Annotated in this window: 52 protein-coding genes and 2 tRNA genes (2 of these 54 only partly in view); 21 read left to right on the plus strand and 33 right to left on the minus strand. The window is 60.6% G+C overall.

Features of this window, described 5'->3' with window-relative positions:
* Positions 1 to 765 carry the 3' portion of a rod shape-determining protein RodA gene (gene rodA, locus P3T20_RS20495; RefSeq protein WP_074263052.1) on the plus strand. 384 nt of this gene lie to the left of the window's left edge, so the window shows 765 of its 1,149 coding nt (coding positions 385–1,149); the start codon falls outside the window, past its left edge; it ends in the stop codon at positions 763 to 765.
* Positions 766 to 832: 67 nt separating this feature from the next.
* Here rodA and P3T20_RS20500 read toward each other — a convergent pair whose 3' ends face one another.
* The 14 genes from P3T20_RS20500 to def form a co-directional block, all read right to left on the minus strand.
* Positions 833 to 1,543: a tetratricopeptide repeat protein gene (locus tag P3T20_RS20500; protein WP_074263051.1), complete on the minus strand. Its 711-nt coding sequence runs from the start codon at positions 1,541 to 1,543 to the stop codon at positions 833 to 835.
* Positions 1,540 to 2,322, minus strand: coding sequence for an HpcH/HpaI aldolase family protein (locus P3T20_RS20505; protein WP_074263050.1), 783 nt, complete (start codon positions 2,320 to 2,322; stop codon positions 1,540 to 1,542). The genes P3T20_RS20500 and P3T20_RS20505 overlap by 4 nt, the downstream gene beginning before the upstream one ends.
* A 251-nt stretch (positions 2,323 to 2,573) precedes the next feature.
* Positions 2,574 to 3,017, minus strand: a complete 444-nt coding sequence (queD, locus tag P3T20_RS20510) for a 6-carboxytetrahydropterin synthase QueD (protein WP_143787569.1) — start codon at positions 3,015 to 3,017, stop codon at positions 2,574 to 2,576.
* A 9-nt stretch (positions 3,018 to 3,026) separates the two neighbouring features.
* On the minus strand, positions 3,027 to 3,659 hold the full coding sequence (gene queE / locus P3T20_RS20515) for a 7-carboxy-7-deazaguanine synthase (protein WP_074263048.1): 633 nt from the start codon (positions 3,657 to 3,659) through the stop codon (positions 3,027 to 3,029).
* 78 nt (positions 3,660 to 3,737) lie between these two features.
* The gene (queC, locus tag P3T20_RS20520; RefSeq protein ID WP_074263047.1) at positions 3,738 to 4,472 is read right to left on the minus strand and encodes a 7-cyano-7-deazaguanine synthase QueC; all 735 of its coding nucleotides are present in this window, start codon (positions 4,470 to 4,472) and stop codon (positions 3,738 to 3,740) included.
* 408 nt (positions 4,473 to 4,880) lie between these two features.
* Positions 4,881 to 4,956: transfer RNA gene (locus P3T20_RS20525), tRNA-Phe, on the minus strand.
* A 99-nt stretch (positions 4,957 to 5,055) separates the two neighbouring features.
* Positions 5,056 to 5,745 carry a response regulator transcription factor EsaR gene (gene esaR / locus P3T20_RS20530; protein ID WP_074263046.1) on the minus strand — a complete coding sequence of 230 codons (690 nt, stop codon included), beginning with the start codon at positions 5,743 to 5,745 and terminating at the stop codon, positions 5,056 to 5,058.
* A complete protein-coding gene (locus P3T20_RS20535; RefSeq protein WP_074263045.1) occupies positions 5,746 to 8,151 on the minus strand; it encodes a sensor histidine kinase in 2,406 nt (801 codons plus the stop codon).
* Positions 8,141 to 8,731: a DUF4390 domain-containing protein gene (locus P3T20_RS20540; RefSeq protein WP_074265898.1), complete on the minus strand. Its 591-nt coding sequence runs from the start codon at positions 8,729 to 8,731 to the stop codon at positions 8,141 to 8,143. The genes P3T20_RS20535 and P3T20_RS20540 overlap by 11 nt, the downstream gene beginning before the upstream one ends.
* On the minus strand, positions 8,728 to 10,155 hold the full coding sequence (gene rsmB / locus P3T20_RS20545) for a 16S rRNA (cytosine(967)-C(5))-methyltransferase RsmB (RefSeq protein WP_074263044.1): 1,428 nt from the start codon (positions 10,153 to 10,155) through the stop codon (positions 8,728 to 8,730). Before rsmB ends, P3T20_RS20540 begins: the two co-directional genes overlap by 4 nt.
* A 256-nt stretch (positions 10,156 to 10,411) precedes the next feature.
* The gene (gene htpX, locus P3T20_RS20550) at positions 10,412 to 11,269 is read right to left on the minus strand and encodes a zinc metalloprotease HtpX (protein WP_074265897.1); all 858 of its coding nucleotides are present in this window, start codon (positions 11,267 to 11,269) and stop codon (positions 10,412 to 10,414) included.
* A 106-nt stretch (positions 11,270 to 11,375) separates the two neighbouring features.
* Positions 11,376 to 12,026 carry a LysE family translocator gene (locus P3T20_RS20555; RefSeq protein ID WP_074263043.1) on the minus strand — a complete coding sequence of 217 codons (651 nt, stop codon included), beginning with the start codon at positions 12,024 to 12,026 and terminating at the stop codon, positions 11,376 to 11,378.
* Positions 12,027 to 12,214: 188 nt separating this feature from the next.
* A complete protein-coding gene (fmt, locus tag P3T20_RS20560) occupies positions 12,215 to 13,198 on the minus strand; it encodes a methionyl-tRNA formyltransferase (protein WP_074263042.1) in 984 nt (327 codons plus the stop codon).
* Positions 13,199 to 13,229: 31 nt separating this feature from the next.
* Positions 13,230 to 13,733, minus strand: a complete 504-nt coding sequence (gene def, locus P3T20_RS20565) for a peptide deformylase (RefSeq protein WP_074263041.1) — start codon at positions 13,731 to 13,733, stop codon at positions 13,230 to 13,232.
* A 256-nt stretch (positions 13,734 to 13,989) separates the two neighbouring features.
* Here def and dprA point away from each other — a divergent pair, with 256 nt between their 5' ends.
* The 3 genes from dprA to P3T20_RS20580 all read left to right on the plus strand — a co-directional run bounded on the left by dprA (position 13,990) and on the right by P3T20_RS20580 (position 18,524).
* Positions 13,990 to 15,171: a DNA-processing protein DprA gene (gene dprA / locus P3T20_RS20570; RefSeq protein WP_074263040.1), complete on the plus strand. Its 1,182-nt coding sequence runs from the start codon at positions 13,990 to 13,992 to the stop codon at positions 15,169 to 15,171.
* An 80-nt stretch (positions 15,172 to 15,251) separates the two neighbouring features.
* Complete coding sequence (locus tag P3T20_RS20575) at positions 15,252 to 15,629, plus strand: thioredoxin family protein (protein ID WP_074263039.1); 378 nt, start codon at positions 15,252 to 15,254, stop codon at positions 15,627 to 15,629.
* Positions 15,630 to 15,857: 228 nt separating this feature from the next.
* Positions 15,858 to 18,524, plus strand: a complete 2,667-nt coding sequence (locus tag P3T20_RS20580) for a DNA topoisomerase III (protein WP_074263038.1) — start codon at positions 15,858 to 15,860, stop codon at positions 18,522 to 18,524.
* Positions 18,525 to 18,681: 157 nt separating this feature from the next.
* Here the strand turns inward: P3T20_RS20580 and P3T20_RS20585 are convergent, their stop codons facing one another.
* Both P3T20_RS20585 and P3T20_RS20590 read right to left on the minus strand, forming a co-directional pair.
* On the minus strand, positions 18,682 to 19,779 hold the full coding sequence (locus P3T20_RS20585) for a LysR family transcriptional regulator (protein ID WP_074263037.1): 1,098 nt from the start codon (positions 19,777 to 19,779) through the stop codon (positions 18,682 to 18,684).
* 342 nt (positions 19,780 to 20,121) lie between these two features.
* Positions 20,122 to 21,978, minus strand: a complete 1,857-nt coding sequence (locus P3T20_RS20590) for a phosphoenolpyruvate carboxykinase (GTP) (RefSeq protein ID WP_074263036.1) — start codon at positions 21,976 to 21,978, stop codon at positions 20,122 to 20,124.
* 375 nt (positions 21,979 to 22,353) lie between these two features.
* Here P3T20_RS20590 and P3T20_RS20595 point away from each other — a divergent pair, with 375 nt between their 5' ends.
* The gene (locus P3T20_RS20595; RefSeq protein ID WP_074263035.1) at positions 22,354 to 23,367 is read left to right on the plus strand and encodes a D-2-hydroxyacid dehydrogenase family protein; all 1,014 of its coding nucleotides are present in this window, start codon (positions 22,354 to 22,356) and stop codon (positions 23,365 to 23,367) included.
* Positions 23,368 to 23,444: 77 nt separating this feature from the next.
* Here P3T20_RS20595 and P3T20_RS20600 read toward each other — a convergent pair whose 3' ends face one another.
* Both P3T20_RS20600 and P3T20_RS20605 read right to left on the minus strand, forming a co-directional pair.
* Positions 23,445 to 24,311 (minus strand): patatin-like phospholipase family protein, encoded by an 867-nt coding sequence (locus tag P3T20_RS20600; RefSeq protein ID WP_074263034.1) that lies wholly within the window; start codon positions 24,309 to 24,311, stop codon positions 23,445 to 23,447.
* Between the two features lie 34 nt (positions 24,312 to 24,345).
* Positions 24,346 to 24,750 carry a PaaI family thioesterase gene (locus P3T20_RS20605; protein ID WP_074263033.1) on the minus strand — a complete coding sequence of 135 codons (405 nt, stop codon included), beginning with the start codon at positions 24,748 to 24,750 and terminating at the stop codon, positions 24,346 to 24,348.
* A gap of 200 nt (positions 24,751 to 24,950) precedes the next feature.
* Between P3T20_RS20605 and P3T20_RS20610 the strand changes: the two genes are divergently transcribed.
* Positions 24,951 to 25,026 (plus strand) — tRNA-Lys (locus P3T20_RS20610).
* Positions 25,027 to 25,135: 109 nt separating this feature from the next.
* Here the strand turns inward: P3T20_RS20610 and P3T20_RS20615 are convergent.
* The 3 genes from P3T20_RS20615 to P3T20_RS20625 are packed head-to-tail and all read right to left on the minus strand — an operon-like array spanning position 25,136 to position 27,555.
* Entirely contained in the window at positions 25,136 to 26,146 is a 1,011-nt protein-coding gene (locus P3T20_RS20615) for a hypothetical protein (RefSeq protein ID WP_143787453.1), read from the minus strand.
* Complete coding sequence (locus P3T20_RS20620) at positions 26,034 to 26,744, minus strand: hypothetical protein (RefSeq protein ID WP_074263031.1); 711 nt, start codon at positions 26,742 to 26,744, stop codon at positions 26,034 to 26,036. The genes P3T20_RS20615 and P3T20_RS20620 overlap by 113 nt, the downstream gene beginning before the upstream one ends.
* Complete coding sequence (locus tag P3T20_RS20625) at positions 26,734 to 27,555, minus strand: TIGR04255 family protein (protein WP_074263030.1); 822 nt, start codon at positions 27,553 to 27,555, stop codon at positions 26,734 to 26,736. Before P3T20_RS20625 ends, P3T20_RS20620 begins: the two co-directional genes overlap by 11 nt.
* Before the next feature lie 1,048 nt (positions 27,556 to 28,603).
* Here P3T20_RS20625 and P3T20_RS20630 point away from each other — a divergent pair.
* Positions 28,604 to 29,233 (plus strand): hypothetical protein, encoded by a 630-nt coding sequence (locus P3T20_RS20630; RefSeq protein ID WP_074263028.1) that lies wholly within the window; start codon positions 28,604 to 28,606, stop codon positions 29,231 to 29,233.
* 109 nt (positions 29,234 to 29,342) lie between these two features.
* Here the strand turns inward: P3T20_RS20630 and P3T20_RS20635 are convergent, their stop codons facing one another.
* Positions 29,343 to 29,630, minus strand: a complete 288-nt coding sequence (locus tag P3T20_RS20635) for a DUF3761 domain-containing protein (protein WP_074263027.1) — start codon at positions 29,628 to 29,630, stop codon at positions 29,343 to 29,345.
* Positions 29,631 to 30,263: 633 nt separating this feature from the next.
* Here P3T20_RS20635 and P3T20_RS20640 point away from each other — a divergent pair.
* Positions 30,264 to 30,560, plus strand: a complete 297-nt coding sequence (locus tag P3T20_RS20640; protein WP_074263026.1) for a hypothetical protein — start codon at positions 30,264 to 30,266, stop codon at positions 30,558 to 30,560.
* Positions 30,561 to 31,213: 653 nt separating this feature from the next.
* On the opposite strand, the gene P3T20_RS20645 is transcribed toward P3T20_RS20640, so the two are convergent.
* The 4 genes from P3T20_RS20645 to P3T20_RS20660 all read right to left on the minus strand — a co-directional run bounded on the left by P3T20_RS20645 (position 31,214) and on the right by P3T20_RS20660 (position 35,594).
* Entirely contained in the window at positions 31,214 to 31,516 is a 303-nt protein-coding gene (locus P3T20_RS20645; RefSeq protein ID WP_074263024.1) for a hypothetical protein, read from the minus strand.
* Between the two features lie 357 nt (positions 31,517 to 31,873).
* Positions 31,874 to 32,368, minus strand: coding sequence for a hypothetical protein (locus P3T20_RS20650; RefSeq protein WP_143787452.1), 495 nt, complete (start codon positions 32,366 to 32,368; stop codon positions 31,874 to 31,876).
* On the minus strand, positions 32,353 to 35,196 hold the full coding sequence (locus P3T20_RS20655) for a glycoside hydrolase family 24 protein (protein ID WP_074263023.1): 2,844 nt from the start codon (positions 35,194 to 35,196) through the stop codon (positions 32,353 to 32,355). Before P3T20_RS20655 ends, P3T20_RS20650 begins: the two co-directional genes overlap by 16 nt.
* 197 nt (positions 35,197 to 35,393) lie before the next feature.
* Positions 35,394 to 35,594: a hypothetical protein gene (locus P3T20_RS20660; protein ID WP_143787451.1), complete on the minus strand. Its 201-nt coding sequence runs from the start codon at positions 35,592 to 35,594 to the stop codon at positions 35,394 to 35,396.
* A 55-nt stretch (positions 35,595 to 35,649) separates the two neighbouring features.
* On the opposite strand from P3T20_RS20660, the gene P3T20_RS20665 reads away from it, so the two are divergent.
* The 4 genes from P3T20_RS20665 (at position 35,650) to P3T20_RS20680 (ending at position 38,605) form a co-directional block, all read left to right on the plus strand.
* Positions 35,650 to 35,928 carry a hypothetical protein gene (locus P3T20_RS20665; protein WP_074263022.1) on the plus strand — a complete coding sequence of 93 codons (279 nt, stop codon included), beginning with the start codon at positions 35,650 to 35,652 and terminating at the stop codon, positions 35,926 to 35,928.
* A 39-nt stretch (positions 35,929 to 35,967) separates the two neighbouring features.
* On the plus strand, positions 35,968 to 36,372 hold the full coding sequence (locus tag P3T20_RS20670; RefSeq protein WP_074263021.1) for a DUF2471 domain-containing protein: 405 nt from the start codon (positions 35,968 to 35,970) through the stop codon (positions 36,370 to 36,372).
* Between the two features lie 209 nt (positions 36,373 to 36,581).
* Positions 36,582 to 38,294, plus strand: coding sequence for a methyl-accepting chemotaxis protein (locus tag P3T20_RS20675; RefSeq protein WP_074263020.1), 1,713 nt, complete (start codon positions 36,582 to 36,584; stop codon positions 38,292 to 38,294).
* Positions 38,294 to 38,605, plus strand: a complete 312-nt coding sequence (locus P3T20_RS20680; RefSeq protein WP_254368739.1) for a hypothetical protein — start codon at positions 38,294 to 38,296, stop codon at positions 38,603 to 38,605. The genes P3T20_RS20675 and P3T20_RS20680 overlap by 1 nt, the downstream gene beginning before the upstream one ends.
* A 35-nt stretch (positions 38,606 to 38,640) precedes the next feature.
* On the opposite strand, the gene dbpA is transcribed toward P3T20_RS20680, so the two are convergent.
* The 3 genes from dbpA to cadR all read right to left on the minus strand — a co-directional run bounded on the left by dbpA (position 38,641) and on the right by cadR (position 40,789).
* Positions 38,641 to 40,053, minus strand: a complete 1,413-nt coding sequence (dbpA, locus tag P3T20_RS20685) for an ATP-dependent RNA helicase DbpA (protein WP_429287657.1) — start codon at positions 40,051 to 40,053, stop codon at positions 38,641 to 38,643.
* 21 nt (positions 40,054 to 40,074) lie between these two features.
* Positions 40,075 to 40,260: a hypothetical protein gene (locus tag P3T20_RS20690; RefSeq protein ID WP_074263018.1), complete on the minus strand. Its 186-nt coding sequence runs from the start codon at positions 40,258 to 40,260 to the stop codon at positions 40,075 to 40,077.
* Positions 40,261 to 40,357: 97 nt separating this feature from the next.
* Positions 40,358 to 40,789: a Cd(II)/Pb(II)-responsive transcriptional regulator gene (gene cadR / locus P3T20_RS20695; RefSeq protein ID WP_429287658.1), complete on the minus strand. Its 432-nt coding sequence runs from the start codon at positions 40,787 to 40,789 to the stop codon at positions 40,358 to 40,360.
* A 79-nt stretch (positions 40,790 to 40,868) separates the two neighbouring features.
* On the opposite strand from cadR, the gene P3T20_RS20700 reads away from it, so the two are divergent.
* From P3T20_RS20700 to P3T20_RS20710, 3 genes are all read left to right on the plus strand, one after another.
* Positions 40,869 to 43,142, plus strand: coding sequence for a heavy metal translocating P-type ATPase (locus P3T20_RS20700; protein ID WP_429287659.1), 2,274 nt, complete (start codon positions 40,869 to 40,871; stop codon positions 43,140 to 43,142).
* A 318-nt stretch (positions 43,143 to 43,460) separates the two neighbouring features.
* The gene (gene adh, locus P3T20_RS20705; RefSeq protein ID WP_429287660.1) at positions 43,461 to 44,981 is read left to right on the plus strand and encodes an aldehyde dehydrogenase; all 1,521 of its coding nucleotides are present in this window, start codon (positions 43,461 to 43,463) and stop codon (positions 44,979 to 44,981) included.
* 66 nt (positions 44,982 to 45,047) lie between these two features.
* On the plus strand, positions 45,048 to 45,440 hold the full coding sequence (locus P3T20_RS20710; protein ID WP_429287661.1) for a DUF779 domain-containing protein: 393 nt from the start codon (positions 45,048 to 45,050) through the stop codon (positions 45,438 to 45,440).
* Positions 45,441 to 45,460: 20 nt separating this feature from the next.
* Here the strand turns inward: P3T20_RS20710 and eutC are convergent, their stop codons facing one another.
* Together eutC and P3T20_RS20720 are read right to left on the minus strand one after the other, a co-directional pair.
* Positions 45,461 to 46,255: an ethanolamine ammonia-lyase subunit EutC gene (eutC, locus tag P3T20_RS20715; RefSeq protein ID WP_429287662.1), complete on the minus strand. Its 795-nt coding sequence runs from the start codon at positions 46,253 to 46,255 to the stop codon at positions 45,461 to 45,463.
* Entirely contained in the window at positions 46,252 to 47,646 is a 1,395-nt protein-coding gene (locus P3T20_RS20720; RefSeq protein WP_429287663.1) for an ethanolamine ammonia-lyase subunit EutB, read from the minus strand. The genes eutC and P3T20_RS20720 overlap by 4 nt, the downstream gene beginning before the upstream one ends.
* 329 nt (positions 47,647 to 47,975) lie before the next feature.
* On the opposite strand from P3T20_RS20720, the gene P3T20_RS20725 reads away from it, so the two are divergent.
* Positions 47,976 to 48,830, plus strand: coding sequence for an AraC family transcriptional regulator (locus tag P3T20_RS20725; protein WP_429287664.1), 855 nt, complete (start codon positions 47,976 to 47,978; stop codon positions 48,828 to 48,830).
* A gap of 342 nt (positions 48,831 to 49,172) precedes the next feature.
* On the opposite strand, the gene P3T20_RS20730 is transcribed toward P3T20_RS20725, so the two are convergent.
* Positions 49,173 to 50,084 carry a LysR family transcriptional regulator gene (locus P3T20_RS20730; protein ID WP_429287665.1) on the minus strand — a complete coding sequence of 304 codons (912 nt, stop codon included), beginning with the start codon at positions 50,082 to 50,084 and terminating at the stop codon, positions 49,173 to 49,175.
* A 99-nt stretch (positions 50,085 to 50,183) separates the two neighbouring features.
* On the opposite strand from P3T20_RS20730, the gene P3T20_RS20735 reads away from it, so the two are divergent.
* The 5 genes from P3T20_RS20735 (at position 50,184) to P3T20_RS20755 (ending at position 56,620) form a co-directional block, all read left to right on the plus strand.
* Positions 50,184 to 51,488 carry a CitMHS family transporter gene (locus P3T20_RS20735; protein ID WP_074265893.1) on the plus strand — a complete coding sequence of 435 codons (1,305 nt, stop codon included), beginning with the start codon at positions 50,184 to 50,186 and terminating at the stop codon, positions 51,486 to 51,488.
* A gap of 15 nt (positions 51,489 to 51,503) precedes the next feature.
* Positions 51,504 to 52,862, plus strand: coding sequence for an acyclic terpene utilization AtuA family protein (locus P3T20_RS20740; protein WP_429287666.1), 1,359 nt, complete (start codon positions 51,504 to 51,506; stop codon positions 52,860 to 52,862).
* A gap of 1 nt (position 52,863) precedes the next feature.
* Positions 52,864 to 53,175, plus strand: coding sequence for an AtuA-related protein (locus tag P3T20_RS20745; protein WP_429287667.1), 312 nt, complete (start codon positions 52,864 to 52,866; stop codon positions 53,173 to 53,175).
* A 130-nt stretch (positions 53,176 to 53,305) separates the two neighbouring features.
* Entirely contained in the window at positions 53,306 to 54,910 is a 1,605-nt protein-coding gene (locus P3T20_RS20750) for a tannase/feruloyl esterase family alpha/beta hydrolase (protein ID WP_429287668.1), read from the plus strand.
* A gap of 351 nt (positions 54,911 to 55,261) precedes the next feature.
* Positions 55,262 to 56,620, plus strand: coding sequence for a reverse transcriptase family protein (locus tag P3T20_RS20755; RefSeq protein WP_429287813.1), 1,359 nt, complete (start codon positions 55,262 to 55,264; stop codon positions 56,618 to 56,620).
* A 70-nt stretch (positions 56,621 to 56,690) separates the two neighbouring features.
* Here P3T20_RS20755 and P3T20_RS20760 read toward each other — a convergent pair whose 3' ends face one another.
* On the minus strand, positions 56,691 to 56,885 hold the 3' portion of the coding sequence (locus P3T20_RS20760; RefSeq protein WP_429287669.1) for a PAAR domain-containing protein. The gene runs 57 nt beyond the window's last position; 195 of the gene's 252 nt are visible here — the last part of the coding sequence; the start codon falls outside the window, past its right edge; its stop codon occupies positions 56,691 to 56,693.

The raw sequence follows: 56,885 nt of genomic DNA on the forward strand, positions 1-56,885 counted from the left end.
TACTACCAGCGCCGCGAAGGCGTGATGCGCTGGTACGACTTTCTGGTAGGGCTTCTGATTCTCGCCGTGCCGGTTGGCCTGATCGCCAAACAGCCTGACCTCGGGACCGCGGTGCTGGTGTTCGCAGCGGGTCTGTTCGTCATCTATTTCGCGGGTCTGAGTTTCAAGCTGATCGTCCCTGTGCTGGTTGCGGCGGCGATCGCGGTCACCTCGATTGCGGTGTTTCAGGACAAGATCTGCCAGCCCGAGGTGCAGTGGCCGCTGATGCACGATTACCAGAAGCACCGCATCTGCACGCTGCTCGATCCGACTTCCGATCCGCTCGGCAAGGGCTTCCACACCATTCAGGCAGTGATCGCGATCGGCTCTGGCGGCCCGCTCGGCAAGGGGTGGATGAAGGGCACCCAGGCGCACCTGGAATTCATCCCTGAAAAACACACCGACTTCATTTTCGCGGTGTTCTCCGAGGAATTCGGGCTCGCGGGTGGGATCGTGCTGCTCGTGCTGTATATGGCGTTGATCGCGCGCGGATTGTACATAGCGGCCAACGGCGCCACGCTATTCGGGCGATTATTGGCCGGCTCGCTAACGATGGCCTTTTTCACCTACGCGTTCGTCAACATCGGCATGGTGAGCGGGATCTTGCCGGTGGTCGGCGTGCCGCTGCCATTCATGAGCTACGGGGGCACGGCGTTGATTACGCTCGGGGTTGCGACCGGCCTCATCATGAGTGTCGGGCGACAGAAGCGGTTGATGCAGAGTTAAACGAAGAAGGGGCGCAGATGCGCCCCTTCTTCGTTTGCGCGTTTAAAGGCGCTGAGCCTGTGCCGCGCTACTGCGGCTTCGCCTCGTGCTCGTCGCGCAATTGCGCACTGAGTTGCTGGTACTTGAGCTTGGCCGCCGGATCGCCCTGCGCCGCCGCCGCGGCATAGTAAGCGCGCGCCACGTTCAGGTTCTTGTCCACACCATCGCCACCGCGCTCGTAGAACGAGCCAGCCACGTACTGCGCCGTCATGTCGCCGCCTTGCGCGGCCTTCTTGTACCAGACGAACGCCTGGCGATTGTCGCGTGCCGTGCCGCGGCCATCCAGAAACTGGTTCGCCAACGCCAGTTCGGCCTGCACGTGCCCCTGCTGCGCGGCCTTCAGAAACCAGCGATGCGCCTCGGCCGGATCGCGGCCAACGAATTCGCCATCGTCGTACATCTTGCCGTACACATACTGCGCGTGGGACATGTTTGCGTCGGCGGCCTTGCGCAGCCACTTCTTGCCCTCATCGACGTTGACCGCCGTCCCCTCACCGTTGAGCAGCATCATCGCGTAGTTGAATTCGGCGAGCCGGCTGCCGTGCTCGGCCGCCTTGTGGAACTCGCTGAGCGCGGGACCGAAGTTGCCCGCGTTATAGTCCGCGACCGCGGTCTGCGTTTCCGGATCCGCCTGAGACGGCTTGTCCTGCGTGTTCAGTGCAGCGGATGCCGCGAACGCAGCACAAATGGCGACAACGCCCACCGCAGCACGCACGGCAAACTGCGAAACACCCTTCATGACCTCACCTCCTGCAGCGCCTGGCGCGTCGCGCGCAGCAGCCAGACGACATCAGCTGCCACCGCGATAAAACGAAAACCCGCCTCGCGATACTGGCGCGCGCCGGCGGAATCCATGGCAAAAATGCCGGTCGCAATCCCGGCCTTGTTGGCCGCCGCCACCACATGGCTCATCGCAGCCTGCACCTCGGGATGCTTCGAGTCGCCCAGATGGCCGAGGCTCGCGGCGAGATCGGCGGGTCCGATGAACACGCAGTCGACGCCCGGCGTGGCGGCGATCTTCTCCACTTCGTGAACGGCCTTCGCGGATTCGATCTGCACGATCGTGGCGATCTGCGCGTTCGCGTTCTGCACGTAGTCGCGCCGCATGCCGTACGAGCCGGCTCGAACTGCACCCGCAACGCCACGCAGGCCGTCGCGCGCGTCGGCGGTCGGATATTGGGTGAGGCGCACGGCGTGCGCAGCTTCCTCTGCGGACTCGATATTCGGAAACATCAGCGTACGGGCGCCCGCGTCGAGCACGCGCTTGACGAGCCATCCTTCGCTCGCCGGCACACGCACGACCGGTTCGCTCGGCAGGTGCGCCGCAGCAATTGCGCGCAACTGACCGGTGACGTCGCCGCTGTCGTTAGGCGCGTGCTCCATGTCGATCAGCAACCAATCGTACCCGGCGTGCGCGAGCGCCTCGGCGGCGCTTTCGCTGCCGAGCGAGAGCCATAACCCGAAAAGCGGTTCGGCTTCCGCGAGACGTTGTTTGAGGGGATTCGTAAGAGTGCTCATGAGCGTACCCCGCGGCGATGCACAAGAGCGCGTGAGATACGGCAGAGGAAGCTGGTGCTGCGGGCTGGGTGCCCACTTTGCAGTGCGGTGACCGGCATGTCTCGCTCCAGGTGGTTATCGAAACGATCATACCGTGACAATAACGCGGCCGCTGGAGCGCCGAACACGTGCCGCGTAGTTGCCAGACTACTGGCGCGTGATTGCCACGCGATTGCCCGCTTGTTGCTGGCTCGATGACGCTCGCGCGCCGCTCAGTCGCGCACCACGTCGGCCCAGCAATTCGGTGTCTCGTAGAGACGCACCTTGTGCAAACGCAGATTCACGCCGTAGTGCGCGTCGTAGACATTCGCGAGCAGTTCGAACGCGATCGCGGCGAGATTTTCGACGGTGGGGATGCGATCGAGCACGACGGTCTTGTGGCCCTGCATCGAATCCAGAAAGCCGCGCACCTGCGTGTCGCCTTCATAGACGAGAAACGCGTGATCCCACTTGTCGACGAGGTGTTCGACGGCGAGCGACTTCACGTCCGCGAAGTCCATCACCATGCCGCGATCGGGCGCGCCTTCCGTTTCGACCAGATCGCCTTGCAGCGTTATTTCGAGCACATACCTGTGCCCGTGCAGATTGCGGCACTGGCTGCGGTGATCGGGGATGCGGTGGCCCGCGTCGAATTCGAGTTTTCGGGTAATCGTCAGCACGGCGAATCAGGGAATGTTCAGATACTTGTGGGTCTGCATCGACAGGCGCCATTGCGGATGGCGTTTGCACCAGTCGATCGCGAGTTTCGTGTTGATGTCGCGCGACGGGCCGTCCATGGGCTGGACGAGGAAATATTCGAAGTCGAGCGCCGCATATTCGGACAGACGCTGGTTGTCCTGCGGAATCACGACTTTCAGTTCGTTGCCTTTGGTGACCACCAGCGGTGCGTCCGCCTTCGGGCTCACGCAGATCCAGTCGATCGTCTCGAGCACTGGCAACGAGCCATTGGTCTCGATAGCAATCTCGAAACCAGCGGCGTGCAGCGCATCGACGAAAGGCTGATCCATCTGCAGCATCGGCTCGCCGCCGGTACAGACGACAAAACGCTCGCCTTCACCTTCGGGCCACTGCGAGGCGATCATCGCCACCAGGTCTGCGGCCGTGCGGTACTTGCCACCGTTCTCGCCGTCGGTGCCGACAAAGTCCGTATCGCAGAAGCGGCACACCGCGTCCGCGCGGTCTTCCTCGCGCCCCGACCACAGATTGCAGCCGGCGAACCGGCAAAACACCGCCGGACGTCCGGCATTCGCGCCCTCGCCCTGCAATGTGTAGAAGATTTCCTTGACCGCGTACGTCATGCTGCTTTCTGCCTGGCGCCGCAGGGACGCCTGATTAAGGTTGCCGCCGCCCCATGCATCACCAGGTGGGCGGACGGATCAAACGGGTGCTTCAGTGACCTTCTCGCCGGCCAGGTAGGCCTCGTAGCCGCGCTTGCGCAGACGGCACGCCGGACATTCGCCACAGCCGAAACCCCACGCATGCAGCTCAGCCCGCTCGCCGAGGTAGCACGTATGCGTCTCGATGCGGATCAGCTCGACCAGTTCGTCGCCGCCCAGCTCGTGCGCGAGACGCCACGTATCGGCCTTGTCGAGCCACATCAGCGGCGTTTCCAGCAGGAAGCGCTGATCCATGCCGAGGTTGAGCGCGACCTGCAGCGCTTTCATGGTGTCGTCGCGGCAATCGGGATAGCCCGAAAAGTCCGTCTCGCACATGCCGCCTACCAGCACCTGCAGACCGCGCCGATAGGCAATCGCCGCAGCGATCGTCATGAACATCAGGTTGCGGCCCGGCACGAAGGTGTTCGGCAAACCGTTGGCCGCCGCTTCGATCTGGATCTCCCGCGTCATCGCGGTGTCGCTGATCGAACCGAGCACCGACAGGTCGATCATGTGATCGTCGCCGAGGCGATCGGCCCACGCCGGAACGGCCCGCACGACAGCGTCGCGAAAGCCCTCACGGCACTCCAGTTCGACCCGATGCCGCTGCCCGTAATCGAAGCCGAGCGTCTCGACCGTTTCGTATCGTTCGAGCGCCCAGGCGAGGCACGTGGCCGAGTCCTGACCGCCGGAAAACAGCACCAGAGCGCTACTCTTAGCGTCTTTACGGATCACCGTGAAACTCCGTGAATGATGAGTGCCACGTCGCGCTGCGCGGTGTGCGCCATGCAGCAACGCGGCGCGACGCGTGCCGGCGTAACAGCCGGCTCAAGCAGTATAGGCCGCGCCATCCTTGCCCAGAGTCGCTGGCGCTTATACCGCTGATCGTCGGACGCAGGGGTTCGTGCGCGATGCAGCAAGGCCCTTAAGCCCGTGCCAGATGCCACCCCTAAAAACAAAAGGACTTGTCAGACGAACGCGCAAGTCCTTGAACTGGCGCGATTTTATCACGCGCCGCACAACGCCGCCCCGAGCCCGCACCGCGTCCATTGCACCGGCGTCGCGTCGCCGCAGACCGTGCGACCGGTACCCATCAGAAAAGGAAAAGCCCCAGGAATCTTGCGAGTTCCTGGGGCTGAATCCTGGTGGCCTGGGACGGAATCGAACCATCGACACGCGGATTTTCAATCCGCTGCTCTACCAACTGAGCTACCGGGCCAACGAAGAAGCGAGAGTATATCAAAGGGTCTTCTACCGCTCAAGCCCCCTTCCCAAAATTTTTGCCGAAGCGCCCGCCCAGCTTGCGACAGCGTCCGCCTTACTCCCCTTTGTTCTTGCCGAGATCGACGCCGAGCTGCTTCAGCTTGCGATACAGGTGCGTGCGTTCGAGCCCCGTCTTTTCGGCCACGCGCGTCATGCTGCCGTTCTCGCGCGCGAGGTGATATTCGAAGTACGCACGCTCGAACGCGTCACGCGCGTCGCGCAGCGGAATGTCGAACGAGATCGACGCGGTTTGCGCGGCCAGCGTGCCGCTGCCGATGCCGTCGCTGGCGAGCGTCGGCAGCGAAGCAGCCGAGGCCACCGCGGACGGACTCGTCGGCTGGGCAGGCTTCGCCGCGGCACCAGGTGCCGCAGGCGCCGGGTTGCCGCGCGCGAGCCCCTGTTCGACCGCCTTCAGCAGCTTCTGCAAAGCAATCGGCTTCTCGAGAAAGTTGAGCGCGCCGATCTTGGTGGCTTCGACTGCCGTGTCGATGGTGGCATGACCGGACATCATGATCACCGGCATCGTCAGTTGCCCCTGCGCGGCCCATTCTTTGAGCAGCGTGACGCCATCGGTGTCCGGCATCCAGATGTCGAGCAGCACCAGGTCGGGTGCCTGGCGCAGCCGGAACTCACGCGCTTCCTGCGCGTTCTCCGCCGCCTCGACGACGTGCCCTTCGTCGCTCAGGATCTCCGAGAGCAATTCCCGGATGCCCATTTCATCATCTACCACCAGGATGGTTGCCATTTACGCTGCCCTTGTCTGCACTGTTGCTTTTGTCATTCCCTGCGACGCGTTGCCATGCGCCGTTCGCGGCCCTGTCCCAGGTGCCGCAGCATCATCGTCTGCCAATTGAAGAAAGAGGATCGAAATCTGCGCACCCTCGATCACATCGCCTGCTTTCAAACGGTTGCGAATGTCGATACGCGCGCCGTGCTCGTCGACGATCTTCTTGACCATAGCGAGGCCGAGCCCTGTTCCTTTGGCCTTGGTCGTCACGTAAGGTTCGAATGCACGCGTCAGAATGCGTGCGGGGAAGCCCGGTCCGTTGTCCGATACGGTCAGACGCACCGCGACGCGCACTTTGCCTTCCGCGTCGGGATCGCCATATTCTACTGTCCTCGTCTCGAGCAGCACACGAGGATGCTCGATCTCCGATACCGCATCCTGCGCATTCTGCAGCAGGTTGTGGATCACCTGGCGCAATTGCGTCGCATCGCCGCGGATCACCGGCAACGTGGCCATCTCCACGTGAATCGCGCTCTTGCCTTCTTCGATGCCGTAAAGCGTGAGCACTTCACTCACCAGTTCATTCAACTGCAGGTTCGCGAGCACCGCCGGCGGCGTGCGCGCGTAGTCGCGGAAGCTGTCCACCATCTGCTTCATCGCCGCCACCTGATTGACGATGGTGGTCGCGCCGCGCTTGAGCACGTCGGCGTCGGACGGCGCGAGCTTGTCCGCCAGCTTCATCTGCAGACGCTCGGCCGACAACTGGATCGGCGTGAGCGGATTCTTGATTTCGTGCGCAAGACGCCGCGCCACCTCTCCCCAGGCGATCGAGCGCTGCGCCGAGATCACATCGGAGATGTCGTCGAACACCACCACGTAGCCCGAGGTCTGCATGTCTTCCGCATCGCGGTCAGTGGCCGAGACGAGACGCGCGCCGCGCACCAGCAACGTCAGCGGTTCCGTTTCGCCGGGAACCTGCACCGAGAACTGCTGCTGCCAGTGACCGCGGTCGTCGTGACCATCTCCGCTGGCGGCTTCGCGATCGGCAAAAGCCTTACGCACCATCGCGCCGAAATCGCTCAGCACGGTAATGCGGTCGAGCGCAGCACCGAGCGCCGACTGGAACTGCTGACGGAAGATCCGCTCGGCACCACGATTCGCGGTGGTAAGCCGGAACTGCCGGTCGAATACGAACACGCCCGCGGTCAGGTTGGCGAGAATACTCTCGAGATACGCCTTCGAATGCTCGAGTGCGATCCGGTTGTTTTCCACCGCCGCGCGCGCCTCGGAAAGCTGTCGCGTCATCGCATTGAACGACTGCGTCAGGAAGCCGAGTTCGTCACGCGACTTGATTTCGCGTTTCGGCGTGTAGTCGCCCTCGGTCACTTCCTTCGTCCCCTGCGCAAGCAGGAACAGCGGTCGCGCGAGCTGATTGCCGAGCGCGAGCGCAAGCATCATGGCGATGAACGTCGCGAGGAACAGCGCGAGCGTCAGCGTGCCGATGTACATCTTGCGCAGACCCGTGCGGCCCAGCGCCTTCTCCTGGTACTCGCGATACGCACGCTGGACCGCATCCGCATTGCGCGCGAGCGACGGCGACACCGGCTGCGTCAGTTGCAAAAAGCGCTCAGTGGGCTGCAGAAGCGACGCGTTCGAATCAGGAATGCGCTGCACGATCCGCAGTCGCAGCGCACCCTTGCCACCATTCGCGTTTGGATCGCCATCTACTTCGCCTTCGATCGCGGCAAAACCGCGGCCACGAGCCTGATCGATCATCAGCGGCGTCGGCAAGTCGTTGGGGACGAGCGTCACGGAGTTGCCCGATGCCTCCGCCACCACGTTCATGCCGCTCATGCCGCGCCCCGGCTCGAGGATCATCGCGTCCTGCACGCCGAACTGGTCGCGCAAACGCAGCAGCGTCAACGTCGTTCCCGCAGCATCTGCACTGGCAAGCTGTTCGGCCATCAGGCGACCCTTGGTCTGCAGATCCGAGAGCGACGCGTCTAGCATGCCGCGCCCGAGATTCAGCCCCGAAGTCAGCGCCGTCTCGACGTTCACATCGAACCACGACTCGATACTGCGTGAGACGAACTGATACGACACGATGTAAATGATGCCGCCCGGCACCACGCCGACCAGCGCCATGAAGAACGCCAGCTTCGCCAATAGCCGCGTGCCGAATTTACCCTTGCGCAGCCGGTAGATGATGATCAGGACGAGCGCCGTCACGACCATCAGGAAGATCAGCGCTACTGCAACGTTGGCCGCGTACAGCCATTGATAGTAACGGTCGAAAAACTCGGTGTTCGCACTCGCCGCAGCGAGCAACACCAGCAGCAGGACGGCCGTGACCGCCACCGTCGACACCAGCACGCGCACGACGATGCTGCTGACGCTGGCGGTACCGCGTACTTTATTTAGCACGTTCGGTCACCGTGAAAGTAAAACGCTTCCAGTCGGAAGAGAGATTCCAGTCGCGGTTGTTCACAGCGTCGATCTGGAATGGCTTGGGCATCAGTGCGATGTCGAGCTGCATGCGCACGGACGCGGTATAGGTTTCGCCGTTCTGCACCTGATTGCGATCGATCACATGCCACGAGGTGACATGCTGGATCACCGCCAGCGCGTCTTTCAGCGTGCTGAAGCCGAGCTGCAGGCCGCCGGTCGACACGCGGTACTCGCGCGTAAGCGGCTGAAACGACAGCCGGATGCTCTGCGACACGCTCACCGGTTGCTCGTCGAACCAGTACCAGCGCGGCCGGCTCAGTTCGAAATCGGTCGTGAAGTAGAGCGGGATGCCTTTGTTGACGGCATCTTCGAGGTTGCTGTTGAGTTCGAAGTCAAACCGCGCATCGAGGCTCCAGCCGCCGCCATCCGACTGCAGCGACGCGCGCTGTACCGCGATCGAATCGGCGTACGCCGCGTCCGGCGCGCTCAGCCAAAAGGCCAGCACAATCCAGAGCACGGCCACGAGCCGAAGCGGAAAAAGGCGTTTGATGGTCACCGTTTCTGAAAGCGCGCGTAGAAAAATCCGTCGTGATCTGGGTTCGAGCCGGCGTCCGGTTCAGCACGGGAACCGTCCGGGGCGCTGGCAGGCGCGCGGGCCGCTTTGGGCAGCAGTTGCCCCGGCGCGTCCAATCGTACCGCATCCTGGTACTTGTCTCCAAACCACTGCGCCTGCAATTCACCCTCATCGGGAAAGATCGAGCACGTAACGTAAAGCAACTCGCCGCCTGGCTTCACCAGCGGCCAGAGCGCGGCCAGAATGCGCCGCTGTTCGGCGACGAGCGCCGGGATATCGGAGGCGCGGCGCAACCAGCGGATGTCCGGATGGCGTCGGACGATGCCCGAGGCCGAACACGGCACGTCGGCCAGAATGCGGTCGAAGGGGCGGTCGAGCGGGTCGTGCCACTTCGCCGGAGCGCCGGCGTCGCCGATGCGCACCTCGGCGTTCAGCCCGAGCCGTTGCAGATTCTCGCCGATACGCCGTGCGCGGCTCGCGTCGCTTTCAAGCGCGATCAGTTCGAGATTGGCCAGTTCGAGCAGATGACCCGTCTTTCCGCCGGGCGCCGCGCAGGCGTCCAGCACGCGCATGCCGTCGCGCGCGCCGAGCCACTCGGCGGCGAGTTGCGCGCCGGCGTCCTGGACTGAGACCACGCCATCGTCAAAGCCGGGGATGCGGTCGACCGGCATTGGCGTCGCGAGGCGCACCGCGTGGTCGCCCACGCGGGTGGCGTCGATATGGTGGTTTTGCAAGACCTGCAGATAGGCGTCGACCGTCGAGTGGCGCGCGTTGACTCGCAGCGTCAGCGGTCCCTGTGTGTTGCCAGTTGCGAGCACGTCCTGCCAGTTGTCGGGCCACGCTTTGCGTACCGCGTCGATCCACCAGGCCGGGTAGTTCCAGCGCGCGACTTCGTCGTCCTGGGCTGCTGCGAGGAGCGATTCCCGCTCGCGCAGGAAGCTGCGGAGCACGGCGTTGACGAGACCCTTCGCGAAAGAGAACTCGCGGCGCGCGGCAATTGCGTTGACGGCCTGATCGACGACGGTGAACGGTGCATAAGCTGCGGTTTCTTCAGCGTCTGCGAGCAGGGCGAGCGCGCAGGCAAGCAGGTTGGCGACGTGCGGCGGCGGCGCCTTGCGGACCAGCCTCGCGATCAGCCAGTCAGCCGTTGCCAGGCGGCGCATGGTCCGGTAAGAGATGTCCTGCACCGCGCCGCGTGCTGCGGCGGCGCTGCCTTCAGGAGCCGACACGAAGACCGACTGCAGCGCGGCGGGAAGCGCCGAGCCGAGTCGCACCGCGCCCACGGCCTGGGCCGCGCAGTCGAGCGCAAAACCCAGCGATTCTGGCGCGAGATGCAGGGCCGACAGGCGCGATTCGCGAGGACGCGGCGAAGGCGAAACAGGACGCGTGGAAGGCTTTGAAGTCATGAACCAGGGCAAAGGCAGGCCGCACGGTGCGCGCGGCGCAAACAGCGGACATTGTAGCTTGGCGCGGTCGGTGGGCTGGTTGGGGGCGCACGGCGGGGGGCGCGCGATGGGACTGGCTTGATGCGTGGGGTCTTGATCTGCTAATGAAAAAGGCGAGCCCGTTGGAACTCGCCCTTCTCGGTTGTTGCCCGGCTTGTTGCCTGGCAGACGTCAACGGGTGCCGGTTGGCGCTCGTGCACGCCTGGTGCAACGCGGCTTATTCGAAGCGCCCCGTGCGCGCCATTTCCATCAGCCTTGCGATCCGCTCGTCAGTGGACGGGTGGGTAGAAAACAGGCTGGCCATGCCGCCGCCCGCGAGCGGATTCATGATCATCATCTGTGCGGTCGACGGGTGTGCTTCGGCCGTCGGGAACGGAATGCCGCTCGCGTAACGATGGATCTTGTCGAGCGCCGATGCCAATGCCTGCGGGTCGCCGGAAATCTGCGCGCCGCCGCGATCCGCTTCGAACTCGCGAGCACGGGAAATAGCCATCTGGATCAACGCGCCGGCGATCGGCGCGAGCAGCGCCACCGCGATGCTCGCGATCGGGTTCGCCGGACGACCGTTTTCGTCGCGGCCGCCGAAGAACATCGCGAAGTTCGCCAGCGCGGAGATCGCACCCGCCATCGTCGCCGAGACGGTTGAGATCAGGATGTCGCGGTGTTTGACGTGCGCGAGTTCGTGCGCCATGACGCCGCGCATCTCGCGCTCGGACAGCACGCGCAGGATGCCGGTGGTCGCCGCGACCGCCGCATGCTCCGGATTGCGGCCAGTGGCAAACGCGTTCGGCGCGTCTTCGTTGATCAGGTAGACGCGCGGCATGGGCAGACTGGCGCGCGTAGCGAGTTCGCGCACCATCCGGTAGAACTGCGGCGCGCCGGTTTCGTCGACCTCCTGCGCGTTGTACATGCGCAGGACCATCTTGTCCGAAAACCAGTACGAGAAGAAGTTCATGCCGAGCGCGATCACGAACGCGATCATCACGCCGCGCGAGCCGCCGATCATTCCGCCGATCACGATAAAGAGGGCCGTGATCGCGGCCATCAACATCGCGGTTTTGACCCAGTTAAACATGTTCACCACTCCTTGCGCCGAATGCGGGTTCATATCCACTGCCGCCTGATGGCAGCGATTTCATTGTAAGCTTATTGTTAGATATGGACGGGCAAGGAAAATTCAATCACCGGGAAGCCGTAGCGAGCTTGAGCCCTAGTCCAACAAACGCACTGCCGACACCCCGATCCAGCCAACGCTTCATGGCCGGCTTGCCGGAAAAACGCTGCGTGACGCTGCCCGCAATGTAGGCGACAAAGCTGTTCCACACCATGCTCATCAGCACGAACACCGCGCCGAGCGTGAGGAACGCCAAGGCTTTGTGATCGCTGCCCGTGGTCACGAACTGCGGGAAAAACGATACGAAGAACAGCACCACTTTCGGGTTCAGGACGTTGGTCCAGAAGCCCTGCAGAAACAGTTGCCGCAACGACTTCGGCGCGCCGGCCGCACGCGCCGCTCCAGCCGCACCCGTCGTGTCAACGGTAGCGGGCTTGGTGAAAATCAGCCGCACGCCGAGATACATCAGGTACAGCGCGCCGACGAACTTGATCACCGTGAACGCAGTTGCCGACGCGGCCAGCAGCGCGGTCAACCCGAACGCGCAGGCAAGCGAGTGCACGCAGCAGCCCGCGGAAATACCCAGCGCCGACGTCAGACCCGCGCCGCGCCCTTGGGCAACACTGCGCCCGACGATATACGCCGTATCCGGCCCGGGCGTGACGTTGAGCAGGAAAACGGCAACGACGAAAAATCCAAAATGGCTGATGCCGAACATCGAATCCTCAAGGTAAAAACGCAAGTAGCCTGTCGCGTCCTAGCTGTCCGCGGCTCGCCGATGCCTGGCGCGGGACCGCAGGTTTGGTGAGAGCTCGGAACGGGCACGTAATACCGATGATTCTAACGCGCCCGGACGTGCCGCGTGAGTCGGCCGAATGGCCTATGGAAAGCGCGCCGGAACGCCTGTTACTCTTGTTCCGGCAACGCGAAACGCTGCCCGCGGGCAAGCGTGGAGCCGGCGAGAAATTCACGCACCGGCAGGCGCTTGCCGCCGGGCTTCTGCAGTTGCGTGAGGCACAACGCGCCCTCTCCGCAAGCTACGAGCACGCCTTCCGGCGAGACGTCGAGGATCGTGCCCGGTTCCGCATTGCTTTGGGCTTGAGCAGGCGCGGCGGCCCAGATCTTCAGCGAAGTGTCGTCGAGCGTCGCCACGCCACCCGGGAACGGATCGAACGCGCGCACCTGACGAGCCAGCACGGCAGCAGGACGCCGCCAGTCGAGCGCCGCTTCGTGCTTGGCGATTTTTTCGGCGTAGGTGAAGCCTTCCTCTGGCTGCGGTGTGGCTACGAGCTTGCCGCTGCGCTCGAGTTCGGCCAGCGCCTCGACGACTAGCCGTGCACCTGCTTCCGCCAGACGGTCGTGCAGTGTGGCGGTGGTGTCGTCCTCGTGAATGGGTGTTCGGGTCTCCGAGATCATCGCGCCGGTATCGAGGCCCACATCCATCTGCATCAACGTGATGCCGGTTTCGGTGTCGCCCGCTTCGATGGCGCGGTGGATCGGCGCCGCGCCGCGCCAGCGCGGCAGCAACGAAGCGTGAATGTTGATGCAACCGTGCGGCGCGATGTCCAGCACTTCCTGCGGCAATATCAGCCCGTAGGCCGCGACCACCATCACGTCATGCGGCGTGGCGCGCAGCAGGTCGATGGCGGCAGTCGCCTCGGCGGGGTATTTGCCTTTCCTGCGCAGCGAAGGCGGTTGCGCGACGCTCAGACCGTGCTCCTCGGCGTAACGCTTGACCGGGCTGGCCTGCAGTTTCATACCGCGGCCGGCCGGGCGATCGGGCTGCGTCAACACGAGCGGCACCGGAAAACCGGCTTCGTGGATGGCGGCCAGTGCCGCCGCAGCGAACTCCGGCGTACCGGCAAAGATGACGCGCAACGAATGGCTCATGTACAGGGGCGGTAATCGGAATGAACGCGCATTACATCGCGTGTGCGAGCTTCTTCATCTTGCTCTTGATGCGAGTCTGCTTGAGCGACGACAGGTACTCGACGAACACGCGCCCCATCAGGTGATCCATCTCGTGCTGGATACACACCGCGAGCAGTCCTTCGCAGTCCAGCTCGTAGGTCTCGCCCTTCTCATTGAGCGCACGCACGCGCACTTTCTCGGCACGTTCGACGTTGTCGTAGATGCCGGGCACCGACAGGCAACCTTCTTCGTTGATCTTCTTCTCGTCGCTCGACCAGATGATCTCGGGATTGATGAACACATGCAGTTCGTCGTGCGTGTCGGATACGTCGATCACGACAACGCGCTCGTGCACGTCCACCTGAGTGGCCGCGAGCCCAACGCCGGGTGCCGCGTACATTGTCTCGGCCATATCTGCGACCAGTCTGCGGATGCGTTCATTGACCGCTTCGACTGGTTTGGCGATCTTGTGCAGGCGCTTGTCCGGGTAATTGATGATGTTCAGTAAAGCCATGATCTTGAAGTTAGTTTTAGGCGCCGCCGACGGGCGGAAAGGCCAAACACTCGCGTCACTGGCCATTCGGCTAGCTTGTGGGAGCGTCGCGTTACGCAGAGGATAGGTGGTGTCGAACCGGTTCGATTCAACGCGCCAATCTTTGCGCAAACGACGAGCCCGCGCGGGTGGGCGCGGCGCTGCAGTGATTTCGGATGATGAAAATTTTAGCATGGCGCCCGCCTGCCCGCTGGCCGTGCTCAAGGATGGATAAGCAATGCAGACTCTCCCTACAACCGATAACGAACTTGCCGCGTGGCTGCGCCTCTCGATGGCGCCCGGTCTGAGACCCGGTGCGCTGCGCGCGATGTTGAACGCTTTCGGCCTGCCGGCCGCGATACTCGAACAGCCGTTTGCGCTACTCGCGGCCGCCACCGACGAGGCGTCCGCCCGTGCAGCACTCGCGCCGCCGGGCGCTGATTTCACGTGCTATCTGGACGCGGTGCTTGCCTGGCGCGAGCTGCCCGGCAATGCCATCGTGACGCTCGACGACCCGGCCTATCCGCCTGCCCTGTTGACGATGCCTGATCCGCCCGCGCTGCTATATATAAAAGGCAGGCTTGATCTGTTGCACGCTAAGGGCGTCGCGGTCGTCGGCAGCCGCAGTGCCACGCCACAAGGTGTCGAGGACGCCGAGCGGTTCGCCCGCGCGCTCTCGGAGGCCGGGCTGGTGGTTGTGTCGGGGCTTGCACTCGGCATCGACGGGGCGGCACATCGTGGCGCGCTGACCGGTTGCGGCAGCACGATCGCCGTGATCGGCACCGGCGCTGATCTCGTCTATCCGGCCGCGCATCAGTTGCTCGCACGGCAGATTGCGGCCGAGGGAGTCATCGTTTCAGAATGGCCGCTCGGCACGCCTGCACGCGCAGCCAACTTTCCCCAGCGCAACCGGCTAATCGCAGGGCTGGTTGGTGGCGTGCTGATCGTCGAGGCTGCGATGCGCTCTGGGTCGCTCATCACCGCACGTCTCGCCAATGAAATGGGGCGCGACGTATTCGCGCTGCCCGGCTCGATCCACGCCCCACTGTCGCGCGGATGCCACAGAATGCTGAAACAGGGCGCGAAACTGGTCGAGACGCCGGGGGAGATACTCGAAGAGCTTGGATTCGTCGCACCGCCGCCTAAAGGCGATGTCGCCGCCTTGTTCGAAAGTGGAAAGCTGTCACGGCAGACACCCACGCCCAAACCCGCCGCGGCCGTGACCGACGCCTCAGAGCTCGCTCCAGAGGCGCAAAAGCTCCTCGCGGCCCTCGGTTATGCGCCCGCGACGCTTGAAATACTTGCCGCCCGCACCGACATGCAGGAAGCAACATTACAAAGCACCCTGCTGCAGCTCGAGTTGGCCGGCCATCTGACGGTTTTACCGGGCGGCCAGTTTGCCCGGGCGAGCCACGGCTGAGCGCAGGGTTAATCGCGGCAGAGTACGCGCCATGCTACATTCGCGCCAAAGCACCTGATACCAGTACGCAAGGAACCGACATGCCCGCGCTGAACCTCGACACCGACCAGGACCGGATCGCCGAGCGCGTCAACGACCACGAAACACTGTTCGTGGCGTGCCTGTGCGCGGAGTGGTGCGGAACCTGCCGGGAATACCGTGACGCGTTCGATCGGTTGGCGGACAAGCATCCGGAAATCTGTTTCGCATGGATTGACATCGAAACCCACGCCGACCGCTTCGACGACCTGGACGTAGAAAATTTTCCTACGATTCTGATAGAGGACGGCATCACTACGCGGTTTTTCGGCACCGTGCTGCCACAGGCGGCCATCGTCGACCGGATGCTGGCCGATCTGACCGCGTTGCCTGGCGTAACCGGCGCGCCGAAGCTGAGGCCAGCCCTGGCGGTGGCCTGAACGGCGCATTTTGACCCGCAGTCTTACGGCACGGGCGTTGCGAACAGTCTGCAGTGCGTCTGCCGCCGCTTGCCCAATAGATAGACACGCAATTATGATGGGCCGCTTTTTAAGGCACTTGACACGCCCCTTTCACGGCGTGTGCTATAAAGCGGTCGTTAATGGGTCGCAAACCTAGGGGTCGTAAGCCCAAGGCCTAAACCCGGATCTACCAACTCATATCCAGTCATGTCCAAAGCACTGATCATCGCCGAAAAGCCTTCCGTCGCGAATGACATCGCGCGGGCTTTGGGCGGTTTTACCAAGCATGACGAATACTACGAAAGTGACGATTACGTCCTTTCCTCGGCAGTCGGCCACTTGCTCGAAATCGCCGCACCCGAAGAATATGAAGTCAAGCGCGGCAAGTGGAGTTTCGCCAATCTACCCGTCATCCCCCCGCATTTCGACCTGAATCCGATTGCAAAAAGCGAATCGCGGCTCAAGGTGTTGACCAAGCTGCTCAAGCGCAAGGACGTCGAGCGTCTGATCAATGCATGTGACGCGGGGCGCGAAGGCGAGCTGATTTTCCGCCTGATCGCGCAGCACGCCAAAGCCAAACAGCCGGTTCAGCGTCTGTGGCTGCAATCGATGACTCCCGCAGCCATCCGCGACGGCTTTGCCCGTCTGCGTAGCGACGAAGAAATGCAACCGCTCGCGGACGCGGCACGGTGCCGCTCGGAGGCCGACTGGCTGGTCGGCATCAACGGCACGCGTGCCATGACGGCGTTCAACAGCAAGGGCGGCGGCTTCTTCCTGACCACGGTCGGTCGGGTGCAGACGCCGACGCTGTCGATCGTGGTCGAACGTGAAGAAAAGATTCGCCGCTTCGTGCCGCGCGACTATTGGGAAGTGAAAGCGGACTTCGTCTGCGCAGCGGGCTTCTACGAAGGCCGCTGGTTCGACCCGAAATTCAAGCGCGACGAGTTCGACCCGGAAAAGCGCGACTCGCGCCTCTGGGCGCTGCCCGCCGCCGAGACGATCGTCGCCGCCTGTCGCGGCCAGACCGGCACGGTCACGGAAGAATCCAAGCCGACGACGCAACTGTCGCCGGCGCTGTTCGACCTGACGAGTTTGCAGCGTGAGGCAAACGGCCGCTTTGGCTTCTCGGCCAAGAACACCTTGGGTCTGGCTCAGGCACTGTACGAACGGCACAAGGTACTCACGTACCCGCGTACCGATGCGCGCGCGCTGCCCGAAGACTACATGGACACGGTCAAGCAGACGCTTGGCATGCTCAAGGAAAGCAACAACTACCTGCCGTTCGCCAAACAGGTACTCGACAAGGGCTGGGTGAAGCCGAACAAGCGCATCTTCGATAACTCGAAGATCAGCGACCACTTCGCAATCATCCCCACCCTGCAGGCGCCCAAGAATCTGTCCGAGCCGGAGCAGAAGCTTTACGACCTCGTCGTCAAGCGCTTCCTGTCGGTGTTCTTCCCGGCCGCCGAATTCAAGGTGACGACGCGGATCACGGAAGTTGTCGGCCATCACTTCAAGACTGAAGGCAAGGTGCTGGTCGAACCGGGCTGGCTGCAGGTCTATGGCCGCGAGATCAGCGGTGAAGACGCCAATCTCGTGCCAGTCCAGAAGGACGAGAAGGTCAAGACCGACAAGATCGCCGCGCAACAACTGGTGACCAAACCACCGGCCCGCTACAACGAAGCCACGTTGCTGTCGGCTATGGAAGGCGCGGGCAAGCTGGTCGAGGACGACGAGTTGCGCGAGGCGATGGCTGCCAAGGGCCTCGGCACGCCGGCTACGCGCGCTGCGATCATCGAAGGTCTGCTTGGCGAGAAGTATCTGATCCGTGAAGGCCGTGACCTGATCCCGACCGCCAAGGCGTTCCAGTTGATGACGCTGCTGCGTGGGCTCGGCGTCAAGGAATTGACCGCGCCCGAACTGACCGGCGAGTGGGAGTACAAACTCTCGCAAATGGAGCGCGGCAACCTGCATCGCGACGCGTTCATGCAGGAAATCGCCCGCATGACGCAGACCATCGTCAAGCGCGCGAAAGAATACGACTCGGATACGATTCCCGGCGACTACGCGACGCTGGAAACGCCATGTCCGAATTGCGGCGGTCAGGTGAAGGAAAACTACCGGCGCTTTGCGTGCTCGAAGTGCGAGTTTTCGATTTCGAAGATTCCCGGCGGGCGGCAATTCGAAATTCCGGAAGTCGAAGAACTGCTGCAGAACAAGACCATCGGACCGCTGTCGGGCTTCCGCAGCAAGATGGGGCGACCGTTCTCGGCAATCCTCAAGCTTTCGCTCGACGACGAGATCAAGAATTACAAGCTTGAGTTCGACTTCGGCCAGGATTCCGGCGGCGAAGACGGTGAGGTCCCTGACTTCTCCGACCAGCAGCCGGTAGGCGCGTGCCCGAAGTGCAAGGCGCATGTGTTCGAGCACGGCATGAGTTACGTCTGCGAGAACTCGGTCGCCAATCCGAAGACTTGCGACTTCCGCTCAGGCAAGGTGATTCTGCAGCAGGAGATCACGCGCGAGCAGATGGGCAAGCTGCTGGAAGAAGGCCGCACCGATCTGCTGACGAACTTCAAGTCGTCGCGTACCGGCCGCAACTTCAAGGCGTTCCTCGTCAAGCAGAGCGACGGCAAGATCGGCTTCGAGTTCGAGAAGAAAGAGCCGTCAGCGAAGACTGCTGCCAAGACTGCAGCAACTGCTGCGGCTAAAGCAGCAGCCGGTACCGCGACGGAAACGGACGACGACGTAGTGGTGGCGGAGAAGGCTGCGCCGGCCAGGAAGGCGGCAGCGAAGAAAGCGCCGGCTACGAAAACGGCCGCGGCCAAGAAAGCGCCTGCAAAGAAGGCTCCGGCGCGCAAGACTGGCTCGTAAGCGCGTCCTGAGCACGGAGCAAGTACAAGCACGGCCGCACCGCTCAAAACTGCGATGAAGTCCGTGACGTAAGTCACCGCGCAGAAACTAAAAAGGCACAGTCTCCGCGAGGAGGCCGTGCCTTTTTCTTACCTACCGAGCCGACTCAAAGCGCATCTCAAAGCGGCGACAGCACCGCCGGCCGAGCCCGCGGTGAAGACGGCGTCTTGGACGGCAGCTTCGGCGAAATCTCGCTATCCAGCAATCGCGACAAGGGCTCCGCACCGTCGAACGCTTCCGGCGGCATCATCTCCGAATCCACGCCGGAAACCGAGACCGGCCATCCTTGACCGTCCTTGATCCACTGCTCACCGAGCAGGCTGTTCGGCGTCTGGCTGAAGTGCTCGACCAGATGGTCGATGAACGTACGCACCTTGGCCGGCAAATGGCGGCGGCTCGGGTACGCAATGTTGATCTCGACCTGCGGCAAGCGGTATTCGCCCAGCAGACGCACGAGCCGGCCACGCGTCATGTCGCGGCCAATCAGGTAGCTTGGCAAAATCGCAATGCCCATGCCGAGCAGCGAGAACTGACGCAGCATTTCCGTGTTGTTGGCGACGATCACGTTTGTCGGACGCACCCGTACTTCGCCATCCGGACCGGTAAAGACCCGCTCATCGCCCCAATACTCGGACGGCAACGACAGGCACGGATGCTCCAGCAGATGCTCAGGACGTGTCGGCGTGCCGTGCTTCTCCAGATACGCGGGCGTCGCGCACACAGTCATGCAACCCGTGGTCAGACGCCGCGTGACGATGCTCGCGCTGCGCATCTGCCGCGCGATCACCACGCCCACGTCGAAACCTTCTTCAACCAGATCGACCTGACGGTCGACCAGCGTGACATCGGGAATCACTTTCGGATAGCGCTCGGCGTAGGTTTGCAACACCGGCGCCAGGTTATGCAGCCCGAACACCACCGGCGCGACAATGCGCAAGCTGCCAACCGGTTCGTGATTGCGCGCCACCACCATCTGCTCCACGTCTTCCAGCTCGTCGAGAATCTGGCGGGCGCGCTCCAGGTACACCTGACCCGACTCGGTCAGCGAAAGGCTGCGGGTTGTACGGTTGAGCAGACGGGTACCGAGACGGCCTTCGAGATCGGCTACGTGGCGAGTGGCCACAGCGTTGGAAATATCCATCGCGCTGGCTGCGCGGGCAAAACTGCCGAGATCCGCCACCCGGACGAAAACTCGCATTGATTGCAAATGATCCATAAGACAACTCCTGCCGTGTTACAGCTCCCTGACCAAACCAATGTGAGCAGTGAAGCGAACTGGGAATTCTCCTACGACTCCTGAATTCGTGCAGAAGTTGCTCAAGAACACGGTTTTTTATTAGGTTTCGTATCACCGTACTCCTTAGCGTAGTCGATGCGCATCGATTGTTCCTCTCGAAGAAACAATATGCTGCGGTGCACCGAGGACTATGTTCGTTGCCGGAACAGCGAAAGCTCCGCGATAAGCGGTCCGAATTGGACTGAAATAGGGGCACGTGTGGCGGAAAATCAAAAAAACCGCCCGAAGGCGGTCTTAGTAAAGGAGTGAGTGCTCACATAATCAGGCGGTAAGTCGTTCCTCAAGCGCCGTTTTGGTGTCGCGCAACGCCCTTGGCAGGTTTTGCTGCAGTGTGTCGAACAATTCCGCGTGCAAGGCGAGCTCTGCACGCCACGCTGCGTCGTCAACCGAGATCACCTGTTCGAACTGCGCCTTGGTGAAATCGAGACCGCGCCAGTCGATGTCCTCGTAGTGCGGTGAGACGCCGAATGCATGTTCTTCGCCCTCGGCCACGCCTTCGATCCGGCCGACCATCCAGCCCAGCACGCGCATGTTCTCGCCGAAGCCCGGCCAGACGAACTTGCCGTCTGCGCCTTTGCGAAACCAGTTCACGCAGAAGATTTTCGGCAATTTCGCGTTCAGTTGCTCGAGCCGCTCGCCGGTCTTCAACCAGTGCGCGAAATAGTCGCTCATGTTGTAGCCGCAAAACGGCAGCATCGCGAAAGGGTCACGCCGCACGACGCCTTGCTGTCCCGCAGCCGCTGCGGTCGTTTCCGAGCCCATCGTGGCCGCCATATAGACGCCTTCGACCCAGTTGCGCGCCTCGGTGACGAGCGGGACCGTGGTTGAGCGCCGTCCACCGAAGATGAATGCATCGATCGGCACGCCGGCCGGGTTTTCCCAATCCGCATCGATCGACGGGCATTGGGATGCCGGCGCCGTGAACCGCGCATTTGCATGCGCCGCCTTGCGGCCGGTCTCCTTCGCAATAGCCGGTGTCCAGTCTTTGCCCTGCCAATCCGTCAGATGCGCGGGCGCCTCGTCGCTCATGCCTTCCCACCAGACGTCACCATCGTCTGTCAGCGCCACGTTGGTGAAGATGACGTTTTCCTTCAGCGTCGCCATCGCATTGAAGTTGGTTTTCTCACTGGTGCCCGGCGCGACGCCGAAATAGCCAGCTTCAGGATTGATTGCGTAGAGGCGACCGTCTTTGCCCGGCTTGATCCATGCAATGTCATCGCCGATGGTCGAGATTTTCCAGCCCTTCATACCGTCCGGCGGAATCAGCATCGCGAAGTTGGTCTTGCCGCAGGCGGACGGAAACGCTGCCGCCACGTGGTGCTTGCGCCCCTCCGGCGAGGTCACGCCGAGAATCAGCATGTGCTCGGCGAGCCAGCCTTCCGCGCGGCCCATCGTCGAGGCAATGCGCAGTGCGAAGCACTTTTTCCCAAGCAGCGCGTTGCCACCGTAGCCTGAGCCGTAGCTCCAGATCTCGCGCTGTTCAGGGAAATGGACGATGTATTTGGTGTCGTTGCACGGCCAGGGCACGTGCTGCGCCCCGGCGGCGAGCGGTGCACCCACCGAATGGACGCACGGTACGAAGTCGCCGTCGGTGCCGAGCACGTCGTACACCTCACGGCCCATGCGCGTCATGATGCGCATGTTGGTGACCACATAAGGGCTGTCGCTCAGTTCGACGCCGATGTGAGCAATCGGGGAGCCGAGCGGACCCATCGAAAACGGCACCACATACATCGTTCGGCCGCGCATCGCGCCGTCGAACAGGCCGTCGAGCGTCGAGCGCATCTCCGCCGGGGCAATCCAGTTGTTGGTGGGGCCAGCATCTTCGCGACGCTGCGAGCAGATGAAAGTCCGGTCCTCGACACGCGCAACGTCCGACGGATCGGACCACGCGAGATAGGAATTCGGACGTTTGGTGGGGTTGAGTTTTCTGAGCGTGCCGGCCGCGACCATCTGCGCGCACAGACGGTCGTATTCTTCCTGCGAGCCGTCGCACCAGACGATCTGGTCTGGCCTGGTCAGCGCCGCGACGCGCTCCACCCAGTCGATCAGTTTGCGGTTTTTGACCCAGCCAGGCGCCTCAATGGCCGGAAGTCCTGCAAAGGCGGGATGATTCATCGAGCTGTCTCCGTTTCGTTTGTAAGCAAAAAGAAAAACGGTACAGGCCCAACGACGCTGCCTGCGAGAGGCGTCAATCCAGTTGCGCCGGCCAACCGGCGCACGATTGTGCAGGTCGTGATAGGCCATACAGCCTGTTGCGCTGCGCCGTCTGCAAGCAGCCCTCTGCAACCGTCTGTAAAGCGGCTTGCATCGACACGCAACAAACTGTTAAAAACGATCTCAATCTTGCCTTTGCGTGGTGATGCCATCTTCGCGGCACTTTCTACGATAAGGCATCCATCCAAACCAGCGTGTGACCTACCTCACATGGTGGGACAGCCAGCTTAACACTCCGTTCCGCACCGCCATGGTGCGTCGCAAAACACCAAGACTATGAAGATTGCCATCCTCGACGATTACCAGGACGCCGTTCGCAAGCTCGACTGCTTTCAATTGCTCGCCGACCATGACGTCAAGGTGTTCAACAACACCGTGCGCGGCCTGGGCCAACTGGCCAGCCGCCTGTCGGAAGTCGATGCCCTGGTGCTGATCCGCGAACGTACCCGCATCAACTCGCAACTGCTCGATAAACTCCCGCATCTGCGCATGATCAGCCAAACCGGCAAGGTGTCGAGCCATGTCGATCTGGCCGCCTGTACCGAACGCGGCATCGCCGTGCTGGAAGGCAGCGGTTCGCCGATCGCGCCGGCCGAACTGACCTGGGCTCTCATCATGGCTGCGCAGCGGCGCATCCCACAATACGTAGCAAACCTTAAGCAAGGAGCCTGGCAACAGTCAGGGCTGAAGACCTCGGCGCTACCGCCGAACTTTGGTCTGGGCCAGGTTCTGCGTGGTCAGGCCCTCGGGATCTGGGGTTACGGCAAGATCGGCCGCCTGATTGCGGGATATGGCAAGGCGTTCGGTATGAACGTTCTGGTGTGGGGACGTGGCAGCACGCTCGAAGCGGCACGTGCCGATGGATACGGTGTCGCCGAAAGCCGCGAGGCGCTGTTCGAACAGAGCGATGTGCTGTCGTTGCATCTGCGTCTGCATGACGACACGCGCGGCATCGTCAAGCAGGAAGACCTGCTGCGGATGAAGCCGACTGCGTTGCTCGTGAATACGAGCCGGGCCGAACTGCTGGAAGAGAACGCGCTGGTCAATGCGCTGGCGCGCAACCGGCCTGGGATGGTGGCGATAGACGTCTACGAAAGCGAGCCGATTCTGCAGGGCTACAGCCTGCTGCGGATGGAAAACGTGATCTGCACGCCGCACATCGGGTATGTCGAGCGTGAGAGCTACGAGTTGTATTTCAGCGCGGCGTTCCAGAATATTCTGGCGTTCGACGCGGGCGATACGTCGAGCGTGGCGAATCCTGAGGCGTTGCAGGGTGGGCGCCGGCGGTAAGGGATGAGGCCGCGGCCTTTGCGTTTGTACTGGTCTTGGCCGCCGGGCACCCTCCCGTTGCCGGCTTTGCCGTCGGATCAATCGTATAGTGCGGCTTCGAGCAACTGCGGCATGTGTTCGAGGAACTGCTCACCGTCCGCGCGGCCGAGGTTGTACGCGTGCTGCATCTGCGACGGGCTCGTGTAATCCCAGCTGGAGATGGGCACTTTGCGCGACGGCTGCACATACAGCCGCTGCTGGGCGCCGTGCGATACGACGAACATCTGCGGGCGCGGATAGAGGCGCGTGACCATCACCAGCACGTTGCCCGGCGTTTCATCGAGCGCGCCGACCGGCACGTTGTCTACCATCCCGCCATCGAGGACCGGCCGGCCGTTGCGCCGCAAAACCGGCGTGAAAGGCGGCGTCGACGACGATTGCAGAATCAGGTCCGCGAGATCCTCGACATTCGCGCAATCCTGCGCCCGCACGAATTCCGGATGGAAACCAAGCGTCTGACCGAGCGTGGGATGCAGCGTCTTGCGGACGTATTTCTCGATGTTGTACGCGATCAGGCCCGCAGCGACCGCACTGCGCGCACCGAGCCAACGCGGCAGATGCGAAACGCCGATGCGGATTTCCGGCGCCTGCGCGAGTGACGCAAACTTCTCGCCGTAGATGTCGAGGAGTGCCTTGCGATAGATCCGATAATGAGGAAACACTGACTCGCGACGTAGCAGATTGCCCCAGTACGCGTTCCGGGTGTTGTGGCGCAGTGCGTCTTCGTAGTAGCGCATGACCCAGTCGGAATCGCGCGTGTAGAGCATGCATGCCGTGGCCGCGCCCGCCGAAATTCCGGTGATCACGCGCGGCCGGATCTTCAGTTCCGGCTGCACGATGTCCCAGAATCCCGCCTGCCACCAACAGCGATTGCCACCGCCCGCGAATACAACCTGATCGAACATTCTTCGTTTTTCCCTGGAATCTGACGCGCAATGCTTAGGAGAGCAGCGCGTAGGTGGTAGTGGCGTGGACCGCCATCTTGCCGTCCTCGTCGAACAGTTCGACTTCGCCGAATACGAGGTTGCGGCCCATCCGCAACACGCGTGCTGTGATCAGCACGTCGCCCTTGCGCACTGCGCGCATGAAGCTGATGTTCAGCGAGACGGTGGTCATTGGCTTGAAGCCGTCGAGGGCGGCGGAAATGGCAACGATCATCGCCGTATCGGCGGCCGCCATAAAGACCTGGCCGCAGATCACGCCGCCGGAGTGGCGCAGCTCGCCGGAAAACGGCAGGCGCATCGTCGCACTTTCCTCGTCGACCTTCACGGGGGTCAGGGCAAGCGTGCGCACCCACGGCGCCAGCACGCGGTCGAGTAACTCTGCTATCGCTTTGTCGTCCATCGCTTATCCCCGTTGAACCGCGTGAAGCGTCGCGCGGCATGGTGTGGCAACATAATACCGGGACGGTAGAAAGTGCGCGTTTTTGGCATATCGTGGGCCCGGCGGTTAAGCAAACGACCGGCGTCACGAATTTTTTTAAGAAATCTGCTAAAGGGGCCTTGGCAACTTAAAAAAAGTCCTTCATAATTCGCAGTCTGTTGGGGGCGTTAGCTCAGTTGGTAGAGCAGCGGACTCTTAATCCGTAGGTCGAGTGTTCGAGTCACTCACGCCCCACCAAAGAAATTCAAAGGGTTGCACGCATTTGCGCTGCAACCCTTTTTCTTTTTCTAGTCCATGTAACCACGGTGTAACCGGATTTGATGAGCGCAATTGAACGCGAGCCGCTTCATTCGGGCGCCGCAAAGGACGAAGTCGAAAGATAGTCGACCATCGTGTATCGAATCAACTGCCTTAGCTCACCAAGATTGACGTCCGACATGCCTCTCACTTCAATGCCGATTTCTGCAATGCGAATCCGACAGCGCTGCGCGAGAACGGCTCTCGTGGTCTTTTGACTTTGGTTGTCAGGATCTTCAACCTCGTCCTTAAAAATCTGTTTGATAAGCTTCTCGCGCAGTTTCGCGCGCGGCTGATCGTCCTTCACGATAAGGGTGATCCCCAAGTTATATGGCGGAGGCATCAGACCTAGCGCGTCCTCCCACGCTTCCTCGGAATCCCGCTCAACAGAGAGGTAGATTCCGTATATTCCGTCTTTGTCCTTCGTGACCTTCTCGTCCAAGACCTTCAGCAGTTTCGACTTGGACAACCCTTCGTTGAACTCGTCGGGCAGCGCGACTCGGGTGTAGCTCCGGCCGAGCCAGCCGGCCAAATTATCGAGCCAAGTCGGCTCCGTTGCCCAGTCCGCCCTCGGCGGATCTTCGACCGAGTATTGCGGCGCAGACAATTCAGCAAGAGAGGCGCGGGGCAGCCATTTCCGAGCTTGGATATCTATCGCAAGCGACACGACGCCGTTGGCCCCAGTTGCTTCCACATGCAGAATGCGAGGATCATCGCCCTTGGTCTTCGCCGAGCTGCAACCATCAAGCAGCCGAGATGCGCCAACAAGCTCAAAGACGGGAACCCGATCGAAGAACGGGTTGTAAAGGTTGCAAGTTTGGGACACGACGACCCAAAACTCTACGCCATCAGAGCTTTGACCGATCAAAGCCAAGTCTGCCGCCGAAATGACGGAACCCTGCCACCAACCCCTTCCCTTGATTTCGGCGAGGATGGCAGCAGGGTCCTTAGTAGGAGTCGCTTCTGCGCTCGATATCTGCGATGGTTGGCGTACCGGCACTAAATGACTGCTCTCGCCGCGGCGGACGAACAGGAACAGACATTTCCGCAGAAAGTTCATTCAGTTTCGCTACGAGAGCGGACTTAAGTTCTGGACCCGCAAGCGTATCACTTTGTAGTGTCGACCGGAACGAGCCGCCAGGGAGAGCGATACTCCAAAAACCCTTAAGCCTTTTTAGATCAACGCCATCAACCTTATCGAGAGCTTCGGCGAGCGCATTTATCCTGTCGCTCTTCGCGTTACGTGGACTTTGCCCTTCGTACCAGTCATAGACAGTTTTTCTCGTCACAGAAAAGAGTTCGGCCAACTGCGTAACAGAGATGTCCAAACGCTCTTTAATCGAATCCAACTGATACGGAAGCGTTCGCGTTACCGCCTCATGCTTGTCGAGATGAACCTGGGCCTGCGCACATCCATCGACGACAACAAAATACGGCGCCCCTTCAACGACGAACAGCAAGCCGGTTTTAAGCGAAGTGCCGACCGGCGCCGTAACGGGCGACGATCCGCTTTCCAGCCATCCAATTGATTCAATAAAACCAGCGGCCTGACGAGCACCAAGAAGCTCTTGCCAGTTAGGTTCATTGAGGGGCATCGAACTGCCTTGTGGTGCGACGATTGCCGCGACGTCCAACGGTGGCGGAATATCAGCGTACATTTTCGCCTCCTTTCCATACTGCGAATGCGTGATCAGTGCAAACCGCTTCATGCCGGAAGAATGCGTTTGCTCTCTTATGCAGGTTATCGAGCCCCGCCTGAATTTCCCTTAGCTCTATGCGTCGCGGTTGCGGATAATTTGTAAACGCATCGATATCAAGCAGCATCTCGTTTGGCTGAAGCGGCGTAAGCGTCAATGGCTGGGTGGCGCCCCTGATCGTCCCAACCAGTCCAATCAAATCGATTGGAATGGAGAATGCCTCGGTCGTATGTATGCTGCGGACACGCAACTGGCCGCCTTCAATGCCATAGGCGAACTGCGACAAACCTCCCGCAGAATCAAAGGATGGAACTGTCGGTGTCAGAAACGCCGTTGATATATAGTCCGCCAACCGGTCGTCGTGGCTCGCCTTGATATGATCGACGTATCGCACACCCAACGCCGTCACGTCCAAAAACTTCATCTCGTCGAACAGCACCTGAAGGCACTCGCTGACAAATGCATGAAAACCGGCGAAGCGCTGATATTTCAACGTAAAGAAAAGTATTTGCTCCGTGCCAAGTTGCGCTCCAAACGAGCGATCGCTCGACATCATTAGCCACGCTTGCGTCGCGGTCTCCGGTGGATTGACGACTCCCGGCAACATCACCCGCATCTGCTGCTGGACATGCTGTAGCACTGGAGCAACGGCGCGCAATTTCTCATGGATCTCCGGCATCTTGTTCGGCAATAGCGCCAGTTGCGCGAAGCGAACAGAGGCAATGGCATAGACTAATGGCGAGTTAGGAAGGATTCCGCTGCGATCACTCATCTCGACTTGCCTATTTGTGTGATTTGGAGTAAACCGCGAAACTATACACGAAACTATACACCAGCGCACCGCTGCGGCAAGCAAAAGATGGCAGCAAGTCAAGGAAATTCGTTATGGATGATTTGTCGCCAAATATTCCAAGGGCGAGCGTCGACGAGCTCCTGGCAAAAGACACGGCTTTCCGAAAAAGCAGACCAAGGCAGCCGGGAGGCGCTCGCCAATATACTGAAACTGCGCGTGCGAGTTAGTGATAACCAGATACGCCGATCTGCCGAACTGTTTGCCGCAGCCTGCGCAAGAGTCGGCCGAGCCAGCGATAGCGCTACGTCAGACAATCAATTGGTACAGGCGCTCGACATACAGATCCAGCACCGAGGAGGCGCCCTAGATTCAAGATGACGACTGCGCTCGAGCGCGGCCTCCGCTCTAGTTCGAGCTCACACCAGCCAGCCCGATCTCGTAGCGCCGCGTATTCCCGTCGCACTGCAATTACGCAGTCGAGCGCCATTAGCGCTTGCTCAACTTCGCGGAGTTGCCGTCGCAGCGCATCGGCCACACCAGCACCGGCGAGTGGCTACGAAATGACCACTTGGTGGAGGCCACACGGATGTGACTCGCGTCGAATAGCGCCGAATGCGAATGGTTTGAGCGCGCGAAGCCGGCGCGGATCTCGGTTGATCTCGCGCCGCAATTTTTTCTGGTATAGCCGTACTTCAGGGACGCCAAAGAGATCGTGAAAATGTTCACTGACGGCTGGCGGTTAGACTAACGATTGCCGACCCTCCGAGGCATGCTTGACGTATGCGCCGAGCATTTAACTGCAGCATTGAAAATCCCGCCGAGTCGCGGCGCTACCTTGCTCCTCGGACAGTTGATTGCCCATCCTTCAACCGGTTCGTGGCGCTCGAATGCACATCTGTTTGAGTCGACTGGCAGTTGGACGGCCGAGATGCAGAAGAGTCCGCGGAACTCAGCATGCTAAAGATGGCTCAGGACATGGCGTCGTAGCAACGCTACTCGACTACACCGAACGGAGAAGGAATGCTCTATGCACGGAAAACCGCAGCAGGAAATACTTCGGCTCTACGCTGATCTCATGGAAGAGATCAAAGTGCGGACGCTGTCCGTTCAGAAGACGATAAACGGTGAAACAGGCCTGCCACCCACTCTGGCACGCGAATATTGCTATTTGCAGATACGCATGATTATCGAGCTGATTGCGTTGGCTTGTCTGGCCGTGCATGGCGATATTCCCGCTGCCAACTCTGCGAGGTTAACGAGTTCGTACTCAGCGAAAGACATCCTGCACGATCTCGAACGACTCCATCCGCAGTTCTATCCGATGCCGATCAAACGGACCTCGCATCCGCTTCCGAACGGCCACAAGCATCATCACATGACGCCCGTCACCGATTCATTTTTCAACAAGTCGCAGTTACTAAAGGTGTACGCGCGATGTGGCGATGCTCTCCACCGCGGTAACCTCAAAAAACTGATGAAGCTCGGAAGCGAACCGCAGATGGACCTTTCTGATGTAACCACGATTATGTTGAAATTGAAGATTCTATTAACCGAGCACGTAATATCGCTTCTCGATCCAAACGTGAAGTTCGTTTGCCAGATGACAAACGCTGACGACGGCGGGCGCGTTCAAACTGTACTGGGCGTTGCTGAATAAGCCTCTGGCGTGCGATGCCTCTAGTGGTCGGGTGCCCGACGAATAAGAGCCGCAGCAGCAGTAAGTGTGTCAGATACGGCCGACCTGTCGTGACGCCTCCGTATGCGTGTCACTCCCATTCCGCCACCCCTCCGTGCCGCGAGCATGTGCCGGAATGATGTCGGCTGAAACTGTACATGCCGTCGATGCACTTGGCCGATGCGCCGGTAGGCACTCCGCCGTTCTTCGCTTTCGCCGGCGAGTGCACCTCCTGCCCAGACTTGTTAACGTAGTGCCCATGTGAGGTCAGATCGGATTCGTCGGGCTGCGCCCAGGCGTCAGATGCAGGCGAGCGAGCATAAACTAACGAAGAAGAAAGGGCGAACGCGATGAAGGCGATCGATGCGACCGCCTTCATCGCTCCAGCGGTAAGATGGTTCACGGATTGTCCTTTGACGTCGCAGTTATCGTTGTGTTATCTGCAGGTCATACAGGGTGCCGTCATCTGTTTGGCACACTCCAGTTCCGCCCTTGCTCCACTGGCTGTAGTTGAAAACGCAACGGAGGTTATGACCATCAGGGGAACTCGCCAAGATATTTCCGTTTCCAGACGCGCTCATGGCAACTCCGGTTCCGGTAGCAAACGTGCCGCCGCTGCCTGCGGCGCTTGCTAGCGTAAATGCTCCTCCAGAAACGTAAACAAAATGGCCATCATATGTGCGGCCGGCCAATTCGATCGTTACCGACTTGTCGCTTCGGTGCGCCAAGCCATGCGCAAACTGGCCAGGACCGCGTGGTAGCAATGTCAGATCGTACGTACATGCCTGTAGCGCGATAGCGACCACGCAAAGCGCCGCACTATTCTTTGTCATGGATAGCCCCTTTCTCGTTTTTGTCTTGTAGCGCCCCTCTGCCGCCACCATTGCGGTAAATAATAGGCTAGGCGAAAGCATCTTGGACGAATTATTGCGGGTCGCGCTCGCGGGCGAGATCACGGTCAGCGTGGTATTGCATGCTAGGATTGCCTCAATCGCCTACACCCGGGAGCGCTATGGCGACGAAGAAAATCGAATCCCACCATGGATATCAGCTCGACGCTACCGTCGACCAATATCAAAGCGGCCCGTTTGCCGGGATGTGGTTTGTGTCCAATCGAACCGCCGATTACCCTATGAAAGGGATACACACAACGGTTGCTCACGAGCAGAACAACGGTCCGTGCGGTTCGAAAGAAGATGAGTTCAAAAAGACCTTTTCGACTCTCAGGCGCTTTATCGACGATGATCTCGCGCGCCCAAAAGCGTCTCGGGGAACTCTCCGTGATAGCACCGATATTCAAAATGGCTAGCCGCCTAAGGCAGCTTGTGCAAGCGGTATCACCGCGACCGTCTCCTGATGATCGCGCTCTCCGACGCATAGGGAAAGTAGGCATCGCCTCCGCAGATGGCCACTAACGGCCAAGGCCTTCAAGGCGTAGAAGACAGACACAGTCGACGCTGCAACCTCGCCAGTAGTGGCGGCAGCGGCGATGGGATATGCATCGTCGACGCAAGGATCTACGACATCGCGCTGATCCGAAAGTAGTTTCGATCCTGGGCCCAATTAGACACCACCTCAGAACATGCGCCTTTACTATCTCACTGAACAGTGCTGGGCCGGGAAGATATTGCAAGAGCAGCGATTCAAGCTTTCGACCATAGGCGAGGCCATCCACTCGAGATACGCGTCGAGGTCGCGTTCGAGAAAGATCGTCACACGCGCACTAACCTCAACGGGCTTTGGAAAGCCAGGGTCAATCTTCGCTTTGTGCCAAAGCGTAGAAGCTCCGATGCCCAACTTGACCGCCGCTTGCGCTGGTCGCAGCCAAGTGCCTTCCAAAGTGCTCGCCATGAATACCCCGCTCAGATTAATTCAACCGCAGCAAACGCGCGGTATAAGAGAAGCATCCGATTTGGTACTTAGGAAATCTAAGGAGTGGCATGATCGGCAGTGGTAGTTGTATTACACCCTAACTAGAGCGGCGGCCCTCAGATGCCTTTTGATCTGGTCATAAAGTGTCACGTCGGCAAAAAGAGCGCGTGGAATTGCGAGCCGAACAAAGGCGAAGAAGCGCCCCGATATCTCATTGGTCACCGGGTCAGTTGTTACCGTCGCCCTTTCCTCGGCCAGATGTTCGAATATTTTCGCAAGCGTCTTTACCAACCATTGGCGGTAGTCCGGATCGAGGCCGCGGGTCGAATTTGCATCGCCTCGCTGAATCACTTGATCGATGAACGGCTTTATCCTCCACACGACGTCCAGCAAGGTGGCATAGTCGGCGACACCGCCAAGTACACACGCTCAACCGTGTCTTTTCGCGATAGCACGGTTGCCAGCGCGGTCTGGCATTGACGCAACTCCGTCGCGCGTTCCGGCAGCGTCAATCACCAAGGCGTGGTCATGATTCCTGGCCCCTCCCAGGTACGAGCGAATCGCGGGGCGCGGTATCTTTGCCTCCCACATTGCCACGGCCACCACGCCGCGCTTGGCGTTGCCGAGGGCAGCGGGCAGGCCTCGACGTAAGGATGAAAGATAGAACGATTGCGGAAAGGTGCAACAGCGCGCCTAACGATGAAAGGCTTGGCAGCGTGACAACCGCCAAGCCAATTCGATCAAGACTTGTTAATTTTCACACCTATGAAAATCAATCTTTCCATTATCGTTATAAAAATCAGGCTGATTCACCCATTGATGTTTTTTTGCTTCATTGCTAAAAAAGCCAACCCAATTTAAACTAATATCATTTTCGCCCTTGATTTTTATAGCGGCGATTCGAGTGACCGTCGAAAAATGACCCCAATCGAGATTCATGCCACCTCGCCCCAGGTCCAGCGGCGATTCAAAATAGACGTCAATGACCCCATCTTTTTTAACACCCTCTTTCAACATTGAATTGATGACAATTTGATTTGAATTGATAGTAAATTCCGCCTTAAGCTGGTCATCTATCTTTATGCCCTCCAAATTGTCACAATCCGGCGACCATCTCCCGCTGAGCCTGCTAGCAACATCGGTTGATTTTGAGTATAAAGCCACGCCATCGTCTGCGTGACAAGTGCCCGCAAAGGCAAGCATCAAGAAAGGTAGAACCGGGAAAAATCTCACTCTTTTTGCCATTTCAACAGCTCTCCCTGAGGAACAGTCAAAGTAGTATGTCCACGGAGTTCATCTTCAAGATACTCCGCGAACAATTTATTGGCTCTATCCATTGTCATTACCGGCTGCCCATAGGGTGAATCCGGCTGACTAGCCCATTCCTTATTTGTCCCTTCAGCCTTCCCTCCCGATCCGTGAATGGCAGTCGAAAGATCGCCGCTCATGATAGGGTTTAGTGCATGCCGTGTAACTAGTAATTGAACGGCGGCCCCGTCCTGGATCGCTGGGCTAAAATCAGAATATTGTTTCTTGCTCACGAGCCCATCCCATGTCTTTTCCAGTATTTGATACGCTCCGGCTGCTGTGGAGGTGTAGTTACCAGCGGTGATTTTCTTTCTCGGATGATCTGCGAAACCCTGAAATATTCCGCCTCCATATAGCGTCACGTAACCCCTGTCCGATGACGTTCCCTCACCAACGCGAATAACTCTCAGCAAAGCTCTCACGCGTGCTTCCGCAAGGCTTAGTGATGCTGAGGAGGTGGAAAAATTGCCCACCAGCCCGATAGGATGGATGTGCCACACGTCAGCGTCAACCGGGAAGCCCTCGACGGCCTTCACCTTGTCCCACCATTGCAGCTTCTTGATGCGCTCCATCTCGGTCTTCCAGATGGAGCCGCCAAGCGTCCTCATAAGCGGCAGGAATTTTTCCCACTTGCCCATGTCGCCGCCCCATTCGCTTTCGTAGCGAAAGATCAGGTGCGAGACCGCCTCCGCCAGCCAGGGCACGGTCAGCGCCTTCCTCAGGTCAGCCGGAACCACGTTCCCCTTACCGCTGCCCTGGCGCTTCGCGGCCTTCTCCAGCTTGGAGATAAACTGCCCCGCGTTCACCGCCGCGGCCACGGTACTGAATTCCTTCTCGTTGTCGCCCTCGATCAGGCGTTTCGTTTCGAACCGGCAACGCCGGTACATGTCGAGTAACGGGACGCTGGTCGTATCCACCGTATTGAATCCCAGCCACGCCCACGGACTTTCCCAGAGCGTACTGGGGTGGCTCTTCTCGCACACCCATCCCGTCATCGTCCTGCCGTCCTCGTCGCCCGCCGCAATTTTCCACCATTGCGTGCCCTGATCGTCGATCGCCCGGTCGATCTCGCGCCCCTGGTCAAGCTGGGCGCGCGAAAATACCTGCTGGTATCCGACATCCGGAGCGTCGGCATTGGCAAGCTGCAACGGGAATGTTGCCCAGGTCGGCACCGGTCCAGCGGCAACCTTGCCCGCATGCTTGGTGCGATCAACCCAGAGCGGATCGCCTACGGGCGTACCGCTGGCGGGATGGTTGTGGCCGTGGCCGTGTGTTGACGGCTGCGCCGCAAGCTTCGTTGGTTGAACCTTTGCCCAGAGTCCCTTGCCCGGATCGCCCTGCTTGCCCGTCGCGAAAGCCAGCGTCAGCCCCACCAGCCCGGTATTACTCTGCGGGTCGGCAGGTTTGACAAGCTTCACGCCCTGCCGGATCAGCAGCAGCGGTTTATCCGGCAGCTTCTTCGCCCGTTCCTTGCTCTTATTGATGAAGTCATTGATCTGCGCCCCAGTGAACACTTCGAGGTGTAAGAGCGGGAACTCGCGCTTCGGCGGCAACAGACTCGCCTCAGTGGAATTCTGGTACTCGCCCAGGTAGCCCACCACGTCGCCCGCCTGCACCGGAAACGGCTTGTCGAGCACGACCACCGTATCGAGCGGCTTCGGATCAATTACCGCGTCCAGTTCATCAAGATTTATCCAGCCCGTCACGGCACGCGGATCGGGAGTCCCGCCAGCGATAGCAGCCACGGGCGTACCCTTGATGATCTTCGCAATCTGCGCCCAGCCATTCGCGGCGTTGCCCACAATGGTCAGTTCACCACCGCGCGGCAGCAGGCCGATTGCGGTCCCGTTTGTACGGTCGCAGATGCGGACGCCGGTCCGGGACGTACCGGCATCCTGGGGAGCGTCCGCCGGACCGGCTGGCGGTACGGTATAGCGCAGCTGGTCGGGATACGTTGAAAGCGCACCCAGGCTGTCCGGGGCCGGACCTGATAGCGCACCGCCGAGCAGCGCGCCGCCGGCCAACGTGGTGGTGTTCAACGCGTCCGAAGGCGTGCCAATATTCAGTGGCGCATTGAGTTGCCGGGGCTGGGCCTGGTGGTCATTCGCTTTCGCGCCAACCCGGAAATGCCTGTCACCCTCCCAGAAAGGCAGCGGATGGATTGACGGCGCGGGCGCGTTGCCGCCTTCCGTCTGCGCGTCCTGATACCCTTTCCAGTCAAGCTGGTGCATGTACAGGCTGTAGAACTCCAGCACTTCATCGGCGGGTGGCTGGTAAGCCTGCGGGCCACTGGCAGTCGTTGCTGACGCACCCGAAGCCGGGGTTGCTGCCGTCGATGATGCGCCCTGCCTGTCTGGTTCAGGCGGCAGCACGAGCCTGTGGCGGATCAGCACGAAGCCCGTCGAGTACAGCGCGTAGCGCGGCGGGAACGGTGGATAAGTCAGTTCGGGATAGGCAGAATCCAGGCGGTACGCTACCACCTCGCCATCGGCAATGGCCCTGACGCCATCGCCCTGCTTGAGCTTGCCGCCTGTGCCAGCGCCGAAGTGGATACCACCGTGATACATGCCGTTCGAGCCAAGCGGATAGAACCCGCCGTCCGAACTCGCCAAGGCACTGAGCCAGGTTTGCGGATCGGCTTCATTGCCGCTGATCGGAGCAAAGGGAAAGCTCCAGTTCAAGGGTTGCCATTGCGGCGGCGGCGGCGGACTTGCGGGCGCTGCCGGAGCGCCGGGGTGATGCGGATTACCGTGATGTGTCGCCATGAATAGGCGCGCCTCCTTGCTGGGTTTCGTGGGAGACACGGCCCGAAGGGCAAGGACTGCAAAGCCGACGCGGGCCGCGATGTGGGCCCGTTACGAGCCATCTCGCGTTATAACCCGCGAGATGGTTCGTCCCAGTACGGAAACGTCTGAAAATTGGTCAACAATTGTCGCGCCTCAATGCGATCGCCCGGCCCAGTTCATGCGGCCGTGAAATCCGGCTGCGGCTCGCCCAGTTCGCGACGCTGCTCGTATTCAAGCTCGCGCAGCAAGGCGAGAAAATGCTCCTCCCGGGCTATTGAGTCCGCCAGCGGGTGCGGGTCCGGCGACGATTCAACGATGCGCTTCGCGGCCTGGCGGCGTTCCGATCGAACTAACTCGCCCTCCAATTCCCCTTGCATCTTCCCAAAATACTGTATAAATTCACAGTATGTATGTTCATACAGGGGTACAGCAATGAACCAGCTTATCCGCATCCTGAACGACGACGACCGCGAAACACTCGCCTGGCTGTGCAAGCATGCCGGCGACGCTCGGGTGGCTGCTGCCGCACGACATCTCGGAGGCAACGGAAAGCCGTACCTCTCCGCGGTATGCCGCTATCTCGGCGTGCGCCCGCCTATGCCACGCCAACGCTTTCGCCCTATCGAAGACTGCACGGTCGGCGACACCCATCTCGCCCAGATTCGCCAGTTGCTCGCACAGCGCTGCCCGCCCCAATCGAAACACCTTTGAAGCAAATGCATCGCCCCACGCTACAAGGAAAATAAGACCATGACCCATGCCACGGCCTTCGACGAAGATGTCCGAAACATCGATCCCATTGCCCTCGAACGCGCGCTCCGCAGCGCATCGCTCGACCTTCAGCAGGTCATTGTCACAGTCGCCAGGCGTCATCTGAATAGCGGTCGTCGCGCTTATCCGATCGGCAGTGGATTGCCGACCTGGCGCACCCTGCAGACGATCGACGAACTGGTGTTCGAGAATCCCGGCTTCCGGGCGAGAAATAAAGAGCACGTCCGGGACATGTTCGTCCGTTTCGGCGACAGCCGTCTGGCCGGCTCGGATCTTGACGAGCCGGTCGACTGGAGACGCGACGATGACGATCTGCCCGTGGTTTATCTAACGGTCCGTGCGCTGATCCAGTCCGATTCGACGGACGGTGGTGGGTCGGACTAAGGGGAGCGGAAAACCCACAAGCCTCATTGCGCTTACCCAACGAGCATATCCCTACCAGAGATTAAGCGCGCCCCTACCAAAGTCTTACCACGCATGTCCAAACGCATCACGCCGTTTCCGTACCGCTACTATCGGTAACAGACCGCGATCTAAAACCTCGCGGTGACAAAAAATGGCGTCAATTTTTCGATGAACGCGACACGGACAAGCTGGTGCAAACAATCAGAATCAAGATCATTTTCGCGTTCGGCGCGTGCGTTGTACTCATGGCTGCTATCGGCCTCTTTGGGATACTCGGGCTTTCCAGAGTCAATTCGAACGTCGCCAACGGATACGTTGGCAACACCGTTCCGATCTCCGATCTATCGGAAGTTCGCATAGCCCAACTCAATGTGCGCCTTATGCTAAGGCGCATTCAGGTATTCCACGATCCGGCCAGGACAGCGGAGTACGCCGCGGCAATCGCCACGTATTTTGAACAGCTCAATAAATCGTGGAATCACTACTATTCAAGCGGGATATCCAGCGACAAGGAACATGAGATCGCGGAGCGCATCAAGAACATGCTGCCGCGCTTCACGGCGTCAACGAACCAGGCCGTAGCTGCAGCTAGCGCAGGGAATTTCGATGCGGCTGGTACTGCAATCGAAGACGTTCTTGCGGTGTCAACGTCCATGAACAATGCTCTGGACGAGGACGCCGCACTCAATCTGGCTCAGGCCAAACAATTTGTCGACGACAGCGACGCCACCTTCGCGACTACGCGTTGGATCGCGATCGGTCTGCTCGTGGCCGGCATTGTTGTTGCCGTGGGAATATCCACCTACCTGCTGCGCACGATTCTGAATCCGCTCAACAGGGCGATTGACGTAGCGAACCATATCGCAAACGGTGAACTGGAAAATCGCGTCACCGTCGATTCACGAGGCGAGTTTGGTCAGTTGCTCGAAGCATTGAGGAAAATGGACGGGAATCTCAGCGATACGGTTCGCGGGATTAAATCGTCTACGGCCTCGGTTGCTGTCGCGTCACGCGAAATCGCAAGCGGCAATACCGACCTCTCCGCGCGCACCGAACAACAGGCGGCGTCGCTTGAAGAAACCGCCGCCAGCATGGTGCAGTTGACGGAGACGGTAAAGCAGAACGCCGACAATGCACGCCAGGCGAACACCCTCGCCATGCACGCGACCGATATAGCGGACACAGGCAACAATTCCGTTCAGGCCATGGTCGGGACGATCGATCAGATCAGCAGTAGCTCGAGCAAGATTTCCGACATTACCGGCGTCATCGAAAGCATTGCTTTCCAGACCAATATTCTTGCGCTGAATGCAGCGGTCGAAGCCGCACGCGCGGGCGAGCAGGGCCGCGGCTTTGCCGTGGTGGCCAGCGAGGTCCGCAGTCTGGCTCAGCGCTCGGCCGCCGCCGCGAAAGAAATCAAGGAATTGATCAGCTCGTCCGTGGCAACGATTCAGGACGGCGCCAGACAGGCCACGGAAGTCAGTGCAACGGTGCGCCAGGTCAAGCAGGCCATCCAGCAGGTCTCGGATCTCGTCGGCGAGATCGCGGCGGCGTCTGAAGAGCAAAGTCGCGGCATTGAGCAGGTGAACCAGGCAGTCGGCCAGATGGACGAAGTCACGCAACAGAACGCGGCGCTCGTGGAAGAGGCCGCTGCGGCTGCGCATTCCCTTGAAGAGCAGGCGAACAATCTGCAGGGGGCGGTGTCGGCGTTCAGGCTCGACGACCGTGAGTCCTCCGTGTCGCGCATGCCGGTTGCGGAGAACCGGCCACTCGTTCCCGTGCGGAAGATATCGAAGGCGCCCGCGAGGTTAAAAGCAATCGGGCAAGCGCCCGCACCCTCGCCAGCCGCTGAACCGCTTGCGCTAACGCACAAGTCAGATCCAACGTGGGAGGCGTTCTGATGAGCACAACCACCACGAACGTCACTGGTGAACTTCTGAGCGCCTACGCAAGTTTCGCCGTGTCGAACAGCAACGCGGTTTCCCGCATCGGCGCCCGCGCAATGGTGCTGTGCAGATTCTTCGACGCGACGTTGCCGCAACTGACCGCGGCGCAATGCGATGAGATCACACGGATATTCCGCCACGGCGTCAACGACACGATGTCGATCACCGACGACGTCGAAATGCCGTCGGCCTATCACACGGCGCTGCTGGAACAGACCAACGCACTTCTGGCCGCACTGGAAGAGCAAGGCAGCGCGCGACGATAGCGGTCGCCGGGAGTAAGCGCCGCCGTTCGTGACGCTTACTCGTCCATCATGCGGACTTTGACCTTCTTGCCCTTCACCTTGCCGACGCTGAGCTTGCGCAACGCATCGCGTGCGATGCTGCGTTCAACTGCGACGTAGGTCGAGAACTCCGTCACATTGATCTTGCCGATCTGCGAGCCGGCGAAACCCGCTTCGCCGGTCAGCGCGCCGAGCACGTCGCCCGGACGGATCTTTTCCTTGCGGCCGCCGAGAATCTGCAGCGTTTCCATCGGCGGCAACAGGCGCTCGTTACTGGTCGACGTCAGCTCCGATAGCGGATGCCACTCCACCTCACGTCCCTGCGCCTGCTCGAGACTACCGACGCGGCCCATCTCGTTCATGCTCGCGAGACTCAGTGCCCAGCCCTCCTGATCGGCGCGTCCCGTACGGCCGATACGATGCACGTGCACCTCGGGATCCGGCGTCACATCGACGTTGATCACCGCTTCGAGCTGCGCGATGTCCAGCCCACGGGCGGCAACGTCAGTCGCTACCAGCACCGAGCAGCTACGATTCGCAAACTGGATCAGCACCTGATCGCGCTCGCGCTGATCGAGTTCGCCGTGCAGTGCGAGCGCATGAAAGCCCTGCGCACGCAGCACGTCGAGCAGATCGCGACATTGCTGTTTGGTATTGCAGAATGCCAGCGAGCTCACCGGGCGGTAGTGATTCAGCAGCAGCCCGACTGCGTGCAGCCGGCCGTCTTCCGTCACTTCGTAGAAGCGTTGACGAATCTTGCTGTTGTCATGCCGCTCCTCCAACTTTACTTCCTTGGGATTGCGCAGGAACTGCTGGCTCAGCTTGACGATGCCATCAGGGTACGTCGCGGAGAACAACAGCGTCTGGCGCTCCTTCGGACACTGACGCACGACGGTCGCGATGTCGTCGAAGAAACCCATGTCGAGCATGCGGTCGGCTTCATCGAGTACCAGCGTGTTCAGCGCGCCCAGCGCGAGACTGCCGCGCTCGAGGTGATCCATGATGCGCCCCGGTGTACCAACGACGATATGCGCGCCTTGCTCCAGGCTAGCGGTTTGCGGGCGCATCGGCGTGCCGCCGCACAGCGTCAGCACCTTGATGTTCTGTTCGGCGCGCGCGAGGCGGCGGATTTCCTGCGTGACCTGATCGGCCAATTCGCGCGTCGGGCACAGCACCATGGCCTGCACGTCGAAGTTGCGCGCATCGAGGCGCGCCAGCAGTGCGAGCGAAAACGCCGCGGTTTTGCCGCTACCGGTTTTCGCCTGGGCGATCAGATCGTTGCCGGCTAGCGCGATCGGCAGGCTCGCAGCCTGGATCGGCGTCATCTCGACGTAGCCGAGCTGCGTGAGATTGGCGAGCATCGCCGGCGCCAGCGGTAGCAGGCTGAAGGGTGCGCCCGGAGGCGCGGCGGTGGTCGTGGGACTGTTCATGTGTCGAGGGCTCGGCTGGGCTTACTGGAGGGGACGGCCATCGATCTGCTCGTAGACCACCGAGCCATCGTCCGCGTCGAAGCGCTCGACGTAATTGCGTGCGCCGCACATCGGGCAGCGGAACAGGAGCCCCTGGCCCTCGTTCTTGATGACGACGTCTGCCTGCTCCCATCGCGCTTCACAGGACTGGTTTCTACACTTGAACACGTTGATTCTCCAACTTCGATTCGTTTAATGGTGCGGCCCGGCAGCAGGCGTCGCGCGCGTGCTGCCGGGCAATGGGTCCGACCGGGTCGGCGCCCGCTCAACCCAGATGGGTATGCCGCGAACGGGGGGCGCTCACTTCCATGTCGGTGAGTCCGTGGACGATGCCGCAATCCTCGACGGTCTGTTCGATCTGGCATTGCTCGCGCAACGACGTCAATTGCGCCTTGAGTTGCTTGAGCTCGTCGATCCGCGTATCGACATGCGCAATGTGCTCGTCGATCAGCGTGTTGATCGCGCCGCAGCCGTCGGCCGGGGTATCGGTCAGGCGTAGCAGGGCGCGGATTTCGTCGTGCGTCATGTCGAGCGCGCGGCAGTTGCGGATGAAACGCAGGCGTTCGACGTGGCGCGCCGCGTAGCTGCGGTAATTCGCTTCGGTGCGGTCCGCTTCGGGCAACAGGCCCTCTTTCTCGTAGAAGCGGATGGTTTCGGTGGTGCAGTGGGCAATCTTCGCGAGTTCGCCGATTTTCATGGAGCCTCCGGATTGCGTCCTTGACCTTGTAGTGGCTTCAAGGTGTTTACTAGACCACAAATCCAGCCAGGAAGCCACCATGCCTCACGCCAGCCACGCAGAAACGCACCGTCACGAGCACGGGGAGTCGTGCGCTCACGCCCATCCGGAGCGGGTTTCGCCACATGAGCACGCCCACAACCACACCGACGCCTGCTGCTCTGCCGCCCCCGTCGCGCTGGCCAAGCTTTCTGGACCCGAAACTATCGGCGCTAACGTGCGCACCGCGATCCGCATCATGCAGATGGATTGCCCGACCGAAGAGGCGTTGATCCGCAAGAAGCTCGGCCGGATGCCCTACGTGCGCAGCCTCGACTTCAACCTGATGCAGCGCGTGCTTACGGTCGTGCATGCCCCCGAGGCGCTCGGCTCGATTCTGGCGAGCCTGCGCTCGCTCGATTTCGAACCTCAACTGGCCGACGCAACCGCCCCGCTCACGAACCCACCCGCCGAGCCGCACAAGCCGTGGTGGCCGCTGGCACTTGCCGGTGCGGCCGCTGTGGGCTCCGAAGCGGTTAGCTGGCTCGGCGCACCCGCGTGGCTCGCGGCGGTGCTGGCCATCGTCGCTGTGCTGTCTTGCGGCCTCACCACCTACAAGAAAGGCTGGCTCGCCATCCGCAATGGCAACCTCAACATCAACGCGCTGATGAGCATCGCGGTCACCGGCGCGCTGGTCCTGCAGCAATGGCCAGAAGCTGCCACGGTAATGGTGCTGTTCACGATCGCCGAACTGATCGAAGCCAAATCGCTCGACCGCGCCCGCAACGCGATCAAGGGCCTCATGCAACTGACGCCCGAAGAAGCCTCCGTCCAGCAGCCCGACGGCAGTTGGCGCGCTGTCGATATCAAATCGGTCGCACTGGGCGAGATCGTGCGAGTAAAGCCGGGTGAGCGAATCGGACTTGATGGCGAGATCGTCGCAGGCCGCTCGAGCGTGAACCAGGCGCCGATCACTGGCGAAAGCCTGCCGGTCGACAAAGCCGAAGGCGACGCCGTATTCGCCGGCACGATCAACCAGAGCGGTTCCTTCGACTACCGCGTGACGGCCGCCGCCAGCAACACCACGCTTGCTCGCATCATCCACGCGGTCGAAGGAGCGCAAGGCTCCAAAGCGCCGACGCAGCGCTTCGTCGACCAGTTCGCCCGCGTCTACACGCCGATCGTGTTCGCCGTCGCGCTGGCTGTGGCGATCCTCCCGCCGATGCTGTTCGGCGGCCTGTGGTACGAGTGGGTCTACAAGGCGCTGGTGATGCTGGTGATCGCCTGCCCGTGCGCGCTGGTGATCTCCACCCCGGTGACGATCGTGAGCGGTCTCGCGGCCGCCGCCCGCCAGGGCATCCTGATCAAGGGTGGCGCGTACCTCGAGCAGGGCCGCAAGCTGAAGTGGCTCGCTCTCGACAAGACCGGCACGATCACCCGCGGCAAACCGGTGCAGACGGACTTCGAAATGCGTGTGGAGGATGTCGCACTCACCCGCTGCCGCAGCCTTGCCGCGAGTCTCGCTGGTCGCTCCGATCATCCGGTGTCGCAGGAGATTGCGGGCGCGGCCAAAACCGACGGTATCGAGTGGTTGAAGGTTAGCGGGTTCGAGGCGATTCCCGGACGCGGCGTGCGCGGCATGATCGACGGCACGCCGTATCTGCTCGGCAACCACCGCCTCGTCCACGAACTCGGCCGCTGCTCGACAGCGCTCGAAGCACGGCTCGACACGCTCGAACGCCAAGGCAAAACCGTCGTCATGCTGATGGACGAAGAACGCGTGCTGGCCCTCTTCGCCGTCGCCGATACGGTGAAGGAGAGCAGTCGCGCCGCGATTGCCGACCTGCACAAGCTGGGGGTGCAAACGGCCATGCTGACCGGCGACAACCCGCACACGGCCGAAACCATCGCGAGCCTCGTCGGCATCGATCGCGCACTCGGCGACCAGTTACCGGAAGACAAGCTCAAGGCCGTAGAAGGGTTGTCGGCCAATGGCGTGACGGTCGGCATGGTGGGCGACGGCATCAACGATGCCCCGGCGCTCGCTCGCGCAGACATCGGCTTCGCGATGGGTGCGATGGGCACCGACACCGCCATCGAAACCGCAGACGTCGCCCTGATGGACGACGACCTGCGCAAGATTCCGCTCTTCATCCGGCTCTCGCAGGCGACGCACTCGATACTGGTGCAGAACATTGCCCTGGCGCTCGGCCTGAAGGCGGTGGTTCTGACGCTCACGTTGATGGGCTACGGCACGATGTGGATGGCCGTGTTCGCCGATGCAGGCGCCAGTCTGCTGGTGGTGGGCAACGGCTTGCGACTCCTGCGCAAGTAAGCTTGAACTCGCCGCAACCACTCAACCGCTGCCGCAGTACGCGGCGGCCTCACGCCCCGTGCTCACCTTATCCATTGCAGCCTTCCCGCTCTTTGGATTGTTCAATTCCTGAACACTCTGCACACCCTCTGCTCCTAAACAGCACGCGCCACACTGAACACATTGAACAGTTCCAACGGCGAGGTACGTCGATGGTGTCCACCGGGCCATGCTGAGTCTCCGGTCACATGCGTTGGCACGCTTCTGGCGTATTCGACGGGCGGCAAGCGGATCGCCGCGCCGGGTATTCCACCATTCGAACATGTGAGGAGCGCACAGATGAACCACGCAGAAATGCAGTTTCTGACCACCGAATTCCCGTACAAAAAGCAGTATCAGAACTTTATCGGCGGTGAATGGGTGAAGCCGGTTGGCGGCGAGTACTTCGACAATATCTCGCCCATTACAGGTGAACCGTTCACTTCGATTCCGCGTTCGCGCGAAGCCGATATCGAACTCGCGCTCGATGCCGCGCATCGCGCCAAAGTGGCATGGGGCAAGACCTCGACGACCGATCGCGCCAACATCCTCAACCGCATCGCCGATCGCATGGAAGCGAACCTGCAGCGTATCGCCGTCGCAGAGACGATCGATAACGGCAAGCCGCTACGCGAATCGATGGCCGCGGATATCCCGCTTGCCATCGATCACTTCCGCTATTTCGCAAGCTGCGTTCGCGCCCAGGAAGGCTCGATCTCCGAGATCGACGGCGAAACCATGGCCTACCACTTCCACGAACCGCTCGGCGTGGTGGGGCAGATCATCCCGTGGAACTTCCCGATCCTGATGGCGGTGTGGAAGCTCGCTCCAGCGCTGGCAGCCGGCAATTGCGTCGTACTGAAGCCGGCAGAGCAAACGCCCGCTTCGATCCTTGTGCTGCTCGAACTGATTCAGGATCTGCTGCCGGCAGGCGTCATCAACGTCGTCAACGGCTTCGGTCTCGAGGCAGGCAAGCCGCTCGCGTCGAACAAGCGCATTGCCAAGATTGCCTTCACCGGCGAGACGACCACTGGCCGCCTGATCATGCAATACGCGAGTCAGAACATCATCCCGGTAACGCTGGAGCTCGGCGGCAAGAGTCCGAATATTTTCTTCGCCGACGTGATGGATCACGACGACAGCTTCTTCGACAAGGCGCTCGAAGGCTTCACGATGTTCGCGCTGAACCAGGGTGAAGTCTGTACCTGTCCGTCGCGCGTGCTGATCGACGAAAAGATCTACGACCGCTTTATGGAACGTGCGCTCAAGCGTGTTGCCGCAATCACGCAAGGGCACCCGCTCGACAGCAAGACCATGATCGGCGCGCAAGCTTCGCAGGAGCAGCTCGAAAAGATCCTCTCGTACATCGATCTTGGCAAGCAGGAAGGCGCGGAATGCCTGATCGGCGGCGAGCGCAATGCACTCGACGGTGAGCTGAAGAAAGGCTACTACGTGAAGCCGACGGTATTCCGCGGCCAGAACAAGATGCGTATTTTCCAGGAAGAAATCTTCGGGCCGGTGGTGTCGGTGACGACCTTCAAGAACGAAGACGAAGCGTTGGAGATTGCGAACGACACTCTGTACGGTCTCGGCGCCGGCGTGTGGAGCCGCGACGGTTCGCGCGCTTTCCGCATGGGACGCGGCATTCAGGCGGGGCGCGTGTGGACCAACTGCTATCACGCGTATCCGGCGCATGCGGCGTTCGGCGGCTACAAGCAATCGGGCATCGGCCGTGAAAATCACAAGATGATGCTCGATCACTATCAGCAAACGAAGAATCTCCTCGTCAGCTACAGCGACAAGCCGCTCGGCTTCTTCTGAGCAAGACGTTCCTTGTGAGCGGGCCGCATCGTGCGGCTCGCTTTCTTTTCTTCAGCGGGGAATGTTATGGCCGACAAGGAAGTGGAACGCGTGATCGTGACGCCGGCAGCGGCGGAGTTGATCGGGAAACTGCAGGCCGAGCATGGGCCGGTGTTGTTTCACCAGTCCGGAGGATGCTGCGACGGCAGCGCGCCGATGTGTTTTCCGGCGGGAGAGTTTATGGTCGGCTCATCCGATGTGAAACTCGGCACGATCGCGGGCGTGCCGTTCTATATGAGCGAATCGCAATTCGAGTATTGGCAGCACACACAATTGATCATCGACGTCGTGCCGGGCAATGGTGGGATGTTTTCGCTCGAGCGGCCCACGGGGATGCGGTTTCTGACGCGCTCGCGGCTCTTCGAGGACGATGAGAATGCATGGCTGGAAACGCATCCGGTTGAACGGGCGGATGCGTGAGGCAATTGCATCGCGCCGTACTACTCGCTTTCGGATGTCAACGCGATATCGGCCGTTGCCGGCGGCGCTTCAAGCAGTGCGTCGCTATCGTCCTTTAGACCTACGCCAGTCAGGCCCAGTCGGCGCGCGTGTGTCAGCAGATAGTGCAGCTTGTGCGCCGCGCCCGCATAGCTCAACCCCTCTGGACGTACATTCGAAATGCAATTGCGCTGCGCGTCGCTGCAGCCCACTTTAGGCGCATACGTCAGATAGATGCCGAGGCTATCCGGCGAACTCAAACCTGGACGCTCGCCAATCAGCATCACGACGAGCCTGGTGCGGAGCAGTTCGCCGATCTCGTCGCCAAGCGCCACCCTCGCCTGCCGTGCGATCACAACCGGTCCGATCTTCCAGTCACCCAGCTTTGAACATACCGCCTGCAATAGCGGGATCGACTGCTTCGCGGCGGCGAAGGCCGACAAGCCATCGGCAATCACGAACACCACTTCGGGCGGTTCCACCGCAACCTGCTTAAGCACATCTCGACTCTCGTCCGACAAACGCCGGCCCAGATCCGGACGGCGCAAATAGTGTTGCCGGTCCGGCGCAGCGCTATGCACGTCGAGCGTCGTGAAACCATTGGCGCGTAACTGCTCGTGCAGCGACTCCGCATCCAGCGGCTGATGCACCGCGTCCCGAGCTTGAGCATGCGACAGATTGAACGCGAGCAGCGGCGCGGTCGGCAAGCTGTTGCCCGCACGGCCCAAGGCGATGCGCGCATTGGTGAACTGACGCAACGCGTTCCATGGGTTCTTTTCGAGGAAATCCTTGCTCATGCGATCCCCATCCATTCATGCGCGCTTTCGAGCAAGGGCTGCCGGGTGGCTCCGTTGAGCAGAATGCCGCGCGTATCGGTAATCTGCATCGACTCCAGCCATTCTTCGAATTCAGGCGCGCGTCTTAAGCCCAGGATTTCACGCACATATAACGCGTCGTGGAATGACGTGCTCTGATAGTTCAGCATTACATCGTCCGCGCCGGGTACGCCCATGATGAAGTTGATGCCCGCGGCGCCAAGCAGCGTCAGCAGGTTGTCCATATCGTCCTGATCTGCTTCCGCGTGATTCGTATAGCAGATGTCGCAACCCATCGGCACGCCGAGCAGTTTGCCGCAGAAGTGATCTTCGAGACCGGCGCGCGTGATCTGCTTGCCGTCGTACAGATACTCCGGACCAATAAAGCCGACCACCGTATTGACGAGGAACGGATTGAACTTGCGTGCCACCGCATAGGCGCGCACTTCGCAGGTCTGCTGGTCGACGCCATGATGTGCGTTCGCCGAGAGCGCGCTGCCCTGCCCGGTTTCGAAATACATTACGTTGTTGCCGACCGTGCCGCGATTCAGCGAAAGCGCCGCCTCGTAGGCCTCCTGCAGCAGTGCGAGCGAAATGCCGAAACCGGCGTTGGCTTTCTCGGTGCCCGCAATCGACTGGAACACCAGATCGACTGGCGCGCCTTTCTCGATAGCGGCGATCGTATTGGTGACGTGAGTCAGCACACACGATTGCGTCGGCACCTGGTAGCGCTGCCGGAAGTCGTCGATCATCAGCAGCAACGTGGTGATCGCAGCAAGACTGTCGGTGGCCGGGTTGATCCCGATCATCGCGTCGCCGCAGCCGTACATCAGGCCATCGAGCATCGAAGCGGCGATGCCCTTGACGTCGTCGGTCGGATGATTCGGTTGCAGACGCACCGACATATGACCCGGCAAGCCCACCGTATTGCGAAACCGCGTGACCACCGGACGCTTGCGCGCCGCGGCAATCAGATCCTGGTTGCGCATCAGCTTCGACACCGCGGCGACCATCTCTGGCGTCAGTCCTGCGGCGATTCGAGTCAGCGCGACGGCATCCGTCTCACTGCTCAACAGCCAGTTGCGGAAGTCGCCTACCGTCAGATGGGCAATTTCGGCGAAGGCTTCGGGCGAGTGATCATCGATCACGAGGCGTGTGACTTCGTCGCTTTCGTAGGGAATCAGCGCCTCATTGAGGAAGGTGCGCAAGGGCACCTGGGCAAGCGCCATCTTGGCCGCGACGCGCTCTTCCTCGGTGGGTGCGGCAACGCCTGCGAGCTGGTCGCCCGAACGCAGCGGGCTCGCCTTTGCCATCAGCGTTTTCAGATCGGCAAACAGGTAGGTACGACTGCCGATGACTTCCCTATAACTCATCTCTACGACTCCGTCGCCGCTGCTCGCGCAGCGGGTTGATCCGTCACATGCTTCGAATGGCGCGCCGCACGTGCTGCACATGCTCTGCCTGAGCGGACAGGCCTCAGGCGATGGTAGTAGGCCATTAATCGAGCCGTTATCAGAGGTCGGCAAAGATCGATAACGGGAAAGACGTTGCGAATTTTACGATGGCTGAGGGATTTTTGCTGCATCGCAACACCGAATGCGGTCAAATTTTTCCTGGACTCCTCCGCAAAATCCGCAGGATTTGGTAAATCGCGGCGTGGTACTTTGGTTCGTACTCAACGCCTGCTCTCTTCGCTACCACCATGAACGACCTCAGTCACAGGGCACGCTACGAAGCGCGTTTGAACCGCGTGCTCGACCATATTTACGATCACCTCGACGAGCCGCTCGATATCGACAGGCTGGCGGAGATCGCCTGCCTGTCGCCCTACCACTGGCATCGGATCTATCAGGCGATGCATGGTGAAACCGTGGCATCGACGGTGCGCAGGTTGCGGCTACATCGCGCGGCGGGATATCTGGCGAATGGCTCGCTACCGATTGCAGAGATTGCGGAGCGCTCCGGGTACAGCAGTCTGCAGTCGTTTTCACGGACGTTTCGGACGGTGTTCGGCATGCCGCCGGCGCAATATCGCAAGCAAGGCACACATAGCCGGTTTCGGCCGGCGCAATCAGGAGACGATGAAATGGTGATGCGTGAAGTGGTGATTCGGGATGTGCCCGCCATGCAGGTTTTGACGATCGATCATGTCGGCTCGTATATGCAGATCGGTAAGGCTTTCGATGCGCTGATCGGATGGCTTGCTGCGCGAAGCCTGCTTTCGCCTGAGATGCGGATGATCGGGATTTACTACGACGATCCAGGGATCGTGGCCGAAGCGGAGTTGCGGTCGAAGGCCGGCGTGGTGCTGCAGGATGCGGTTGAGGTAGCGGCGCCGGTTTCATCGACGCACGTGCGCGGCGGACGGTATGCGGTGTTGCAGCACAAAGGACCGTATGCCGATATGGCCGCGGCCTATCAATGGCTATATGGCGAATGGCTCGTGCAATCGGAACATGAGGCGGCCGATGCGCCTGTCTTCGAGGAGTATCTGAACAATCCTAAAGACACGGCGCCCTCTGAGTTGCTGACGGAGATCTGCTTGCCTTTGGCCTGACGTTGCCGAAGACGTTGAAAGTGAGCCTGTCTGCTGCGCTTTTGCGCGGAGGCGATGCGATGCGGTCCATGTGCGTTCTATGTCTTTCACTGTATACATATATATACGTAGTAATAGTTAACAAGGGCGGTCGCTTTCTGTGGATAACGCCAATCTTCACTGGCAGATCAAGGCGCTACGGATTCCATAACCCTACGGGTGGTTCGTGAACAGGCCGTCTAAGCCAGGGACAACTTTTGCCTCGCTGTGACGGGCCAGCGTTTTATCAAAGTTCGACCCACAGGAAGTTAGGGGCTTTATCCCCGTGTTGTCCAAACGGGTGTGTGGATAACTCGCTTCCTGCTACCTACCTTTGCCTTTGCGCGTCCCTTCTACCGCCGACGCGATCGCGGCCACGAACGCCTCCGTTATCGGCGGCAAGGTTCGGCCGCGTTTCTTGACGAGCGCGATGGGGCGAACAAAACGAGGATCGTCGATGGCGCGCGCCACGACGCTCTTCTCCGCAAGAATCTCGCGGGACGAACCAGGCAGAATCGTCAGCCCTAGACCTGCACGTACCATCGCGACGGCAGTCATCATGTACATGGGCTCGCAGGTGAGCACGGGCGCGACACCCGCCTGCTCGAACGCGGCGTCGACGACAGCGCGCACACTCGTGCCCGCAGCGGTTAGCACCAGCGGATAGCCTGCGAGGCTCTCGAGCGTGATGCGCCGCTTCTTCGCAAGCGGATGGTCGAGCGGACAAACGATGCACAACCGATCCTCGCCCGCATGAAGCACCTCGAGCGATGGATCAACCACCTCGCCGCCCGTCAAACCCAGATCGGCCTCCTCGCTGCGCACCAGACGATTGACGACGCTCGCGACCACGTCGCGAATATCGAATGCCGCGCCCGGCACCTGTTGTCTGAAATCGCGCACGAGATCCGGCAGCAGACTGGCCGCGAACGACGGCAAGCAGGCGATGCGGACCGCACCGGTTGAGCCATCGCTCAAGGCGCGTGCGTCGAGAAGAACATGCTCCATCTCCCGCAACGACTTCTGTAAAACGGGGAGCAGTTCCCTGCCGACCGGCGTCAGCGCGACGTTCCGGCTGTTGCGGTCGAAGAGACGTGCGCCCAGCGTTTCCTCGAGCCGACGGATCTGCACCGTCAACGCCGGCTGAGACAAATGCAAGCGCACGGCGGCTCGCGTGAAGCTGCCAGCTTCAGCGACGGCGATAAAAGCACGGATTTCGCGGAGGTTCAGATCCATTACGAAGTGTGATTGCTGCAATCAAATCATTTCAATTGCTCTATTCATGCGTGGAACCTACGCTTGTCGACACTAAAAGACAAGATCGGAGACAAACACGTGTTGCCATTACTGGGTCTGGCCACCATCGTCGTCCTGCTCGCGGCGATCCTTTCCAAACGCATGTCGCCGCTGGTCGCGCTGATCATCGTGCCGATCGCCGCATCGCTGATTGGCGGCTTCGGGCTGCAAACCAGCAAGTTTGTGATCGACGGGTTGAAGAGCCTCGCGCCTGTCGTCGGTATGTTCGTGTTCGCGATTCTTTATTTCGGCACGATCACGGATGCGGGGACGCTCGATCCGATCATCGATCGCATCCTGCGAACGGTCGGCACGCGGCCGACGCGCATCGTCATGGGCACGACGTTGCTGGCGCTGCTGATTCACCTCGACGGTTCGGGTGCGGTGTGTTTTCTCGTGACGATTCCCGCGATGCTGCCGCTCTATGACCGCCTGAACATGGACCGGCGCGTGCTGGCCGCGGCGGCGTCGATGGCGGCGGGCATCAATTTTCTACCGTGGACGGGGCCGATGATTCGCGCGTCCGCGTCGCTGCATCTGCCAATCTCCGAGCTGTTCAATCCGCTGATTCCCGTGCAGATCATCGGCCTCGTGTTTGTCTTCGGGATGGCGTTCTGGCTTGGGCTACGCGAAGAACGGCGGCTCGGACTGACAGCTGCCGACGGCAATGTTCCCATGCCCCAACGCGAACTCACCGAAGAACAGCAGGCGCTGCGCAGACCGCGCAACTTCTGGTTCAACATCGTGCTGACCATCATCGTGTTGGGTTCAATGGTCGTGATGGGTGAGAAAGTGCCGCCCGCGCTCGTGTTCATGGTGGGGCTGTGCGTGGCGTTGCTCGTGAACTATCCGAACGTCGATATGCAGCGTCAACGGATCGATGCTCATGCACGCGCGGCGTTGATGATGGCCGGGATTCTGCTCGCGGCTGGGGTGTTCACCGGTGTAATGCAAGGCAGCGGCATGCTCAAGGCGATGGCGCAAACCGCTGTGGGGTTCGTGCCGGCGACGATGGCCTCGCATATTCCCGTCGTGCTCGGTCTGGTTTCGATGCCGCTCAGCCTGCTGTTCGATCCCGACTCTTTCTATTTCGGCGTGCTGCCTGTAATTGCTGAGGTTGCAGGTCAGCTTGGAGTGCCAGCGGTGAAGATCGGCCAGGCAGCATTGCTGGGTCAGATGACCACTGGGTTCCCGGTTAGCCCTTTGACGCCCGCGACTTTTCTTGTGTGCGGGCTGACTGGCATCGATCTCGCCGATCACCAGAAATTCACGTTTCCACTCCTGTTCGGTGCGTCGATCGTGATGACGATTGCGTGCGTCGTGTTGGGTATTTTTCCCCTTTGATCTGGTTGAGCTGCAATGAATACAGTGGATTCCTCACGGGTGGTTCGCCTCGGTGCCGGTGCCGGTTATTCAGGTGACCGTATCGAGCCGGCAGTGGAGCTTGCGACGCACGGCGCGGTCAACTATCTCGTGTTCGAGTGTCTTGCGGAGCGGACTATTGCGTTGGCACAGCAGGCGCGGCGACAGGATCCTGAGAGTGGGTATGACCCGCTGCTCGAGGCGCGCATGCATGCGGTGTTGCCGGTGGCGAGGCGTAACGGTGTGCGCATCGTCTCCAATATGGGGGCGGCGAATCCGCTCGCGGCGGCGCGCAAGACGGCGGCGATTGCTCGTGAACTGGGGCTTGGCGGTCTGAAAATCGCTGCGGTTACGGGCGACGATGTGCTTGATGTCGTGCGCAGTGGTGCCTACCGCTTTGAAGAATCGGGGCACGCGGTTGCTGACTTCGACGAGCGCATCGTGTCGGCTAACGCCTACCTTGGCGCTGCGCCGATCGTGGCTGCGTTAGACGCCGGAGCGGATGTTGTGCTGACTGGACGTGCAGCTGATCCCTCGTTGTTCACCGCGCCGTTGATTCACGAGTTTGGTTGGGCCTTCGACGATTGGGATCGACTCGGGCAAGCGACGGTAGTCGGACATCTGATGGAGTGCGCCGGGCAGATCACCGGAGGGTACTTTGCTGATCCTGGGTTCAAGGATGTTGCCGGTCTCGCGCGCCTGGGTTTTCCGATTGGTGAGGTTTCAGCGGATGGCTCGGTGGTTATCACCAAGGTCGCTCACGCTGGAGGCTTCGTAACGGAGGCGACCTGCAAGGAGCAGTTGCTCTATGAGATCCATGATCCGAGCCGTTATCTGCAGCCTGATGTAGTGGCGGACTTTACGCAGGTGCGGGTTGTGGAGCAGGCGAAGGACCGCGTGCGTGTGACGGGAGGACGTGGGACGCCGCGCACACCGACGCTCAAGGTTTCGGTGGCGTACGTGGATGGGTATATCGGTGAGGGGCAGATTTCCTACGGTGGGCCAGGTGCATTAGCCCGTGGCCGGCTCGCGCTTGAGATTGTGCGCGACCGGCTAACGATGACCGGTGTCGATGTGAGCGAATTGCGCTTCGATCTGATTGGTATGGATTCGCTTTATGGCCCTTCCCTTGGTAGTGGCAGCGGAGAACCGTACGAAGTGCGAGCACGTGTAGCGGGACGGACGGCTTCGAAGGCCGAGGCAATTCGTGTCTGCAACGAAGTGGAGACGCTCTACACGAACGGACCGGCGGGCGGTGGCGGCGTGACCAAAAGCACACGTGAGGTGGTCGCCGTGCAATCGGTCTTGCTGCCGCGCGATCTGGTGCAGCCGACATACACGATCGTGGAGGTTTGATATGAAACTGCGAGAACTTGCGCACTCGCGTACGGGCGACAAAGGCAACACGCTGAACGTATCCGTGATCTGTTATGACGAGCGTGACTATGGACATCTGCTTCAGCACGTCACGCCAGAACGGGTGAAGGCGCATCTGGGCGACGTGGTGCGCGGTGAGGTGATTCGCTATGAACTGCCGTTGATTGGTGCGATGAACTTCGTGCTGAAGGAAGCGCTTGGCGGCGGTGTGACGCGTTCGCTTGCGATCGATGCGCATGGGAAGTCGGTTAGTTCGGCGTTGCTGGATCTTGAGGTTCCTGCTAAGGACTAGACGCGAGCGCTATGGAGCTCGCGCGCCACACCGAATGCTTATTAACTTAGGCAGATAACACGGAGGAGACAGGATGGTGAGTCATAGCGGTCAGGCGGTTGAGATTTCTGCGCGATGGAAGAAGCGGTCCTTGCAAGTTGCCAGAATGGTCGCGGCGGCAGTGGTGTGTTATTCAGCCTCGGGTTTTAGCGCAGCGCGTGCCGCCGAATCGCAGCAGGCTTCAAACTGCAGTGCGCTCCAGCAAACCAACATCAAGGACACGCGAATCGAGTCGGCACAAGTCCTCCCGGCGGGCAGCGTCTTCAAGGATCCCGACGGCAAGCCTGTGACGACATCGGTGAAAGTGTGCCGCGTCGTCGCGACGGTGAGCACCGAACCCACCGAACAGGTAGGGATTGAAGTGTGGCTGCCACTCGATGGCTGGAACGGACGTTTGCTCGGCGTGGGGTCGGGCGGCTTTGGCGGTTCGATCGTGTACAGCGAACTGGCGCCCGCTGTAGCGCGTGGCTTTGTCGCGGCCAATACCGATACCGGCCACAAGGGCGGCGCGCAAGGCGCGATCGGTCAGCGCCTCGAATGGGCTCGCAACCCCGTACAGTTGCGCGACTGGGGTCATACGTCGATTCACCTGATGACGGTCGCAGCGAAGGCGATCACCCGTGCTTACTACGGTCAGAGCGCGAAGCACGCTTACTACAGCGGCTGCTCGACGGGTGGCGCGGAAGCCATGGAAGAAGTCGAATACTTTCCGGATGACTATGACGGCGTGCATGCTGGGTCGCCGGGCATGGGCTATAGCCATCTGATGGAGAGCTTTCTGTGGGGCGCCAGGCTGCCCGCGCAGCAGCCTGAAGCGAAGCTGACGCCGGCGGCGCTCACGCTGCTCAATCGTGCCGTGCTCAAGAATTGCGGGGGCGATGCGGCAATCGAGGACGGTTTTCTGGACAACCCATTGGCGTGTCATTTCGAACCGGCGCAGTTGCAGTGCAAAAGCGGTGATGACGCCGCGCGATGTTTGAGCGCGGCCCAGGTTCATGAAGCCGAGCGGCTGTATTCGCCGGTGCTTGATTCTCGCGATGGGAAGCAGCTTTATCCTGGGTTTGCGCGAGGCAGTGAAAGTCAGTGGAACCTGATTCAGGGTGCGTTAGTGCCGAACTATGCGCAACCGCTGGTCGCGAATACTGTGTTCGACAATCCTGATTGGGACTGGACGACGTTTGATTTCGGTGCCGATGCAGATCGCGTCGATGCAAAGCTCGCGCCCATCAGCGATGCCATGCACACGGATCTCTCACGCTTCAAGGCGCGTGGCGGCAAGTTGATCATGACGCAGGGATGGGCTGATTCATTGAACGCGCAAACCTTGCCAATTGAATTCTTTGACGCGGTGGCAGCGCGTGAAGGAAGCGTACCGAATGCGCAGCGATTTTTCCGGCTGGTGATGGTGCCGGGAATGAGTCATTGCGGTGGTGGGCCTGGGCCCAGGACGATTGGGGGGCAGTTGCCGCCTACGGTGTTGAATCGGCAGCGGGATGTGGTGAGTGCGCTGCAGGGGTGGGTGGAGGATGGGAAGGCGCCGGCTGAGTTTGTGTCGACGAAGTATGTGGATGATAAGCCGGCGGCGGGAGTGCGGTTTGAGAGGCGGCTTTGTGTTTATCCGGAGGTGGCGGGGTATGACGGGCGTGGGGATCGGAGGGTGGCTGGTAGTTTTAGGTGTGTGGTGGCGGGGAGGTGAATAGAAACATCAGTCCGACGAGACGCAGGATCGCAGAGCGCAGACAACAAAAGATGAATTTCATTGTTGTAGCGTTGTGACGGATTGATTGGCGCGCATCAAAGATTATCTTGAAAACGCTCGATACACCTAAGCATTGACAAAGGTGTATCGCTCAACTATTGTCAGCTCGCGGGACGACGGGTCAAGCTTGCCAAGGGACAGGCAATCGATGTTTCCAGGCACTACGGGGCTACCCCGTGGATCAGCATGATCTCCGCAGTTCGTCGCATGAGCCATGGTTGCGCGTTGCGCAAATCAGCTCACGCAGCACCAGACGCGTTGACTCGCCGGCCCGCCTCTTTCTACGCTATGCGCTTATCTTCCCTGCAACACGTCACCTACGCCATCGCCGATGCCATGCTCGCTGGGCCGGCAGAGCCTGACTCGATTGTGGAGCGCATGACACGTTGTTTAGGTGTTCGTTCGGAATGGATGCGGGGATTGGCACGCAAGGTTGCGAAGCGCTTCGGTGCGCGCTGGGACAGCGTCGATCGTAAAGAAGTGTCGATGTTGGTTGCAGGGGAGCCAGGTTTCGTTGCTGCATGGCGCAGCGATATGCGGCCGGTGATCGTGCAGGTTCTGCGCAGGGCTCCCACACAACAGCTGCCACCGCCGAGGTTGCGTGAGGTCACGCTGCCGCAGTTGCCGACGCTCGGTGATCTGGCCTCCTGGCTGGAAGTCGAGGCCGCCGATCTTGGCTGGTTTGCAGATCGCCGGCGTGTTATGCCGCAAAGTGCAAGCACGCCACTTCACCACTACTCCTACAAGGCGATTGAGAAGCGCGACGGACGATGTCGGTTGATCGAGATTCCTAAGTCGCGCTTGCGCAGCGTGCAGCGCAAAATTCTTCGTGATCTGCTTGAACGGATCCCATCACACGATTGCGTGCATGGGTTTCGCAAGGGCCGCAATACCGTGACTTACGCGGCGCCGCATACTGGCAACGCTGTGGTGGTTCGATTCGATCTTGCGGATTTCTTTGCTTCCGTTCACGCCCCTCGCGTTCATGCCTTGATGCGGACATTAGGGTATCCGCAGGAAGTGGCCCGAGCGTTGACTGCGCTTTGCACGAATCGGGTTCCGAGTGCTCGTTTACTCGCTCCGGATGTGCGGGGCAAGATGGCGTGGCCGGAGCGGCAGCGGTATAGGACGCGGCATCTACCGCAAGGGGCACCCACGTCACCGGCGCTGGCCAATCTCTGTGCGTTTCGGCTCGACCTTCGGCTCGCGGGTCTCGCTCGTGCGCTCGGAGCCACCTATACGCGGTATGCGGATGACCTGGCGTTCTCAGGTGGCGAAGATCTGGCGCGGGTGATTGAGCGGCTTTCCATTCGGGTCGCGGCGATTGCGCTGGAGGAAGGATTCTCGATTCAGTTGCGCAAGACACGCGTAATGCGGCGCGGCGCGAGGCAGCATCTGGCAGGGGTTGTGGTGAACCGGCATCCGAACCTGGCGCGGTCTGAATTCGATACGCTCAAGGCGATTCTGACGAATTGTGTGCGGCACGGGCCTGGTTCACAGAACCGTGACGGGCATGGGGATTTTCGTGCGCATTTGCAGGGGCGGGTGGCGCAGGCGGTTATGTTGAATGCGCAGCGTGGGGTGAAGTTAAGGGGGATTTTTGAGCGGATTGGATGGGACGAAGAGGTGAGCGGGGTAAGGAATTAGAGGTGATTTAGTATCTCTCAAGCGGATTACGAAGCAGAGGCGTCTTTGGTTTTAAGTCGCCCCCGATAGTTTACGCGAGGCTTGAAATCAGATGACAGCCACACGTTGCTTTGTGACCATGCCGCGCGATTGGGATACCACCATCGGTCATCGACTCGTCGCCTTCCTCAATCACATTCGGCTTCACGTCAGGGTGTTGCGGACACGACACGTGATCGCCCTTGCGAGCTACGTATCGGCCATCAAAGAGCATGGTCGAAGAGCC

The sequence above is a fragment of the Paraburkholderia sp. GAS206C genome (assembly GCF_050435645.1).
Classification (GTDB): Bacteria; Pseudomonadota; Gammaproteobacteria; order Burkholderiales; family Burkholderiaceae; genus Paraburkholderia; species Paraburkholderia phenazinium_B.

What these genes read in the sequence shown, in the direction of transcription:
- P3T20_RS20500 (WP_074263051.1), bottom strand. Translation starts at nt 1,543, where the DNA reads ATGAAGGGTGTTTCGCAGTTTGCCGTGCGTGCTGCGGTGGGCGTTGTC.
- P3T20_RS20505 (WP_074263050.1), bottom strand. Translation starts at nt 2,322, where the DNA reads ATGAGCACTCTTACGAATCCCCTCAAACAACGTCTCGCGGAAGCCGAA.
- queE (WP_074263048.1), bottom strand. Translation starts at nt 3,659, where the DNA reads ATGACGTACGCGGTCAAGGAAATCTTCTACACATTGCAGGGCGAGGGC.
- esaR (WP_074263046.1), bottom strand. Translation starts at nt 5,745, where the DNA reads ATGGCAACCATCCTGGTGGTAGATGATGAAATGGGCATCCGGGAATTG.
- rsmB (WP_074263044.1), bottom strand. Translation starts at nt 10,155, where the DNA reads ATGACTTCAAAGCCTTCCACGCGTCCTGTTTCGCCTTCGCCGCGTCCT.
- htpX (WP_074265897.1), bottom strand. Translation starts at nt 11,269, where the DNA reads ATGTTTAACTGGGTCAAAACCGCGATGTTGATGGCCGCGATCACGGCC.
- P3T20_RS20555 (WP_074263043.1), bottom strand. Translation starts at nt 12,026, where the DNA reads ATGTTCGGCATCAGCCATTTTGGATTTTTCGTCGTTGCCGTTTTCCTG.
- fmt (WP_074263042.1), bottom strand. Translation starts at nt 13,198, where the DNA reads ATGAGCCATTCGTTGCGCGTCATCTTTGCCGGTACGCCGGAGTTCGCT.
- def (WP_074263041.1), bottom strand. Translation starts at nt 13,733, where the DNA reads ATGGCTTTACTGAACATCATCAATTACCCGGACAAGCGCCTGCACAAG.
- dprA (WP_074263040.1), top strand. Translation starts at nt 13,990, where the DNA reads ATGCAGACTCTCCCTACAACCGATAACGAACTTGCCGCGTGGCTGCGC.
- P3T20_RS20575 (WP_074263039.1), top strand. Translation starts at nt 15,252, where the DNA reads ATGCCCGCGCTGAACCTCGACACCGACCAGGACCGGATCGCCGAGCGC.
- P3T20_RS20580 (WP_074263038.1), top strand. Translation starts at nt 15,858, where the DNA reads ATGTCCAAAGCACTGATCATCGCCGAAAAGCCTTCCGTCGCGAATGAC.
- P3T20_RS20585 (WP_074263037.1), bottom strand. Translation starts at nt 19,779, where the DNA reads ATGGATCATTTGCAATCAATGCGAGTTTTCGTCCGGGTGGCGGATCTC.
- P3T20_RS20590 (WP_074263036.1), bottom strand. Translation starts at nt 21,978, where the DNA reads ATGAATCATCCCGCCTTTGCAGGACTTCCGGCCATTGAGGCGCCTGGC.
- P3T20_RS20595 (WP_074263035.1), top strand. Translation starts at nt 22,354, where the DNA reads ATGAAGATTGCCATCCTCGACGATTACCAGGACGCCGTTCGCAAGCTC.
- P3T20_RS20600 (WP_074263034.1), bottom strand. Translation starts at nt 24,311, where the DNA reads ATGTTCGATCAGGTTGTATTCGCGGGCGGTGGCAATCGCTGTTGGTGG.
- P3T20_RS20605 (WP_074263033.1), bottom strand. Translation starts at nt 24,750, where the DNA reads ATGGACGACAAAGCGATAGCAGAGTTACTCGACCGCGTGCTGGCGCCG.
- P3T20_RS20615 (WP_143787453.1), bottom strand. Translation starts at nt 26,146, where the DNA reads ATGAACTTTCTGCGGAAATGTCTGTTCCTGTTCGTCCGCCGCGGCGAG.
- P3T20_RS20620 (WP_074263031.1), bottom strand. Translation starts at nt 26,744, where the DNA reads ATGTACGCTGATATTCCGCCACCGTTGGACGTCGCGGCAATCGTCGCA.
- P3T20_RS20625 (WP_074263030.1), bottom strand. Translation starts at nt 27,555, where the DNA reads ATGAGTGATCGCAGCGGAATCCTTCCTAACTCGCCATTAGTCTATGCC.
- P3T20_RS20630 (WP_074263028.1), top strand. Translation starts at nt 28,604, where the DNA reads ATGCACGGAAAACCGCAGCAGGAAATACTTCGGCTCTACGCTGATCTC.
- P3T20_RS20635 (WP_074263027.1), bottom strand. Translation starts at nt 29,630, where the DNA reads ATGAAGGCGGTCGCATCGATCGCCTTCATCGCGTTCGCCCTTTCTTCT.
- P3T20_RS20640 (WP_074263026.1), top strand. Translation starts at nt 30,264, where the DNA reads ATGGCGACGAAGAAAATCGAATCCCACCATGGATATCAGCTCGACGCT.
- P3T20_RS20650 (WP_143787452.1), bottom strand. Translation starts at nt 32,368, where the DNA reads ATGGCAAAAAGAGTGAGATTTTTCCCGGTTCTACCTTTCTTGATGCTT.
- P3T20_RS20655 (WP_074263023.1), bottom strand. Translation starts at nt 35,196, where the DNA reads ATGGCGACACATCACGGTAATCCGCATCACCCCGGCGCTCCGGCAGCG.
- P3T20_RS20660 (WP_143787451.1), bottom strand. Translation starts at nt 35,594, where the DNA reads ATGCAAGGGGAATTGGAGGGCGAGTTAGTTCGATCGGAACGCCGCCAG.
- P3T20_RS20665 (WP_074263022.1), top strand. Translation starts at nt 35,650, where the DNA reads ATGAACCAGCTTATCCGCATCCTGAACGACGACGACCGCGAAACACTC.
- P3T20_RS20670 (WP_074263021.1), top strand. Translation starts at nt 35,968, where the DNA reads ATGACCCATGCCACGGCCTTCGACGAAGATGTCCGAAACATCGATCCC.
- P3T20_RS20680 (WP_254368739.1), top strand. Translation starts at nt 38,294, where the DNA reads ATGAGCACAACCACCACGAACGTCACTGGTGAACTTCTGAGCGCCTAC.
- dbpA (WP_429287657.1), bottom strand. Translation starts at nt 40,053, where the DNA reads ATGAACAGTCCCACGACCACCGCCGCGCCTCCGGGCGCACCCTTCAGC.
- cadR (WP_429287658.1), bottom strand. Translation starts at nt 40,789, where the DNA reads ATGAAAATCGGCGAACTCGCGAAGATTGCCCACTGCACCACCGAAACC.
- P3T20_RS20700 (WP_429287659.1), top strand. Translation starts at nt 40,869, where the DNA reads ATGCCTCACGCCAGCCACGCAGAAACGCACCGTCACGAGCACGGGGAG.
- adh (WP_429287660.1), top strand. Translation starts at nt 43,461, where the DNA reads ATGAACCACGCAGAAATGCAGTTTCTGACCACCGAATTCCCGTACAAA.
- P3T20_RS20710 (WP_429287661.1), top strand. Translation starts at nt 45,048, where the DNA reads ATGGCCGACAAGGAAGTGGAACGCGTGATCGTGACGCCGGCAGCGGCG.
- eutC (WP_429287662.1), bottom strand. Translation starts at nt 46,255, where the DNA reads ATGAGCAAGGATTTCCTCGAAAAGAACCCATGGAACGCGTTGCGTCAG.
- P3T20_RS20720 (WP_429287663.1), bottom strand. Translation starts at nt 47,646, where the DNA reads ATGAGTTATAGGGAAGTCATCGGCAGTCGTACCTACCTGTTTGCCGAT.
- P3T20_RS20725 (WP_429287664.1), top strand. Translation starts at nt 47,976, where the DNA reads ATGAACGACCTCAGTCACAGGGCACGCTACGAAGCGCGTTTGAACCGC.
- P3T20_RS20730 (WP_429287665.1), bottom strand. Translation starts at nt 50,084, where the DNA reads ATGGATCTGAACCTCCGCGAAATCCGTGCTTTTATCGCCGTCGCTGAA.
- P3T20_RS20740 (WP_429287666.1), top strand. Translation starts at nt 51,504, where the DNA reads ATGAATACAGTGGATTCCTCACGGGTGGTTCGCCTCGGTGCCGGTGCC.
- P3T20_RS20745 (WP_429287667.1), top strand. Translation starts at nt 52,864, where the DNA reads ATGAAACTGCGAGAACTTGCGCACTCGCGTACGGGCGACAAAGGCAAC.
- P3T20_RS20755 (WP_429287813.1), top strand. Translation starts at nt 55,262, where the DNA reads ATGCGCTTATCTTCCCTGCAACACGTCACCTACGCCATCGCCGATGCC.